A 57,671-nucleotide genomic window follows, 5' to 3' on the forward strand; every position below is an offset into this window, starting at 1 on the left:
GAGTCAGGCAAGTAATCCTTATGGTGACGGCGAAGCATCTGACCGAATTTTAGATGCCATCAGCTATCATTTTAATGGTGGCACGCGCCCAACTGATTTTACTGTTTAAAAATAAATGATCGCTAGCTTGGGTTCCAAAACCAGGCTGGCGATTTTTAATACTTCAATCACTCATTTTGCTATGTCCTTAAAAACATGAGGAAATCATCTGTCGATCAGTTTTACTTGGAAAAAGTGATTTTTATCTAAATTTCCGCACTTTTTTCTGATGAAATAAAGAATGAAAATTGTCGAATAAAGGAAAAGCACAAAATAGTCCTGATAATGAAAAGGCTTAATGTTACAGATTTATTACAGGCTAAAATTTCACTAGTTTCTTTATGAAACATGTGATAAGATTGTCAATGTTATTAATACAGGAACCCAAAGAATGGCTTTTCACGATGAATAGGGATCGAACGCTTTACAGGCATTTGGTACAATCCCGCCGGCAAAAAATTGCTGACTGAATTGGAAAGAAATGCTCTTTGGCGATTTAGATAATCTGTGTGCGTGTAGCTACTTTTCGTTCTTCTCATTTGAGAAAATGATATCTCGCCACTCCGCAAATGAAGGACTTTTGCCGCGATGGCAAAAGCTTTTTTTATTGGATTGAAACTTACAATGTGTGACAATCTGACCTGCATGGAAGTAAAGAAAGCATGTAATCCCGATTTTTGTGCGGATTATTGTGAAATTTTACACGATAATCGCTAAGTGTAGTGAGAATCAGCTTTTTGAATGAAATTGGAGGTGTGCAATTTTCGGTTAGCGGTCAATAAAGTTCTGGTCCTAAGTGTCCGATTTCCATATAAAGCAAAAAACTAGTGGAATTTATAGTCTATTCATTTATGATTGCTGTAAGATGTGGTACTATTACTAAGTAGATGCAATTGGTTTTTGTGAAAAATATTGACTTTTCTCTTTTTGCTGTTGTATGCTTAAAATTGGCACGCTGATAAGGCTTTCATGTATAACTTGCAGTAAATTAGAAGTCGCCAAATGTGTCTGTTTTCACAATGTTTGGTATGGTTTGTCCGGCATAGTAGCTGATGCACGGATAAAAGGAAGACAGTATTGTCAGACAGAAAGGACTGCACGGAATATGCTTGAATCGCTGATTGGAATGTATCATCGTCATCAGAAATATCTTGTTATTTTCATTGGTCTTTGTTTGCTTGGTTGGTTTTTTACACCTTATGTACATATTTTTCTAGGCCTAAAACTCGGTCTCGTTGTCGGCTGGTTCAATTATTGGCTGCTGATGAGGCGTACCCAAGCTATGACAAAAGCCCTTGCTGAAAATAGAACTTTTTACGGTATGGGAACCACTGCAAGAATGGGAAGCGTTCTGCTAGCGACAATCATCGCAGTCAAGTTGCCTGATTATTTTCACCTTTATAGTGTGATGATAGGGCTTGGCATCGCCTATGCAGTGATCTTTCTTGATTTTATTGTGTATTCTGCATACCGTCGAAAAAAGTATAGTTAAAGAGAGGGGTGAACTGAATTGGAAGAAAAGTTTCCTGTTGTCCATTTTTTAGGACTTGATTTCAACTTGTCGAACATTTTGATGATCACACTCACTGCTGTTATTGTTCTTGCAATTGCCATTATCTGTACGCGTAATTTAAAGCGGCGTCCTACTGGCAAGCAAAACTTTATTGAGTGGGTAATGGACTTTGTTCGAGGGATTATCAACAGCAATATGGACTGGAAAACAGGCGGAAAATTTCATGTTTTAGGGTTAACAGTTCTCATGTTTGTTTTTGTAGCCAATATGTTAGGGGTAGTTACTCAAATTGCCGTTAACGATGAAGTATGGTGGCGTTCACCCACAGCTGATCCGATCGTGACATTGACACTTGCAATTATGATTGTAACAATGACACATTACTATGGGGTCAAAATGCGCGGCTTCAAGCACTACTTTGTTGGAACATATCTGAGTCCAATGAAATTTTTATTTCCACTGAAACTGATTGAAGAATTTGCCAATACATTAACACTTGGTTTGCGGCTTTACGGGAACATTTTTGCCGGTGAAGTGCTGCTTGGAATCATTGCAACGCAGCTTGCGCATATCAATATTTTTACAGGAATTTTGGCAATCGTTCCAGCAGTTGTTTGGCAAGGTTTCTCCGTTTTCATTGGAGCCATCCAAGCGTATATTTTTGCAATGTTAACAATGGTTTACATGTCACACAAAGTTAGTGACGAGCACTAAAATCATTTTATAAATGAACAAAAACAAGGATAATTAAGGAGGATATTTATTATGTCTTTAGGTGTTATTGCAGCTGCTATTGCAGTAGGTTTGGGAGCGTTAGGTGCAGGTATCGGTAATGGTCTGATTGTATCAAAAACTGTTGAAGGTGTTGCACGTCAACCAGAAGCACGTTCTATGCTACAATCTCTTATGTTTGTTGGTATCGCGCTAGTTGAGGCCCTTCCAATCATCGCCGTCGTTATTGCGTTCATGGTTATCAATAAATAATCAGTTGGACCAACTTGCGGGGCATTTTTCCCCGCTGTTTCTTAAGTTTTGAACGAGAATAACGGTTAGCGAACGTTGGAAAGGAGTGAAACAGGCGTGTTATTACCACAATTAGTACTGGGTGATGCATTTACAGTAGGCGATTCTTTCTATACACTGTTCACTTTTGCGATTTTACTTGTGCTTCTTCGTATTTTTGCATGGAAGCCACTGATGAAAATCATGAAAGAGCGTGAAGAGCATATCGCTTCTGAAATTGACTCGGCGGAAGAAAGCCGTGCACAAGCAGAAACTCTTTTGGCTGAACAAAAAGATGTTTTGCAAAAAGCACGTGTTGAATCGCAGACGATGATTGAAAATGCTAAACAACTTGGTGAAAAAGAACGCGAAGAAATCATTAAAACAGCGCGTATGGAATCAGAACGCCTGAAAGAAGAAGCCAAGGCCGACATCAAACGCGAAAAAGAAGATGCCATCAGTGCGGTTCGCGAACAAGTGGGTACCTTGTCAGTTCTGATTGCCTCCAAAGTAATCGAAAAGAACTTGGATGAAAAAGCACAAAATGACTTAATCCAAGACTATATCGAAAGGCTGGGCGATGACAAATGAGTAAGGATTTGGAAGTTGCAAGTCGCTATGCCACAGCTATTTTCAAAGTAGCAGAAGAAAAAAATCTGGTGGATGAATTTTCCGACCAGCTTTCTTCCATTGAAACAGCGCTCAGTGAAAATGAGCCTTTTGTCAAGCTGCTGGAAAATCCGACTTTGACGACGGAACAAAAAAAAGATCTTGCCGGAACAGTCTTTCAAGGCATCAATGATACACTGCGCGATTTCATCTTCTTACTGATTGATCGCGGACGGGAAGACTATCTTTCTGTCATTGCCAAAGTGTATCAGGATCGCGTAAATGAATTGCGCGGTATTGCAGAAGCAGATGTATATTCTGTGATCCCGCTTTCTGAGGATGAAAAAAAGGCGCTTAGTCAGGTTTTCGCTCGGAAATTAAACAAAAGCAAATTGCACATTCATAACCACATTGACAAGTCACTTCTTGGTGGCGTGAAAGTGGTTATCGGAACTAGAATTTATGATGATAGTCTCAAAACGAAATTAAAAGACATGGAACGGCAAATTAGAGCTTAGTTCCCGTTTAACGAGGGGTGAAATTGATGAGCATTAAGGCTGAAGAAATCAGTTCCATTATAAAGCAGCAAATCGAAAACTATCAAAGCGAAATGAAAGTTAGCGATGTTGGTACGGTTACTTATATCGGTGATGGTATCGCGCGTGCTCATGGACTTGATAACGCAATGGCCGGAGAATTGCTTGAATTCTCTAATGGTGTAATGGGGATGGCTCAAAACCTTGAAAATAATGATGTTGGTATTATTATTCTTGGCCCTTACACTGAAATTCGTGAAGGCGATGAAGTTCGCCGCACAGGAAAAATTATGGAAGTCCCAGTTGGTGAGGCACTAATTGGTCGTGTCGTCAATTCACTAGGTCAACCAGTAGATGGACTAGGACCAATCGCAACAACCGGTACCCGTCCAGTCGAAGCGGTAGCACCGGGCGTTATGCAACGTCAATCAGTAACAGAACCGCTTCAAACAGGTATTAAAGCGATCGATGCACTTGTTCCAATTGGTCGTGGTCAACGTGAACTTATCATCGGTGACCGCCAAACAGGTAAAACATCTGTTGCAGTCGATGCCATTCTAAACCAAGCCGACCAAGATATGATCTGTATCTATGTGGCAATTGGTCAGAAAGAATCAACTGTTCGTACAGCTGTTGAAACTTTACGTAAACACGGCGCATTAGAATATACAATCGTTGTGACTGCTTCGGCTTCACAACCAGCACCACTGCTTTATCTGGCACCATATGCCGGCGTAGCGATGGGTGAAGAATTCATGTACAATGGCAAGCACGTTCTGATCGTTTATGATGATCTTTCAAAACAAGCGGCCGCTTATCGTGAACTTTCCTTGCTTCTTCGTCGTCCTCCAGGTCGTGAAGCTTATCCTGGTGACGTATTCTACTTGCACTCCCGTTTGCTTGAACGTGCAGCAAAACTAAGTGATGCACTTGGTGGAGGCTCTATCACGGCGCTTCCATTTGTAGAAACCCAAGCAGGTGACATTTCTGCATATATCCCAACAAACGTAATCTCGATCACAGATGGTCAGATTTTCTTGCAATCCGATCTATTCTTCTCTGGGGTTCGTCCAGCAATCAATGCCGGTTTATCAGTATCCCGTGTAGGTGGTTCTGCACAGATCAAAGCAATGAAAAAAGTTGCAGGTACACTTCGTCTGGACTTGGCTGCTTATCGTGAACTTGAGTCATTCTCGCAATTTGGTTCCGATTTGGATGCCGCAACACGTGCGAAACTGGAACGTGGTAAACGTACAGTTGAAGTATTGAAACAAGATCTTCACAAACCTTTGAAAGTTGAAAAACAAGTATTGATTCTTTACGCACTTGTGCATAATTTCTTGGATGATGTGCCGGTTCATGATGTTCTTCGCTTTGAATCTGAAATGAACACTTGGTTCGATCATAACCACGCTGAACTTCTAGAAGAAATTCGGACAACAAAATCTCTTCCAGAAGAAGCGAAACTTGACAATGCGTTAAACGAATTCAAAAATACATTCGTTCCTTCAGAAGAAAAATAAATCTGAATGAGCGAAGCAAAGGTGGTGAAAATCTTTGGCATCTTTAATTGATATCAAACAACGGATCAGTTCAACAAAGAAAACAAGTCAAATTACAAAAGCGATGCAGATGGTTTCGGCAGCGAAACTAGGTCGTGCGGAGTCCAATGCCCGTGCTTATGCGCCATATGTGAACAAGGTTCGCGATGTCGTAAAACACGTTGCCGCTACTGGTAACAGTTCGGATCATCCAATGTTGTCGAGCCGTGTAGTAAAACGGACAGGTTATATTGTTTTTACATCTGATACTGGCCTTGCAGGTTCTTATAATAGCTCGGTTATCAAAGATGTTTATCAGGAAATCCTACAAAAACATCCGACTCCGGAAGAATATGCACTAATTACGATTGGCAGATCGGCACGCGACTTTTTCAAAGCTCGCAATATGAATATTGTACTTGAAGTTCAAGGATTATCTGATCATCCTGCATTTGCAGAAATTAAAGATATTGCAAGCAGTGCGGTTCAAATGTTTGAAGATGGTGTGTATGATGAAGTATTTATCTGCTATAATCACCACATCAATTCAATCTCAAGTGAATTGCGCAAGGAGCAATTATTGCCGCTGACTGAATTTCATGAAGAAGCAGACGAAAAAGATTTAACCGTCTATGAATTTGAACCTTCTGAACAGGAAATTCTGGAAGTGCTGCTGCCGCAATATGTTGAAAGCTTAGTTTTCGGTGCATTACTCGATGCCAAAGCTGCCGAACATGCTGCCCGTATGACAGCAATGCGCAGTGCAACGGATAATGCTGCTGATTTAATTGATAATCTATCACTTCAATATAACCGTGCTCGCCAAGCAGCGATCACACAAGAAATTACCGAAATCGTCGGTGGTGCAGCCGCACTCGAATAGGAATATTTGAACGACTATAACCCTGCGAAACCCTTTTTGGGAAGGTAAGTGAGGAGGAAAAATCGCATGACGAAAGGACGAGTAATCCAGGTAATGGGTCCAGTTGTAGACGTTAAATTCGAAGGCGGAAATTTGCCAGAAATCTACAACGCTCTTACTGTGGAACATAAAGCTCAGTCAAAAGAAGAATCTACAATTAGCCTTACCTTAGAAGTTGCCTTACAATTAGGTGATGATGTTGTACGGACAATTGCGATGGCATCAACAGACGGCGTACAAAGAGGTATGGAAGTCGTAGATACTGGCAGCCCAATTACGGTGCCAGTCGGAAATATTACACTTGGACGGGTATTTAATGTGCTTGGTAATACAATCGACCTTGACGAAGCAATTTCAAGTGATGTAAAACGTAATAAAATTCACCGTGAAGCACCAACATTTGATCAACTATCTACTACAACAGAGATTCTGGAAACTGGGATCAAAGTAGTAGACTTGCTGGCTCCATATGTTAAAGGTGGTAAGATCGGTCTATTCGGTGGTGCGGGTGTTGGTAAAACCGTACTTATCCAAGAACTTATTCACAATATTGCCCAAGAACACGGCGGTATTTCAGTATTTGCCGGTGTAGGCGAACGTACTCGTGAAGGAAATGACCTTTACTTTGAAATGAAAGAATCCGGCGTTATTGAAAAAACAGCCATGGTATTCGGTCAAATGAACGAGCCACCTGGTGCCCGGATGCGTGTAGCCTTGACAGGTTTGACCATAGCCGAATATTTCCGTGATGTAGAGCATCAAGACGTGCTTTTATTCATTGATAATATCTTCCGCTTTACACAAGCCGGTTCTGAAGTATCAGCACTTCTAGGACGTATGCCGTCAGCGGTAGGTTATCAACCAACCTTGGCTACTGAAATGGGTCAATTGCAAGAACGGATTACTTCTACCAATGTAGGTTCTGTTACTTCCATCCAAGCAATCTATGTGCCAGCCGATGACTATACTGACCCGGCTCCGGCAACAACTTTTGCTCACTTGGATGCAACAACAAACCTTGAACGTAAACTAACAGAGCAGGGTATTTATCCAGCTGTGGATCCGCTTGCGTCAACTTCTCGTGCTCTTTCACCGGAAATTGTCGGAGAAGAGCATTACGAAATTGCGACACAGGTACAACAATTACTTCAACGTTATAAAGAATTGCAAGATATCATCGCAATTTTAGGTATGGATGAATTATCTGACGAAGATAAGATGGCAGTAGCTCGTGCTCGTCGGGTACAATTCTTCCTGTCACAAAATTTCCACGTGGCAGAACAATTTACGGGACAACCAGGCTCTTATGTGCCGGTTAAAGAAACCGTTAAAGGATTTAAAGACATCTTAGCTGGTAAATACGATCATTTACCTGAAGATGCTTTCCGTTCAGTTGGCCGTATTGAAGAGGTCATTGAAAAAGCTAAAACTATGGGTGTTGAAGTCTGATAAAAACAGGAGGAGATACGCATGAGTGAATTAAATGTGAGCATTGTCACTCCAGACGGCCCTGTTTTTGAAGGCACCGCCACAATGGTGATTGCAAGAACCAAAGCCGGTGAACTAGGTATCTTACCTAATCACGTTCCGCTAGTTGCACCGCTGAAAATTGATATTGTCCGTATTAAACAGGAATCTGGTGAAGAATGGGTTGCTGTAAATGGCGGCTTTATGGAAGTAAACGGCGAAGAAGTAAACATTCTTGCTGATACAGCGGAGCGCGAACAAGACATTGATCTTGACCGTGCCGAACGTGCAAAAGCTAGGGCTGAAGAGAACTTACAAGCAGCCAAAGATCAAAAAGTGGATGAATTGATGGCACAGATTGCTTTACAAAAAGCCATTAACCGGATCCATACGAAAGAACACTAAAACACGAAACCATTCAATGGGAGATCCTTCTATTGAATGGTTTTTTATTTTCTCTGCATGGATCAGGTGCAAATAATGTATTTTACACGTGATGTTTGTTAAAATATATAGGTATTTATTGACTAAAAAGGATGTTTTGAATGTACAATATTGTAATGGAACAACCAATCACGATTATTATTTCACACCTGCTCTTTATTGTGATTACTTTTTGGGCACTGCAAGCCATTAATTATGAGAAATTTTTAAGAAAGAATCGAGTGATCCAGGCGCGCTTACTTTTTGCGATTTTGTCGATTGTTATTGGCTATACACTAAGCAATTTCTTTTTAGAGTACCTAGACGCATCGAAACAACTAGTAAATTATTTAGGCTGATAAGGTTTGAAATGCTGAAAAGTGGTCAATACTTATACAGTATACGATTATTAACATTGTTTTAAGGATACGTTAATATTTAGTTGATATTTTTAGTCAGAAGATGGTAAAATAAATTAGATGTGTTTAAAAATCAATGAGAATATTATATAGCCAGATGTAAAGAAAGTTATTAGTAACGCGGAGGGATATATTTTGGAAAAAATGATTGTGCGCGGTGGCAAACAACTTCAAGGAACTGTCAGAGTTGAAGGCGCTAAAAATGCAGTATTACCAGTAATTGCAGCCACCCTTTTAGCAAGTAAAGGTCAAAGTGAACTTAATAATGTACCGAATTTATCCGATGTATACACGATTAATGAAGTATTGAAATACCTAAATGCCGATGTTAAATTTGAAAATGGTGTTGTCAAGGTGGACGCTACAGGCGAAATTTCCTCAGACACTCCTTTTGAATATGTCCGCAAAATGCGCGCTTCAATTGTAGTAATGGGACCTCTTCTTGCGCGTACAGGCTGTGCACGAGTTGCGCTTCCTGGAGGATGTGCAATTGGTTCGCGTCCTGTAGACCTTCATTTGAAGGGCTTTGAAGCAATGGGGGCAACAGTGAAAATAGAAAATGGTTACATTGAAGCAACGGTAGATCAGTTAAAAGGTGCAAAAGTTTATCTTGACTTCCCAAGTGTTGGTGCAACACAAAATATTATGATGGCAGCTACACTTGCAGAAGGCACAACAACCATTGAGAATGTTGCGCGTGAACCAGAAATCGTAGATCTAGCGAATTTCCTTAATCAAATGGGTGCCAAAGTCGTAGGTGCTGGTACAGAAGTGATTCGAATCGAAGGTGTGAAAGAATTAACCGCGACCAATCATTCCATTATTCCTGACCGTATCGAAGCGGGTACTTTTATGATTGCAGCTGCAATTACTCGCGGAAATGTGTTGATTGAAGATGCTGTTCCAGAACATATCAGTTCACTTATTGCGAAATTAGAAGAAATGGGCGTCGAAATTATCGAAGAAGAGAATGGTTTACGAGTAATCGGCCCTGAAAAATTAAAAGCAGTAGATGTGAAAACAATGCCACATCCTGGTTTCCCAACAGACATGCAGTCACAAATGATGGTCATCCAAATGCTCAGCGAAGGAACGAGCGTTATGACAGAAACTGTTTTTGAAAATCGTTTCATGCATGTAGAAGAAATGCGTCGCATGAACGCCGATATGAAAATTGAAGGCCATTCCGTTATTATTAATGGCCCGGCCGAGCTTCAAGGGGCCGAAGTGGCTGCAACTGACTTGCGGGCTGCTGCTGCTTTAATCTTAGCTGGCTTAGTGGCAGACGGCTATACACAGGTAACAGAGTTGAAATTCCTTGACCGCGGTTATTATGACTTCCACGGAAAACTAAAAGCTTTAGGTGCAGATGTTGAGCGCGTAGAAGATGAAGTTTTAAAAGCAAATGGAATCGAAGCTGTATTTAATTAATAATTAAAATGTATAACAGAGTGTTCTTCTTTCGGGAGAATGCTCTGTTTTTTTGTTTTCGAAAAAATTCTTAATAAAAAAGATCATTCCGACAAATTATAAACTGTGATATAATTCAAAATGAGAAAAAGAAAAGGTTTTACAACAAGGAAAGGGGTATCATTTTGGCAAAAGATGTTGGGATCGATTTAGGTACTGCGAACGTACTAATTCATGTAAAGGGTAGAGGAATCGTTGTAAATGAACCGTCTGTTGTTGCGATAAATAATAAAACTGGTCAGATTCTGGCTGTTGGAACAGAAGCACGTGATATGGTAGGACGTACACCAGGAGACATTACAGCTATTAAACCAATGAAAGATGGGGTTATTGCTGATTTTGATATGGTTCAAGAAATGCTTCGTTTCTTCCTTCAAAAATTAAATCTCAAAACATTTTTTTCACGACCACGGATTTTGATTTGCTGTCCAACAAATATTACATCTGTTGAGCAAAAAGCCATTCGTGAAGTTGCTGAAAAAAGTGGTGGAAAGCAAATATTTTTGGAAGAAGAACCCAAAGTGGCAGCAATTGGTGCTGGTATGGAAATATTTGAGCCTACAGGGAACATGGTCATTGATATTGGCGGTGGTACAGCCGATGTAGCCGTTTTATCAATGGGCGATATTGTTACGAGCGAATCCGTTAAAGTTGCGGGCAATAGCTGGGATAATGATATTCTTCAGTATATTAAGCGAAAATATAATTTGCTTATTGGTGAAAGAACCGCAGAAGCGCTCAAGATTAACGTAGGCACTGCGATAAAAGGAACGCGAAATGAAAAAATGGACATTCGTGGAAGAGACCTGGTAACTGGTCTGCCTAAAACACTTACGATTGACAGTGATGAGGTGGAGGAAGCTATCCATGATTCTCTCTTTACGATGATTCGAGCAGCAAAGCATGTACTTGAAAAAACGCCACCAGAGTTATCGGCTGACATTATCGATCGCGGAATTATCATGACTGGTGGAGGCTCGATGCTTTATGGTCTGACAGAATTAATGTCAGAACAGTTAAAAGTCCCTGTACTTCTAACGGAAAACCCATTGGATGTAGTGGCTTTAGGGACTGGTGTACTACTAGAAGCCTCTTCCACTAAAAAACGTCGGTGGTTCTAAAGTATTTGAGAAGGTGAAAATATGCACCTCCGAATTGAGCAAATCGGAGTTAAGAATTGGCGTAATGCGATTGCTTTAAGTGTTGCGCCATATCAGAAAAGATTTATTGAGCCCAATTCTGAATCTATACTGGAAGCAAAGTTTGAAGAAGGCCTTTATCCAGTCGGTCTGTACGATCATCAAGAAATGATAGGATTTGCTTTATATGGATTCTATAATCGTATAGAACAGACAATTTGGCTGGATCGCTTTATGATCGATTATCGTCATCAAGGAAAAAAATATGGAACGCTTTTTCTGCCATTGATAGTAGAAAGAATATGCAAAGAGAAAACAGTGAAGCAAATATATCTTAGTATCGTTCCGGGAAATTTAAAAGCAGAAAAATTTTATCAAATGTATGGATTTCAAACTACTGGAGAAACAGATGAGTTTGGCGAATATATTTATACACTTGATGTCAAAGGAGAAGTATAAATGTTAGATATTAAAAAAATTAAAGAAATCTTACCACATCGGTATCCATTTTTATTGGTAGATCGCGTTATTGAAGTGGATCCGGGTAAACGGGCAGTGGCTTTGAAAAATGTTTCTGCTAATGAACCATTCTTTAATGGGCATTTTCCCGAATATCCTGTGATGCCAGGGGTTTTAATTGTAGAAGCATTAGCGCAAACATGTGGTATCGCTATTAATCAGAGTGAAGAAAATCGTAATAAAATCGGCTTGTTTGCTGGGATTAATAATTGCCGGTTTAAACGGCAAGTTGTTCCTGGTGACCAACTCAAACTTGAAGCTGAAATCACGCGGCTTCGTGGTGCTCTTGCAAAGGCTCAGGTTAAGGCAACTGTAGATGGAGAGGTAGCTTGTGAAGCTGAAATTATGGTAGCACTTAGTGAGGTAGAGAATTAAATGTAAAAGCGTACTTACGGGTGCGCTTTTTTTGATGGCATAAGCATAACATGGATAGAAAAAATTTCCAAAAGGCTAAAATTGATTTTTTAGCAAGCACTTCTTTATATAAGTAATTTTTGTCTTAGATGAAGAATGAACTTTTCATCCTGAAAAATGATTTTTAGTAATTTTACAATAAAACTGAATCAAGCTATCCTTATTTCAACAAAAAGAAATGAGGCGATAAAATGATTAATCAGGTAACCTTAGTGGGACGATTGACAAAAGAACCAGAAGTGAAAACAACAAGTGATGATACTGCGGTGTTAAATATCACATTGGCATTAAATCGATTTGGACGCGGACGAAGAATTGAACAGGAAGCCGATTTTATTCCATGTGTAATTTGGGGGAGACGTGCAGAGGAAACCGCAAAATATTGTCGAAAAGGCAGTTTGATAGGATTGACAGGTGAAATTCAAACGCGCAGTTATTTGAATAAAGAGGAAAAACGAATTTTTATTGTGGAAGTTGTTGCGCATAAAATCCGCTATTTAAGTTCAGCAAGAGCAGAACAGAAGAATGATGGGAACAAAGATGAAGCTTTTATGGTGGGTGAAGAAGATCTTTCCGTTACGACAGAAGAAAAAAATAAAGAATAAATAGAGGTAAGGAAGGATTTTCAAACAGAGATACTTAGAAGGCGTTCACTATAAATGGGAGCGCCTTTTTTATAACTCTGGGGATAGGAAGTAGGGGGGTTTTGTGATAAACTGAAATATAATAAGTAAATCTAGGAGTCAAGTATGGAAAAAAGTACAGTGCGTGTATTAGATATTCCTTTTTATAATATAAGCCAAGCAGCATTTATAGAAGAACTGCTTTTTTGTGCAGACCAAAATCAAAAAAAATTCGTTGTAACGGCTAATCCAGAAATTGTTATGAATACAAAGGCAGATGTTCATTTTAAACAAATTGTCACCAGTGCCGATTACATTGTTCCAGATGGTGTTGGGATTGTCATGGCGGCAGAAAGATTAGGAACCCCTTTAAAGGAGCGAGTAACGGGATTTGATACATTGGTAGGGATTTTGAATAAAGCGCCTGAAAAACAATTTAGGGTTTATTTTCTAGGAGCTACGCCAGAAGTTTCTAGTAAATTAATGGAAAAGATGAAAATTAGTTACCCTAATTTAATGATTGCTGGAAGCCATCATGGCTACTTCGATTTAGAAGAAAGCGAGAATATCACGCAGGAAATCATAGATACCGGGGCCGATTTTATTTTTGTCGCTTTAGGATCGCCTGCACAAGAAAAATGGATACTATCTCATTTCCATCGGTTTCCAAAAGGGATTTTTATGGGGGTTGGCGGTTGTTTTGATGTGCTTTCTGGATCGGTCAAACGCGCACCTCAATGGATGATCAAATGGAAACTTGAATGGGTATATCGCTTTATTACGAATCCTTCCAGATGGCGCCGCTTTTTTGCTATTCCTCGTTTCATGAGAGAAGTAAAAAAAGAAGTGCGAAGAAAAGAAGTGGGTAAATGAGAATTAAACAAGTCACTCTTTATCATGTCAAAATTCCGATGGTTGTGCCTTTTGTAACGAGTTATGGAGACCTGTATGAAAAAGAATGCGTCCTTGTGGAAGTAATGGATGAAGAGGGAATTCGTGGATACGGTGAATTAGAAGCGTTTCCTTTGCCGGACTATATAGAGGAATTCTTATTTGCCGCTAAATTTATCTTGGAGAAAGTAATCGTCCCCCAAATGAATGGTTGGGAGTTTTCACATCCCAGCGAATTTCAGACCCGTTTCTCTTGGATACGCGGCAATGAAATGGCAAAAGCTGCTGTTGAATCAGCGTTGTGGGATCTTTATGCAAAAAAAAATACACAGTCTCTACAAAAAGCTTTAGGTGGAGAAGGCATCTTTTTAGATGTTGGGGTTAGTTTGGGTATTCAAAAAAGTCCAGCAGAGCTTGTAGCCCGAGTGACAAGTTATGTCCATCAAGGCTATAAACGTATTAAAGTAAAAATTAAACCAGATCATGATCTAACTTATATCGCTGCTGTTCGTGAGGCATTTCCGGAGATACTATTGATGGCAGATGCCAATTCAGCATATACTTTAGCAGACTTTGACAGATTAAAAGATTTGGATAGATTTCAATTAGCAATGATTGAGCAGCCCTTTTCTATTAGAGATTTTATTTTTCATGCCCAATTACAAAAACAAATCCAAACCCCCATTTGCTTAGATGAAAATATTCGCTCTGTTAATGACGTGAACCAAGCGTATCGGATGGAAAGTTGCCGAGCAATTAATTTAAAAATGGCAAGAGTTGGCGGCCACACTGAAGCGCTCAAGATTATTAATTATTGCCATGAAAAAGGGTTGATTGTATGGTGTGGAGGCATGCTTGAAGCAGGTATCGGTCGGGCGCATAATCTTGCACTGGCTTCTCGAAAGGAATTTAATTTTCCAGGGGATATTTCAGCTACAAATCGGTATTTTAATGAGGATATTATTGAAGAGGAATTCAAATTGCAGGATGGCCGGTTGGAGGTTCCACAAAAAATGGGAATTGGTGTAGAAATAAGTATGAAAAAAATAGAAAAATTTATAGACAGCAAACAATTGATCAAGTTGGGGTAGAATGGAGCTGAAACAGGATTGTTGACATGGGTTATTATTACATTTATTAGCGGGATTATTTTGATCCCTATTATTAGGAAAGTAGCTTTTCTTATTCATGCTGTTGATACTCCTCGTGAGCGGCACGCGCATATAAAGCCGACACCAACATTGGGCGGATTAGCAATTTTTATCAGCTTTTCGATTGGTTTCTTTTTGGCTCCGATTGATCGTACAGGAACATTACCTGTATATTTAGGCGCGGTAATTATTCTACTTACGGGATTAATTGACGATGTGATTGAATTATCCCCTAAATTGAAATTACTTGGTCAAATATTGGCTGCTGTTTGCGTAACGATTTGGGGACAAGTTACGATTGAATTTATTAATGTTCCTTTTTTCGGCCCGTTAGACTTTGGTGTATTTGCGATTCCAATTTCTATTATTTGGGTGGTTGCAATAATTAATGCGATAAACCTCATCGATGGATTGGATGGTCTTGCCGGCGGGGTATCAATCATAGCTTTAATGACAATAGCAGGCATGGCCCTATTATTACAAGATGCTTTTGTGGCACCTGTAGCATTTTTATTAGTTGCAGCTACACTCAGCTTTTTGATTTTTAATTTCCCACCAGCTTCCATTTTCATGGGAGATACGGGAGCGTTATTTTTAGGTTATATGATTGCGGTATTATCATTAATGGGCTTTAAAAATGTTACATTCATCTCACTGCTTGTTCCGCTAATCATTCTAGGTGTGCCTTTATCAGATACGTTTTTTGCGATTGTTCGACGTCTGAAGAAAAAGATGCCTGTATCATCAGCAGATCGTTCACATATCCATCATCGTCTAATGGCATTAGGTTTTACACAGCGCCAAACGGTCTTACTCATTTATTGTATGGCATTACTTTTTTCAATTACAGGTTTTATTTTTTCATTTTCAACAACCTGGGGTTCTGTTGTCTTACTGCTTTTATTAGCACTATTGATTGAAATCATTGTGGAGTTCATTGGCTTAGTTGGAGAAGATTATCGTCCCATCTTAAATATTCTTCAAAAAATTCATCGCAAGAGACCATAGAAAAACGGTGTAACACTTTAGAAGTAATTAAAAACTTCTAAGTCTTACACCGCTTTTTTAGTTGCTTGTAGTGGAACTGTCAGTCGTTGTTGTGTCATCTGTATAAGGAGCAGCATTCGGATAGGGCTTTGCAATACCTAATTCGTCCGCAAATTCATTCGCAACACTTTCTACAGAATCCTCATCTAATTGATAATAATAGACTCCGCCTTGAGGAGCATCATAGCCAACAAGATTCAGTGACTTCATATCAATCGTATTTGTCATGCCGAATTTAGCAATGGATAGCATTTGGTTGAAAGATAGATTGGTTTTCATATTCTCACCAATGGCATCAATAATACTCGAATATTTGCTGATCGATGAAATTTCAGAAGCCTTATCCACAATGGCTTTAATGATTAATTGTTGCCTTTTACCGCGTTCAATATCATTGTCAATGTGACGAGTTCTTGCTAATGCCAAAGCTTCCTCGCCGTTTAGATGCTGTTCGCCTTTTTCTAAGTGGATGGCATCTGCTTCATCTTTAGAATTTTGTTCTGTAAAAGTAACCGGTACATTTACATCAATTCCACCAAGCGCATCAACAATTTTAATCAATGCTTCAAAATCAAAACGAACATAATAATCGATTGGAATATTAAATTGCTCTTCTACTGTTTTCATTGTTAATTCTGGACCGCCATAAGCATGGGCAGCATTTATTTTTGTATACATATCAATGTCTTTTTCTGGAGCACTGATATGCACGTAAGAGTCACGCGGAATGCTTGTCATTTCAACACGATGATCTTTTACATTTACAGTTGCAAGAATGAGAGAATCACTTCGAGGATTTCCATTTCCCTCTCGCGTTTCACTTGAATCCACACCGATTAGCAGAACTGAAAAGCTGTCTTTGATTGGTTCAATATCTTTTGTGCGAAGCGTTGAAGCCTCGCCATTACGAACACTGTCATAGGAATTATCAACAGCCAATTTTGTTTTACTGAACAGATAGGTACCGTAACCGATGCCTCCAAGTATTAACACTAAAATCGGTATCAAAATCCAATAGAGGATTCGACGACGCTTTTTATACTTGGCAGCTCTTTCATTATTGTATCTGCCATTTTTCATATATTAATTCTCCTTAAAATTCAATTCGCTTTGCAAGAGTTATCAGCACAAACATAATGTAAATTGTATCATGTCATAGAGCTTGCTATGTTACAGCCTATTTACGTTTTGTTTAATTTTTTCTTGTTCGTCTAATCTACATTATACAAAAATATGGCAAAGAATAATATAAAAAACTAATATCCTTTCAAAAATGTAATATAATAGCTGATTCAGATTGATAAATTGCGTTTAAATATAGAAATGTCACATAATCCATGATTGAAAAGATCAAATTCTTGTATCTGCTGAAATTCCTGAAAGCCTAATTTTTTAAGTAAGGATATAGAGGCCACGTTTTCAGGTAAAACTTTTGCTGTAGCTGCTTGGAAAGCGGAGTTTTTTGCAAGTATTTCTAAAAATGCGGTAAGCGCTTCTGACATAAAACCTTGGCGCCAAAAGTTTTTAGCTAATTCATATCCGATTTCAAAAGAAGCATCCTGGACTGAGATTTCATTGATTCCAATTGAACCGATTACAGTCTGATGATTAAAAATTGTATATCTACAAGCAGATTTTTCTTCTTCAATGACTCTGATCATTTCTTCCGCTTGGGAAACAGACTTGAACCGTTCGATATTCATAAATTTTGCCACTTCTTCATTGGACCAAATTTCTAAAAGAGCAGGTGCGTCGTCTAAAGTGGTTTTTTTCAACAATAAACGTTCTGTTTGAAAAGTATCGGGTGGTGTAAAGTAATTTTGAATCATAGTTCTGGAACATCCTTTTCCCGGTATTGTTGTATGCCTTTTTGGCAATGAATTTTGCCGCTTGAGAATTCCGTCATTAATTTTGTAAAAGGATCAATATCATCTTGATCTACAAATATGTCTAATGTTACTAAATCAGTATATGTTTTGTGGGCAATCTGATAATCCTTTTGTAGGAGCAAGTTTTCGAGTTTGTCTAATTGATTATAAGGGACAGGGACTGAGATAATCGTTGCTAAAGTCCGCTCAACAATCCCAATAGCCTTACATGTTTCGCTAACAGCCTTCCCATAGGCACGTACAAGGCCGCCTGCTCCTAATTTAGTGCCGCCAAAATAGCGGGTTACAATGACGACGGTATTTTTTAGGTTTTTCTTTTTGAGAACTTCTAACATAGGAATACCAGCTGTGCCACTTGGTTCTCCGTCATCATTTGCTTTTTGATGCTGATCATTTTCGCCAATGATGTAGGCAGAACAATTGTGGGTAGCATCTCTATATTTTTTCTTTATGGATGAAATAAAGGATTGCGCTGCCTGCTCTGTTTCTGCACGGGCAATGGTGCAAATAAAGCGCGATTTTTCGATTTCAATTTCATGCTGTCCCTCGTTTTTTATAGTCAGATACTTTTCTAACATAGGAAACCTCCTGTAAATCAGCGCATAGTTTGCTTCTATTTTAGCTGAAATTCAGATCGTTGTATAGCAAGTTTTTATCTTATGCATTGATATAGTAGATGAAGTGGGATCAAATTCATGTTATAATGATAATCACTATTACTTTAGGCAGGGCTATATTAATTTTCACTACAAAAATATAGGCAAATTGCAGTAATTTTTGGTGCATCTGCATTATAATAAAAGTAGTAGTTTTAAAATCAACAATGGAAAAAGTTACAGATGCAATAATCATTCAACAAATTATAGAAAATGACTTTCATCAATGTATGAATAATGGGAGTGCTTGAGACTACTTGAAAGCAAGTTAATTCAAAGATCGAATGACAAACTTAGCACAGATTGTTCGCTTGTAAAAACAGGTTATTAAGGAGGAATAGTCATTATGACGCTTAAGATTATGATTGTCGACGATCATCAATTATTCCGTGAAGGTATTAAACGGATTTTAGAACTCGAAAATTCTTTTGAAGTGGTTGCTGAAGCGGAAAATGGTAAAAATATCGTGGCAAAAGTAAGAGAATACAAACCGGATATCGTATTAATGGATATAAATATGCCCACAGTGAATGGATTAGACGCAACTGAAATGTTAGTAAGACAGTTTCCTAGTATCAAAGTGATTGTTCTTACTATTCATGACTCAGATGAATATGTAACCGAAGCGCTTCGTTCAGGTGCTGTAGGTTATTTATTAAAAGAGATGGATGCCAAAGAATTGGTTGATGCAATTAAAATTGTAGATGATGGTGGTGCTTACATTCACCCTAAAGCTGCGATTAAATTGATTCGAGAATATCGCCATTTAGCCAGCACAAATACCGCACAAGGCGTTTATGGTTATCAACAACCTGAGGTCAAAATGCCGCTCCATATCTTAACGCACCGCGAATGTGAAGTGCTGCAATTGTTGACTGATGGCAAAAGTAATCGTGGCATTGGTGAAACGCTCTTTATCAGTGAAAAAACAGTAAAGAATCATGTAAGTAGCATTTTACAAAAAATGAAAGTAAATGATCGTACACAAGCAGTTGTAACAGCAATCAAAAATGGCTGGGTGTACATTCGTTAATTACTTTGAGGTGAATTTATGAGTTTGGAAAAGATTGCCGTTGTAACAGACAGCACAGCGTATATACCTAAAGAACAACTCGCGCAATATGATATTCATATCGTTCCGTTGTCTGTAACGGTTGGTGGTCAGTCGTTTAAAGAGGAAAAAGAGCTGTCTACAGAAGATTTTTACGCATATGCAAAACAAAGTGAAGCATTTCCCACCTCTTCTCAACCAGCGCCTGGTGATTTTATTCATTTGTTCGAACAGCTAAAAAGTAATGGAATTGAAACAATCATTACAATCCATTTGTCCAGTGAAATCAGCGGGACTTATCAAAACGCTGTGTCAGCAGGTAGCTTAGTTGATGGAATAAATGTAATAGCGATAGATTCAGGGATTTCGTGTATGGCACAAGGCATGTTAGTTTTAAAAGCTGCTGAAGGTGTTTCGTCAGGAAAATCGGTACAAGAGATCCAACAAGATATAGCTGCTTTATTAGAGGTAATGGATGCTTATTTTATGGTGGATGACTTGAATAATCTTGCACGTGGTGGCAGATTAAATGGTGCACAGGCAATGATTGGCAGTTTACTCCAAATCAAGCCGATTCTTCATTTTGAAGAGAAGAAAATCGAACTGTTTGAAAAGGTGCGAACTCAAAAAAAGGCATTAAAACGAATTGAAGAGCTTTTAGCCGAGGCTGTTGAGAAGAACCAGGCTCAGCGAGCATATGTCATTCATGGGAACTGTCCAGAAAAAGGGTTGAAATGGATGAATGAGCTTCAAACAAATTTTCCTTCAGTAGAATTTAAATTAAGCTATTTTGGTCCAGTGATCGGGACTCACTTAGGTGAAGGGGCTCTCGGACTCACATGGTCAATTAAATAAAAGAGATTCGATGCTATTTCAGTATAATGGCATCGAATTTTTTTGTAAAAAGGCCAAAGTTTCATATTTGGGCTAAAAAATGAATTTTGAGCCTCAAAAAATCATTTTTCTCCTAGGGAAAATTAAGTTTTAGGCAGTTAAAAATCAATTTTAGCTTCTGCAACTTTTTTTGAAATTTGATATAACAATACTGCGAGGTGATATCAATGAGTTGCTATCCAGGAAAGTTATATCTTTCAAAAGAGGTAGATAATCCTTTCAAAATGAAAGTAATAAAGGCCCTTCAAAAAAAGCAGTCCCAATGGATGTGCATGCGATGCGGAAATGATAATCCAATTAAATTTGGCCAAATACCGAAAAATAATCTTCCTGCCGATTCTCTAATCTATTGTCGCAACTGTTTAATAATGGGACGAATGGATGAAGAAACAGATCTCTATTATTTGGAAGCGCAAGAGTTAAAAAAATGTAAGGAAGATTTTCTGAAATGGGCATTTCAACTGAAAGCAGGACAAATGAAAGGGTCAAAAGCAGTTATGAATGCTATTCAAAAAAGAGAGGAACTGCTTTTATGGTCAGTTGCAGGATCTGGCAAAACAGAAATGACTTTTGCGGGGATTGAATGGGCCTTGCAACAAGGCTTAAGAGTTTGTTTATGTTCGCCAAGGGTAGATGTGTGTATCGAACTTTTCCCTCGATTAAAAGAAGTATTTCCGACTGTGAAAATTACATGTTTATATGGAGATTCGGATCAAAGCTTTCAAGGAGAGCAATTTGTTATTGCAACAACACATCAGCTTATTAAATTCTATCAATATTTTGATGTTGTTTTAGTGGACGAGGTGGATGCCTTTCCATATGCCCAAGATCCTTATTTGGAATATGCAGTCAAAAAAGCGGCTAAAGATCATTCTGCACATATCTATATCACGGCTACTCCGTCTCCTGAGTGGCAACGAAGATGTTCCAAGGGTGAAATGAAACATGTGAAGATCCCAGCCAGATATCATCAATATAAATTACCAGAGCCGAGAACTTGTTGGATTGGGAATTGGTCGAAATGTCTTGCGAGAAGAAAGATTCCAACGAAATTAGTCAAGTGGTTAAGTGAGATTCAAAGAAAGAGGCAACGAGCCTTAATCTTTTTCCCGGAAATCAAAGTGATGGAAGAAATGAGAGAAATCATGCAAACAGAGGGCTATGAAAAATTCTCAACAGTACATTCAGGGGATAAAAAACGAAAAGAAAAGGTAGAAGCATTGCGGAATTTTGAAATAGAATTTTTGCTAACAACAACGATTCTTGAACGGGGAGTGACCTTTGAAAATGTCCAGGTTGCTGTATTTGGAGCAGAAGGACCGATTTTTACAGAAGCTGCACTTGTGCAGATTGCAGGAAGGGCTGGGAGAAAAATCGAATATCCAACAGGAGATGTTTGCTTTTTTCATTATGGAATAACTAAACAAATACGGCAAGCTATTCGTCATGTTCAAATGATGAATCGTTTAGGTAGACAGGAAGGGCTGTTAAGAGAAGGTGAATAACTGCCTCTATTGCGGCGTGAAGATGGATAAACACATAACATGGAATTTATTTAGTAGATGTAAGTCAACGGTTCTTTGTGAAATTTGTTGGGCAAGTCTTTCGTATATCAATCAAGCAGATGCGTGTTCTGTTTGTGGAAGATCAGATTCAAAAGGGATTTGTCAAGACTGTCAGCAAAGAGAAAGAGATAGGCAACGGTATTTAACACGCAATCGATCCATATGTCAGTATAATCAATTTGCAAAAGCCTTTATGGAACTTTATAAATATAGAGGAGATTATGTATTGGCAAAAGCCCTAGGAGAGATACTAACACCACCCCTTCAAGCGATGGTGAAGAACTGGATCTTGTGTCCGATACCATTAGCGGAAAACAGACTAGCTGAAAGAGGCTTTAATCAGGTTTCTGCTATTCTTCATGAAGCTGCCTTGCAGTATCAAGAACTGCTTATACGTGAAGAAGGCGAAAAACAATCTAAACGAAGCAGAGTAGAAAGATTGAACGCAGAGCAAGTTTTTCATATGAATGAAGAAGTAAATTTGTTCACCGATCAACCGATATTACTTATAGATGATATTTATACAACGGGCGCAACTTTAAATCTTGCAGCAAAAGCCTTTTATGATAAAGGATTTAAGAACATAGAGAGCCTAACGGTATTTAGATAAGTTTGTAAAATTTTTATTAAAATTAGGTTTGTGTTGGCTTAATTAGTGGAAACAGATAGTATAGAATAGAGGTAAAGCAGTTTATGCAAAACAGTGAATATTGTTTGTGTAAATGTTTGCAAAAAGGCGTTTTTTACCTTAGACTAGGGGTAAGGACATAAAGCTCCTTGCAACAAATTTGTTTTATCTCAAAGGAGGAATTACTATGCTTAAGTACAACATTCGTGGTGAAAATATCGAAGTCACCGAGGCAATCAGAAATTATGTGGAAAAGAAAATCGACAAATTGGAAAGATACTTTACCGAAACACCAGATGCCAATGTTCATGTGAACTTAAAGGTGTATTCTGATAAAAATGCGAAGGTTGAAGTGACGATTCCCCTCCCAAATCTTGTTCTTCGTGCAGAAGAAACAAGCGGAGATTTATATGCAAGCATTGATTTGATTGCGGATAAGCTAGAACGCCAAATTCGTAAACATAAAACAAAAGTAAATCGTAAATTCCGTGATAAGGGTGCAAGTCAAGATTACTTTGCTTTTTCTGAGGTAACAGGCTCTGCAACTGAAGAAACGGAAAGTGACTTGGAAATTGTTCGTACAAAACAATTTTCACTAAAACCAATGGATAGCGAAGAAGCAGTTTTGCAAATGAATTTGCTGGGACACAGCTTCTATGTATATACGGATGCTGAATCCAATGGAACTAATATCGTTTATCGCCGAAAAGACGGTAAATATGGACTAATTGAAACAAACTGAATTTGATCTAATAAACGCTCCGCCAAGATTTGAGGCGGAGCGTTTTCTATTTAAAAATTATTTGGTTCCAAGAAAAGGGCCATAGGTGTTGGCGAAAGAACTATTGTAAGAAACACCATTTTTATTTTTGCCTTCATCCCAATTAGCGGACCAAGTCATGATCCCTCGAATACCATTTCCGTTCGCCTGTAATTGGTTAAAGGCATCAAAGACATTTTGAGGGTTTGTCACATAGCCAGTTGCGGCAGCATCATTATTACTTGGCAAGCCTAAAACAAGTTTGTCAGCTGGAATTTGAAGAAATCCTCTAGAGCCGTGAATAAAAGAATCGGCCATATAATAAAGGAATTCTTTTTTCAAGGTATCATTGTTTTGGGCAATCCATTGATTGGTTTCATCTACCCAAACGCCGTCGCCTCCCTGATTGTAAAGTTGAGGCGCAATATAATCATAATAACCGGTAAGAGAAGTAATATAGGTTGCATAAGCACCGCCTGGTTTCAAATAAGGAAATTCTGGAGCCATTGTAATCAAGAAATTTTTTCCTTCTGCACGGTAATGATCTTTAACGATTTTGAGCGCTGCTGGAATAACTGTTTGGTTGTTTCCGGCGGTAATAGCTGTTTGTTCTAGATCAATATCTAGTCCATCAAAACCATACGTTTCGACTTGGCGAATAATTTCGTTTGCAAATGCTTGTTCATCTCCAGTTTGAAGTTGTACATGACCATCTGCCCCGCCTAGTGCGAGTAAAACGCTCCTTCCTTGGCTGTTTAAGGCTGCAACTTGGGCGCGAAAATCACTATCCGTCATTCCAACAGGTTTGAAGCTAGGAATGCGATTGACGCCATCGCCTTTCATGAAAGCAACAGGAATGATATTGTAGGCTTTGTTTACACTTGAGAGCGCAATATCAGCAGAAGTCCCTTGTTGATAGCCATCCTTTCCGGCAGATTTCCAGCTGTGCCAGTAGCCTACCAATACTTTTTTTCCTGTGATATCCGGCATTGAGGAGGCGGCATCTGTTGCAGCGAAGGCTTGTCCGCTTAATGAAAAACTGAAAAGCATCGCCGTTCCCGTTAATAGACTGCCTACCACCCATTTCTTTGTTTCTCCTAACATACAAAAAATCCTCCTTTTTTTGAATGTTTGCGTTTACAAAAAGAAGCTAAGCAACTAGCAATATTTAGTTGCAGTAAATCCATACCCGTAGTTAACGAGTCAAAACATAGGAATATAGTAAAGGAAAGCATTTTGGTATATACCAAAATAAATGAAATGATGTCCTGGCAGGAGAATAATGATAAACCATTCTTAAAAAAATTTTTTTATGTCACATAAAATACACATTCAACAAGTGATCATCGTGCTATAATAACTGTTATCACTATAAATACAACAAAATGATCGTGATATTGTCATTTTAGATGAATAAGTGATAAAATTAATAAGTGTATCTTAAATTAGAATCCTGATTTAACATAGTTTGCTTAACTACGATCGTAATGTAGTGAAAACAGTAGAGGAGAATCAATAATGGCAGGTTTATTGAAAAAGATTTTTGAGTCTGGCAAGAAAGATATGAAGTATCTCGAAAAAAAAGCAGATAAGATTGAAGCCCTTGCAGACGAAATGGCAGAGCTTTCGGATGATGCTTTGCGTGAGAAAACAGTTGAATTTAAAGAACGTTATCAAAGTGGGGAATCACTTGATGACTTACTTGTCGAAGCTTTTGCTGTAGCAAGAGAAGGTGCAAAACGGGTTTTAGGCATGTATCCGTTTCGTGTTCAATTAATGGGGGGGATTGTACTCCATGAAGGGAACATTGCTGAGATGAAAACTGGTGAAGGGAAAACGCTGACGGCAACATTGCCAGTTTATTTGAATGCACTATCAGGTGAAGGTGTTCATGTCGTTACGGTCAATGAATATTTGGCTCAGCGGGATGCAGTTGAAATGGGTGAACTGTATCAATTTCTTGGCTTAACAGTTGGCTTGAATCTTAATGCGCTATCCAGTGAGGAAAAACGCGAACAGTACGCTTGCGATATTACCTATAGTACGAATAATGAGCTTGGTTTTGACTATTTGCGGGATAATATGGTGGTTTATAAAGAACAGATGGTGCAACGTCCGCTTTCCTTTGCTGTCATCGATGAAGTCGACTCCATTTTAGTCGATGAAGCGAGGACACCGCTGATTATTTCAGGTGAAGCAGAAAAATCAACGCTTCTATATGTACGGGCGAATACATTTGCTACGACTTTAGTAGAAGAACGTGATTTTACAGTCGATATCAAAACCAAATCTGTCAACTTGACGGAAGAAGGTATGGAGCGCGGCGAAAAATACTTCGATGTAGAGAACTTGTATGATTTAGAAAATGCCGTTCTGTTACACCACATAGCGCAGGCTCTTAAAGCAAATTACACCATGGCGTTAGATGTCGATTATGTGGCGCAAGACGATGAAGTGCTTATTGTGGACCAATTTACAGGTCGGATTATGAAAGGTCGTCGTTTTAGTGAAGGATTGCACCAAGCGCTGGAAGCAAAAGAAGGCGTGACGATCCAGAATGAATCCAAAACGATGGCAACCATCACTTTCCAAAACTATTTCCGTATGTACAAGAAATTGGCAGGTATGACAGGTACTGCTAAAACGGAAGAAGAAGAATTCAGAGATATTTATAATATGCGTGTTATTGAAATTCCGACAAATAAACCGATCGTGCGGGATGACCGTCCAGATTTAATTTACACAACGATTGAGGCTAAATTTAATGCGGTTGTGGAAGATATTGCAGAGCGGCATGCTAAAGGTCAGCCGGTTCTTGTTGGTACAGTAGCCATCGAGACTTCCGAATTGATTTCAGGCAAATTGAAGAAAAAGGGTATCCATCATGATGTCCTTAATGCGAAACAACACGAACGTGAAGCTGATATCATCAAAAATGCCGGTGAAAAAGGTGCTGTTACGATTGCAACCAACATGGCTGGTCGTGGTACCGATATTAAACTTGGTGAAGGTGTCATCGAAGTTGGTGGACTAGCGGTTATTGGTACTGAACGGCACGAGTCTCGCCGGATCGATAACCAGTTGCGTGGTCGTTCAGGACGTCAAGGGGATCCAGGTGTGACACAGTTTTATCTTTCAATGGAAGATGAATTGATGCGTCGTTTTGGATCGGATAACATGAAGAGTATGATGGAACGCTTCGGTATGGATGAAGAAGCTATTCAAAGTAAGATGGTCAGCCGTGCCGTTGAATCTGCTCAAAGACGTGTAGAAGGAAATAACTTCGATTCTCGTAAACAAGTCTTGCAGTATGATGATGTTTTACGTCAACAACGGGAAGTGATCTACAAGCAGCGTTATGAAGTTATTACAGCTGAAAATAGTCTTCGTGAAATTGTCGACAGTATGATCGAACGAACTGTGAATCACATGGTAATGGCTAACGCATCGACGCATGAATCTGAGGAAGATTGGAATCTGCAAGGGATTGTGGATTATGTAGATGCTAACCTGCTTTCAGAAGGTGCCATAAAAGTTGAGGATCTTGAAAATAAACAACCGGATAAAATGGAAGCCTACATTTTAGATAAAATCAAGGAAGCCTATGATGCGAAAGAAGAATTGCTTCCAGAAGAACAATTTAATGAGTTCCAAAAAGTGGTTCTTCTTAGAGTCGTTGATACGAAATGGGTGGATCATATTGATGCGATGGATCATTTGCGTGATGGTATCCATCTGCGGGCATATGGACAAATTGATCCGCTACGTGAGTATCAATCGGAAGGCTACGAAATGTTCGAACAAATGGTTTCTTCTATTGACGAAGATGTGGCACGCTACATCATGAAAGCTGAAATTAGACAAAATCTTGAACGTGAGCAAGTGGCGAAAGGGGAAGCGGTGGATCCAGGAGAAGGAAAACCAGAAGCCAAACGCCAACCGGTTCGCAAAGACAAACACATTGGACGCAACGATCCATGTCCATGCGGAAGCGGTAAAAAGTATAAAAATTGCCACGGAAAAGAAGCCTAACAAACGGATGCGAGAAGCCAAATCTCAACAGAGGTTTGGCTTTGTTTTTGTCTAGCGGACGCGTTTGATAAGTCCCACTAGCCAAATCGAGCAATTTTCTATATACTAAGATAGATTGTGAAAAAACTTTTGAAAAGGTGGAAAAAACAATGGAATTAGCAGAAATCCGTAATGCCTTAGAGAATACGGCACAACAAATTAAAGACTTTAGGGGGTCTCTTTGACTTAGATAACATGGAAGTGCGTATTGCCGAATTGGAAGACCAAATGCTGGATCCTGATTTTTGGAATGATCAGCAGGCAGCGCAAAAAGTGATTAACGAGTCGAATGGGCTGAAAGAAGTTTACAATGCTTTCCACAAAATGGAAGAAGAACAAGAAAATATGGACGTTTCGCTGGAATTGTTGAAAGAAGAGGCAGATAGTGATCTTCAAGCTGAGTTGGAAGAAGAGCTTGGCAGCTTTATTCAAGAATTGGCGGACTTTGAACTTAAGTTGATGCTAAACGGTCCTTATGATAAAAATAATGCAATTTTAGAACTGCATCCAGGTGCTGGCGGAACGGAATCTCAAGACTGGGGTTCCATGCTTTTCAGAATGTATCAGCGCTTTGCTGAGAAAAAGGGCTTTAAGGTTGAAACGATTGATTATCAAGCCGGCGATGAAGCGGGAATTAAGAGTGTGACTTTGTTGATTAAAGGTCATAATGCATATGGCTATTTGAAAGCAGAAAAAGGGGTACACCGTCTTGTGCGGATTTCTCCGTTTGATTCATCTGGTCGCCGCCATACGTCATTTGTGTCAGTAGATGTGATGCCGGAAATGGATGAAGATATTGAAATTGAAGTGCGTTCAGAAGATCTGAAAATAGATACGTATCGGGCAACAGGTGCTGGTGGTCAGCATATCAATACGACTGACTCAGCGGTCCGGATGACGCACATGCCAACAGGGATTGTCGTCACTTGCCAGTCCGAACGTTCGCAGTTGAAAAACCGTGAGCAGGCGATGCGGATGTTGAAAGCTAAACTTTATCAAAAAGAGCAGGAAGAAAAAGAGCAAGAACTTGCTGCTATTCGTGGTGAACAAAAGGAAATTGGTTGGGGCAGTCAGATTCGCTCTTACGTTTTCCATCCTTATTCCATGGTGAAAGATCATCGTACCAACGAGGAAACAGGGAATACGCAAGCGGTTATGGACGGAGAAATTGATGATTTCATCAATGCCTATCTGCGTTCACAAATCGGCTAAAAGAGGGGCATAGTAGGAGTGAAAAATAGACGGAAAACTTTATCGCCGACTTGGCAAAAAGTGATTGAATATGTATATGTGGTACTCGGGGCAGCTATTATTGCACTTGCTTTTAATGTGCTACTTTTACCCAACCATATTGCTTCTGGCGGTGTTAGCGGAATCAGTACAATCGTCAATTATCTGACGGGATGGACACCGGCTTTTATCCAGTGGGCGCTGAATATTCCGTTGTTTATTGCGGGTGTTTTCTTTCTTGGGTATCAGTTTGGGATCAAAACCTTTATCGGTACGATGACGGTGCCATTATTTGTCTATTTGACGCAAGGACTTAAGCCGTGGACGACTGAGCCACTTGTTGCTGCACTGTTTGGCGGCGTTTTGGTTGGAATCGGTCTGGGGATCGTTTTTCGAGGGAAAGCTTCTACTGGTGGGACGGATGTGGTGGCTCAAATTTTACACCGCTATACACATCTGTCTTTAGGAATTTGTGTGGCGCTCATTGATGGATTTGTTGTCATTTCGGCGATGTTTGTCTTTGATATCGAATCAGGTCTATACGCGCTTATCGGTCTATTTGCAACAAGCAAAACAATTGATCTGGTACAAGTGGGATTGAATCAGTCCAAAACAGTATTCATCATTTCAAACAATCAAGAGGCAATTCGTGAGGCAATTCTTTTTAAAATTGATCGCGGGATTACGCGCCTTTCTGCAAAGGGAGGTTACACGGATGAGGATAAACAGATTCTACTTTGTGTCATTGCACAGCGGGAATTTTCACGCTTGAAAGAAGTGGTGAAGGAGATTGATCCGAATGCGTTTGTGGTTGTGATGAGTGCCAGCGAGGTAATGGGAGAAGGCTTTACACTATAAATTAATCCCCTTTAGAAAAGAGCAGATTGCTTCATTTTCTGAAGGGGTTTTTGAATATCAACTTTTATATAACAGTTTTATGACAACAGAAACTGTGTTATTGTTCACAAATGGGCGAGAATGCCTGAAATGGTCTGCACCACTTGCTTGGAGATGTAATCATTTTTAATCTGCTTGTAATGTTAATTTGTTCTAAAAAACGGTACAATAGGGACAGTGAAAAGATGAAGCAGTGAAAACGGCTTTTTTTGTTTGTCCAAAATGATGAAAAATTTTGTTGAACGAATTAGTAGAGACAAATGGTTATTTACACGAGATTTGATAATGTCATATGATGAAATATAACTGTAATGCAATTAACCCATGTATGAAAAACTACCATGTTATAATGACTCTTGTGTTGTATAGGCTTTCTCTATACACGGGTTATCATGGTATTACCTTGGGAAAAGCTGATAGAAAGGCAAGTTAGGTGATAAGATGATAGTAATGGAAGACGTTTATAAGAAGTATCCGAATGGGATTACTGCTGCTAACGGTTTGAACGTCGACATCAAAGACGGAGAATTTGTTTATGTAGTTGGTCCGAGTGGGGCTGGTAAATCTACATTTATTAAAATGATCTACCGTGAAGAGCGAGCGACAAAAGGTAAGATTAAGGTGGATAATTTTGATCTTATCGAGATGAAGAATCGTGAAGTTCCTTACTTGCGACGACATGTTGGCGTAGTTTTCCAAGATTTTAAGTTGCTTCCGAGTAAAACAGTTTATGAAAATATTGCATATGCGATGGAAGTTGTCGAAAAAGATCCGGCTGAAATCAAAGAGCGAGTCATGGAAGTCCTTGATCTTGTTAATTTGAAGCATAAGGTTCGGATGTTGCCCGATGAACTTTCAGGAGGGGAACAGCAGCGTATCTCGATTGCGCGTTCCATTGCAAATACACCGAAAGTTCTAATCGCAGATGAGCCAACAGGAAATCTCGATCCAGATACCTCATGGGAAATTATGAACATCCTTGAAGAAATTAATAATCGCGGAACGACCATTGTAATGGCGACACACAATAAAGAAATTGTTAACACGCTGAAACATCGTGTTATCGCTATTGAAAATGGAAGAATCGTACGGGATGAACAGCGAGGGGAGTATGGATATGAAATTTAAAACCTTTGGCCGACATCTCAGGGAAAGCTTCAAAAGTCTTTATAGAAACGGCTGGATGACATTTGCAGCAGCAAGTGCTGTGACTGTTACACTCATCCTTGTCAGTGTATTCTTCTCAATACTTCTCAATATGAACAAATTAGCATCCGATGTAGAGAATGATGTGCAAATCAACGTACATATTTCGCTGGAGGCGAACAAGCAACAAGAGGAAGAGCTGAAGAAAAACATTGAAAAGATTGATGGTGTGGAGAGTGTCAAATTCTCATCCAAAGACGATGAACTGAAAAAGCTTGTCGGAACTTACGGAGAAGATTTTGAGCTATTCGAGCAAGACAACCCGCTCTACGATGTGTATATCGTTCAGGCGAAAGAGCCATCTCAAACTAAGCAGGTTGCGAATCAAATTGAAAAACTTAAGTATGTCAACGATGTTAATTACGGAGAGAAAACCGTCGATAAATTATTCAATACCTTGAAATGGGTACGCTATGCTGGTATAGTGTTAAGTATTGGTTTACTTCTTACCGCAATGTTCCTGATTTCAAACACGATCAAGATTGCGATTTTCTCAAGAAGAAGAGAAATCGAGATTATGAAATTAGTTGGAGCGACCAACTGGTTTATCCGCTGGCCATTTGTTCTTGAAGGAGCGTGGCTGGGCTTGATCGGTTCGGTAATTCCGGTGGTGCTGACATTTGTAGGCTATGTCAACATTTACGATTGGCTGAATCCGAAGCTTGGAAGTTCATCACTTTCACTTCTGCCGCCAACACCATTTGCCTTCGAGATAAGTGCACTTGTTATTTTAATCGGTGTATTCATCGGTATTTGGGGAAGCGCGATTTCGATCAGACGATTCCTTAAAGTATAAGAATGTGTACATCATGTATATAACCTGTATATAAAAATTTAAACCAAAAAAACGAAAAGAGAAGCTAGGGAGCTTTTTAGGAGGTAAAATCTTTGAAAAAGAATGCGTTTATTGCAGTATCACTTGCAGCAGTTATCAGTCTAACACCTGCTTTTACGACGAATGTTTTTGCGGACGTAAATACTGACATTCAGGACCAAGATAAAAAAATTAGTGATCTTAAAGGTCAAAAATCAGATTTGGAGTCGCAATTAGCAACTTTGCAATCTCAACTTGATGAATCTCAAGAGAAAGCAAAAACACTGCAAGCAGAATATGATGAAACTAACAAAGAATTGAAACAGCTAAATGATGATATCGAAAAAATCAACGAACGCATTAAAGAACGCGAAGAGGTACTGAAAGATCGTGCGCGTGCGATGCAAAAAACATCGAATTCCAATGCATATCTGGACATTATTTTAAATGCAGAAAGTATCACTGACTTAGTTGGTCGTGTATCTGCTGTCAATCAATTGATGGACTCTGATCAGCAGATTTTAGAAGATCAACAAAATGATGAAAAAGCTTTACAAGAAAAACAAGCTTCTGTGAAACAAAAACAAGCGGATCAACAAAAAGCGATCCAAGACTATGAAGCAGAACAAGGTAAAATTGAAGCTCAAAAAGCTCAAAAAGAAGCGGTTGTGACACAATTAGCAGCTGATCAAGCAGCAGCAGAAAATGAAAAATCTGAATTAGTTGCGCAACGTGATCAAGAAGCTAAGGAAGCAGCCGAAAAAGCAGCACAACTTGAAGAAGCAACTACTGCACAAGCAACAGCTTCATCAAGCAGTAGCGATAACAGTTCATCAAGTTCAAGTTCTTCTTCTAGTAGCTCATCAAATAGCAGTGCAACAAATAACAGTAGCTCATCCAGTAATAGCATTCCAGCAAGTAGTGGCAGTGCGTATGATAAAATGATGTCAACTGCAACGGCGCAACTTGGTAAACCTTACCAACTTGGTGCTTCTGGTCCGAACGCATTTGACTGTTCAGGATTTACTTCCTATTCCTTTGCAGCCGCTGGAATCAGCTTGCCAAGAACAGCAGCTGGTCAGTATGCAGCTTCTCAAAAAGTCAGTGAAAGCCAAGCAAAACCTGGCGATCTAGTATTCTTCAACTATGGTAGCGGGATTGCACACGTAGGGATCTACGTTGGTGGCGGTACAATGATTAATGCACAAGACAATGGTGTTAAATACGATAACATTCACGGCGCAGGCTGGGGCGAATACCTAGTAGGCTTTGGTCGTGTAGCAAACTTCTAAGAACAGACAACTAAATGTGATTGAAAATAGAAAAGTACCTTTGTTGATTGACTTTGACAGGGGTACTTTTTTTATTGGAGTAGAGGGGACTTTTCCCTAGAGCCAAAGATTTTTTGAAGGGGGAAGATGATGAAAAAGAGAAATTGGACCAGCTATATTGTAGTCTTAGCTGGCGCGGTGGTTTTGAATAGTCCCATGCAAGTTTTAGCGGATAGCACGAATGAATTAGAAAAGCGTCAGAATGAATTGAGTCAAGAACGGTCAAACTTGAACCAGCGTATTGAATCGAAAAATAGTGAGATGGAAAGCATTGGAATGGAACAGCAAAATGCCGCCACGCAGTTGGAATCACTTTTAAAAAGTATTGAAGAAACAGATCGTAAATTAAAGGAACAGCAGTCGCAAGTAGATGATGAAAACGCAAAAATCGAAAAATTACAAAAAGATATTGCTGATTTGAAAGAAAAAATCCAAAATCGGCAGGAAGTCTTAAAAGATCGTGCGCGGGCTATTCAAAAGAATGGAAATGCCCAAAGCTATCTGAATATCTTGCTGGAATCACAGGACTTTAGCGACTTGATTGAACGTGTCAATGTGGTTTCAGTCTTAGTAAATGCCGATCAGAATATTATTAAGCAGCAAAAAGATGATCAGGAGCTGCTGGATCAAAAAGAAACTGCTTCGCAAAAGAAATTGACAGAACTTAAGCTTTTAGCAAGTAAAATTGAAGTTTCAAAAAATAATTTAGAAAGTCAAAAGGCGGAAAAAAATGATTTGATTTTGGCCTTGGCTGAAAAGGAAAATAAGACGGCTAGTGAGAAAACTCTCCTTGAAAAACAACAGGGCTCCCTATCTGCAGAAGAGAAACAGGTGGCTGCGAATATCCAATCGGCCAAAGCGGAAGAGGCACGTAAACAGCAAGAAGCAGCGGCTAAGGCGGAAGAAGCACGACGAGCGGCGACTGTGGCAAGTGCTTCTGAAAAAGCGAAAGGTGGGGGCACAGAATCAACCGGCTCGACAAGTGCGGCATCTTCGGCTGGTAGTTCGCAAGCTACTTCTCCGGCGGCTAACAAACCGAGTGGCAATGGCGGTATGTTTATCAAGCCGGCAGCTGGAATCTTAACTTCGGGATTCAGTGATCGGATTAATCCGGTAACTGGACAGCATGAATCGCATAAAGGGCAAGATATTGCGGCTGGGGGAACGGTGACAGTTTCGGCAGCGGCAGACGGTACGGTTGTGTTTGCTGGATACGGGGCACCGGGCAGTGGCTATGGAGGTTACGGCTATGTGGTCAAGATTGATCATGGGAATGGCTATCAAACGTTGTATGGACATATGCGGGCTGGAAGTTTGAATGTGGTTGCCGGTCAACGTGTGATGCAGGGACAAGCAATTGGCATTATGGGCTCGACAGGACAGTCAACAGGGCAGCATTTGCATTTTGAAATTCATCAAAATGGGGTACCGGTCGATCCGGCGCCTTATCTATAAAGAATGGCGATCCACTTTGTTGGGTCGCTTTTTTTATGAAGAAATAGGCGTGCCAGCGTTTTTATGATATGATAAAACAGAGTAAATGCAAAAAGGGGGCGCCACATGGGAATTTTGGCAGTGTTTTTGATACTTCTGCTTGTTTTAAATGTTTTCTTTGCGGGTGTCACTGTCTTCTTGGAACGTCGGGACACATCTGCTACATGGGCATGGTTGCTTGTATTGACGTTTGTTCCGATCGTAGGCTTTATTATTTATTTGATTTTTGGGAGAAAGCTATCGAATAAGAAAATTTTCGACTGGAAGGGACAGGAAAAAATCGGCATCAAAGAGTCGACTGCTAATCAGATTGACTTGATTCGACATAAAGAATTTCCATTTAGTGACACGAATGTAAAGAAACACCGTGACTTGATTTACCTGCTGCTCGTGAATGACGGGGCGATTTTGACGCAGGATAATGAAGTTGAGACGTATATCGACGGACATGAAAAATTTGATGCACTTATTAAGGATATGGAGAATGCGACGGATCATATTCATTTGATTTACTACATTTTCCACTCGGATGCGCTGGGGAAACGTGTCATGGAAGTCCTTGAACGTAAGGCAAAGCAAGGGGTAAATGTGAAAATTATTTATGACGCGATGGGTTCACGAACAACGAAAAAATCATTCTTTCGTGAATTGGAGCGAAATGGCGGACTGGTGCGGCCGTTTTTCCCGTCTAAGTTTCCACTGATTAATTTTCGGCTGAATTATCGAAATCACCGTAAGCTGGCGATTATTGATGGATCAGTGGGCTATATCGGCGGGTTTAATATTGGAGATGAATATCTGGGCTTGTGGAAGAAGTTCGGGTACTGGCGTGATACGCATCTGCGCGTTCGTGGGAAAGCTGTTTATGCGATGCAGACCCGTTTTATTATGGACTGGAATTCGGCTGCTCCGAATCAGAAAATTGATTATAAAGCGCGCTATTTTCCGGCTTTCTATGGGAATGGGCACACTAGTATGCAAATCGTTGCAAGTGGGCCGGATTCTGAATGGCAGCAGATTAAAAATGGCTATATTAAAATGATCAACTCGGCGAAAAAATCGATTTATCTGCAGTCGCCTTATTTTATACCGGATGCTAGTTTGATTGAGGCGCTCAAGATTGCCTGCTTGTCGGGGGTGGATGTGCGGCTGATGATTCCAAATAAGCCGGATCATGCTTTTGTTTACCGGGCGACGACCAGTTATGCAGGGGAATTGATGGAAACTGGGGCGAAAATTTTTATTTATGATAATGGGTTTATTCATGCGAAAACATTGATTGTTGATGGAGAGATCGCGTCGGTTGGGACTGCGAATTTGGATTTTCGGAGTTTTCGTTTGAATTTTGAAGTGAATGCGTTTATCTATGAGAAGGAATTGGCGCAAAAATTGGAGGATATTTTCTTGGAAGATATTTTGAAGTCCTACCAATTGACGCCGGAGCTTTATCAGCAGCGTTCTAAATGGATCAAATTAAAAGAAGCGGTCAGCCGGCTGCTTTCGCCAATACTATAGAAAATGTTTTTGGAAGGCAAGTGAAGTCTTATGGATATTTTAATGATAATAATCAAGGCAATTGGCAGTCTCCTCATGCAGCCGACATTTTATATTGCGATGATTCTGGTTGTTGCGGCCGGATTTAACCGTGTTAAATGGGAACGGAAGTCATTTAGTGTGCGGATTTATTCACCGTGGATGGAGTTGAAAAACTTCTTTCGGCTCAGCTTTTGGATCGCTATAACGATTTCGATTGCTACTTTTTTTGCCGGTTTCAGCGTGACGATTGAATGGCTGATTATCTTTAATATTGTGACGATATTATTGTTGCTTGTTTCAATGTTTCGGCTTAGCTCGACTGCTTTTACGATTGGGATATCCAGTCTGATTTTCTACATTTGCTATTATTATGATATTGATTTGACACCTTTTACGGATGCTAATTTTCCGTACGGTGATCTTTATATTGATAACTTTATGATTGCGATGACGTTTGTCTTGGCGGCGCTGCTACTTGTTGAAGGATACTTGATTCAGAATACCAGCGCGAAATGGCCGTCTCCATCTTTACGGAGGACAAAGCGGGGGAAACTTGCTGGTGCTTTCCAACTGCGAAAACTTTGGTTTGTGCCACTGATTGCTTTTATTCCTGGGGATGATATTCAGCGGTTGTTCGACTGGTGGCCGGTCTTTACAATTGGTACGAGCAGCTACTCATTGATCATTTTACCGCTGATTGTTGGTTTCCAGCAGCAGGTGCAGGGGCATTTGCCGACTGAAATTAGTAAGAAAATCTCCATGCAGGTGACGACTTTGGCTGTTATTATTGGGGTGACGGGCGTTTTGAGTATTATGATGCCGACGCTGACACTCTTTGCCTTTGTCTTGGCGATTATTGCCCGCATTTGGATCAGCTACCGCTATTATCGGGCGGATAAGCTGGCGCCAAAGGCTTACTTGCCGCAATCAGATGGCTTGGTGGTGCTGGGGGCACGTGAAAATACAGCGTCCGCACGTCTCAATTTGACAGCCGGGGAGAAAATTGTTGAAATTAATGGGGTGAAGGTCAACTCACGGGAAACCATGTATGAAGCGCTCAATGTCAATCGTGCTTTCTGTAAAATGAAAGTGGTCGATCAAGCAGGGGAGCCGCGCTTTGAACAAACGGCGCTTTATGAGGATGATTCATTTGAGCTTGGTCTGTTGTTTGTAGAGCCGCGGACATAATGAGCCCTTTTTTATCTAATGGAACAGAATCAACTGGACGTTTCGTTTAGCTGTTGATTCTGTTTTTTTGTGGAGCAAGCTCGATCCATTTAAAAGTGTTAAGCTTCTGTAAAGTTCTCTTTAATTGTATGGCTTTTCTACCCGAGAAAAGTAAATTCATGCTATATTTAATGTAATCAGTGTTAAAAATTAGAAAAGACCGGCAGAAAAAAGGGTCTGAAGGAGAGAAAAAACGTGGGAAAAATTTTAGTTGTAGATGATGAAAGCTCCATCGTGACGTTGCTTCAGTTCAATATTGAAAAAGCAGGTTATGATGTAATTACAGCTGAAGACGGCGAAGAGGGCTATAAACTAGCGCTTTCTGAACAGCCGGATTTGATCGTTTTAGATTTGATGCTGCCGAAAATGGATGGAATCGAAGTGACCAAAAAACTTCGTCAAAATAAAATAGATATTCCGATTTTGATGCTGACGGCAAAAGATGAGGAATTGGATAAAATTATTGGTTTGGAGCTTGGGGCAGATGATTATTTGACGAAACCGTTCAGTCCACGGGAAGTTGTGGCGCGTATCAAGGCGATTTTACGGCGGGCGGAAGGGAAACGTGAACCAGCCCAAGTTGAGGAGACGGAGGAAGTCAAACAGGTTGTAATCGGTGAATTGACCATCTATCCGGACAGCTATGAGGTTTATTTGCGTGAGGAGCTGCTTGATTTGACGCCGAAAGAGTTTGAGCTGCTGCTTTATTTGGCCAATCATCGTGGAAAGGTATTTTCGCGGGATCAGCTACTTGATGCGGTTTGGAACTATGAATATATTGGCGAGACGAGAATCGTGGATGTGCATGTCAGTCATTTGCGGGACAAAATTGAGCTAGATACCAAGCAACCGAAATACATTAAAACGATCCGCGGCTTCGGCTATAAGATGGAAAATGTGAAGGCGAACGGATGAAAAAGCTATGGTTGAAAATCGGGCTGTCGTTCGTCATCTTGTTTTTTGTGACAATGGGCGTTGTGGGGGTTCTTTCTGGTGAGCTGATGAAGTCAACCTATCTTACTATGAAGGAGAATCAGCTGGAAGACGACGCGAAAATTTTGCTGCGAACAACGGATATTGAGCATCTTGATTTAGATACACAAGCCGATCAAATTCAGGCAAGGCTTGCACCGCTGACAGAAGATATTGATATTCGGATTACGGTGATCGATCAAGATGGGAAAGTTGTGGCGGATACGAAGGAAGATCCGGCGACAATGGAGAATCACCTGAATCGTCCGGAAGTTCAGGATGTGCTTGTAAAAGGGGAGAGTGTCGGCAGTGCCATTCGCAAAAGTGAGTCGGTTGGTTACAGCATGCTGTATGTGGCTGTTCCAATCAAGCAGGATGGGCAGACGGATGGGGTTCTGCGAGTTTCGATTTCTCTTGAGTCGGTTGAAAAGGCCGTGCAGCAATTGTGGTGGAGTCTATTTGCCATTTTTGGTGTAGCGTTGCTGATTATTGCGGCGATTAGTATTATTATTGCAAGGCGGATTACGCGGCCGGTCAAGGAAATCATTGATGTGTCGACGGATTTGGCCAACTATAAATATGACAGTCGGATTCATGGGAAGTCGAGCGGTGAACTGGCCGACCTGTCGATCAGTGTCAACAAGTTGGCGGAAAGCTTGGAAACCCAGATGCATGAGATTCGTGAAAATTCGCAGCGACTTTCTGTGATTGTTCAAAATTTGGTCAGCGGTGTCATGTTGATCAATAATGAAAAAGAAGTCGTCATGACGAATAAAACGATGTATCAGCTGCTAGGCGAAACGGATATTACGGGCAAACCGTTTTATGAATCCTTGAAAAGCTTTGCCTTGAATCAGCTGGTTGAAAAAACACTGGAATCGAAGAGGATGCAACAGGAAGAAGTGACGCTATATTTCCCGCGGGAGATGATTTTGGATGCCAGCGTGTCACCGATTTTAAATGAAGAGGGCGAGATCAGCGGCATCATCTTGCTTTTGCATGATATTACGCAAATTCGCCATTTGGAGCAGGTGCGTTCAGAATTTGTCGCCAATGTGTCGCATGAGTTGAAAACGCCGGTCACTGCACTAAAAGGCTTTGCTGAGACCTTGCTGGACGGTGCGATGTATGATGAAGCACTGCTCAAACAATTCTTGCATATTATCAAGGATGAAAGTGATCGACTGCATCGCTTGATTTTGGATATTCTGGCACTTTCTCGCATTGAGCAGAAATCGCTGCCGACAATGAAAGAAGAAATCGAAGTGGGGCAAGTGATCGAGCAGTCCGTCAAAACTGTGCGTGCACTGGCGGCAGAAAAAGGCATTCAGGTGGAAGTCATGGGAGCGGATCATCCGGTTGTCATTGAAACGGATCGGGACCGCTTGCAGCAAATTCTGATCAACCTCTTGTCGAACGCGATCGCCTATACGCCAAAACAGGGCAGAGTCCAAGTGATTGCAGAGGAAACGGACGATCAAGTATGCTTAACGGTACAGGATAATGGGATTGGTATTCCAGCAAAAGATCTGGACCGGATTTTTGAACGATTTTACCGGGTCGATAAGGCACGAAGCAGGCATTCGGGGGGCACTGGACTGGGGCTTTCTATCGTGAAGCATTTAGTCGAAAGTGCTGGCGGCTCTATCAGTGTGGAAAGCGTGGAAGAGCAGGGCTCCAGTTTCCATGTTTATCTACCGAAAAAATAATCTTTACAGAAAACAGGTTTATCTTTAAAAGATAAGCCTGTTTTTTTATGATTTAGAACAGAAATGCAGATAATCGTTATTAAAATGCCATCATTTTACAAAAAAATTTACAATTTACATAAAAAAGCAGAGCCTTTACAAGATCTTTACAATCCCTACATAACAGCTTAAACGTTGGCGGTTATAGTTAGAACTGTAAGAGATAACCATTATAAAAAACAAGGGTGGGTAACGAAATATGAAGAAGAAGTTATTAGGAATCATTGCAGTACTTTCAGCGCTACTTTTAGTGGCAGCAGGTTGCGGCAGTGGCAGTTCATCTAGTGATAAAGCAAATGGGTCATCAAAAGAAGTATCTGGATCGATTACGGCGGTTGGCTCTACAGCACTTCAACCACTTGTTGAAGCAGCAGGCAAACAGTTCCAAACAGAGAATCCAAAAGCGCAAATTAATGTGCAAGGCGGCGGTTCCGGTACAGGTCTGACACAGGTTGGTGCAGGTTCTGTTGATATCGGGAACTCAGATGTATTTGCTGAAGAAAAAGATGGCGTGGATGCTTCAAAACTTGTGGACCATAAAGTCGCAGTTGTCGGCATGGCTCCTGTAACAAATAAAGATGTTGGCGTGAAAAACTTGAGCCAAGATCAACTGATCGACATTTTCACAGGAAAAATCACTAACTGGAAAGATGTTGGCGGTAAAGATGAAAAAATTACGGTTATCAACCGTGCAGAAGGAAGCGGCACACGTGCTACTTTTGAAAAATGGGGCTTGAATGGTGCGACACCAATTAAAGCACAGGAACAAGATTCTTCCGGTACGGTTCGTAAAATCGTCAGTGAAACGCCTGGAGCAATCAGCTATCTAGCATTCTCCTACATTGATGATTCCATTCAAGGACTATCCGTTGATAATGTTGAACCAACTGAAAAGAACGTTGCAACAAATGATTGGAAAATCTGGTCTTACGAGCACATGTATACAAATGGAAAACCGGACGGCGTTACGAAAGCGTTCCTTGAATACATGACAAGTGAAGATGTTCAGAAAAATGTTGTTCCTGAACTGGGCTATCAAGCAATCACGGATATGAAAGTTGAACGTGACGCTGATGGAAACGTGAAGGACGTCAAATAAAGCAAACTAAAAGAGATAAGAAATACAGGGACGTCTACCTTGGCTGATCAGGGTAGACGCGCCCTCGTTTGTAGGGAAGGAGAATGACTCGTGGAAGGTATCAAAGAAAGCAAACTTACCCAGACTTCCAAAAAGGCAAGACTCGAAACAAGAGGGAAAATTATCACCTTTATTTGTATTGCTGTGATGGTGCTTGCGGCAGTTTCAATTTTATATTTCGTTATCTCAAAGGGCTTAGCCACCTTTTTTGTCAATAAAGTATCATTTATCGATTTTATTACCGGGACGGACTGGAATCCGACTAAAACTGGCGCAAATGGCGAACCGCTTGTAGGGGCGCTGCCGATGATTATAGGTTCCTTTGCCGTCACGCTTTTAGCTGCGTGTATCGCTGGTCCGCTGGCGATTGGTGCCGCTATTTTTATGGTGGAAATCTCGCCTCGTTTTGGTAAACGGATTTTGCAGCCGGTTATGGAGCTCTTAGTTGGGATTCCATCAGTCGTTTATGGATTTATTGGGCTGAGTGTTGTTGTGCCGTTTATACGAGAGCATGTTTCGGGAAGTGGCTTCGGGATTGCCGCGGCCACGGTTGTTTTAACGGTGATGATTCTGCCAACTGTCACTTCTCTAAGTGTCGATGCGATTTCGGCGGTTCCTCGGCACTACCGGGAAGGATCACTTGCGCTGGGGGCTACTCGCTGGCAGACAATTTGGCGGGTTGTGCTTCGCTCGGCGCGGCCGGGAATTTTGACGGCGATTGTTTTCGGGATGGCGCGTGCCTTCGGGGAAGCTCTTGCTGTACAAATGGTCATCGGGAATTCAGCAGTGATTCCGACTTCACTCTTTGAACCTGCATCCACGCTTACGAGTATTTTGACGATGGGCATGGGTAACACGGTCATGGGAACGCTCGACAACAATGTATTATGGTCGCTGGCAATGGTTCTTCTGGCGATGTCACTCTTTTTCATCATTATTATCCGCTTCATCGGTCGTAGGAGGAAAGTGAAATGAATGTAAAGACAAAGGATAAAATAGCAACAGGCGTTTTTTATGCCATCGCCGCATTTATCGTTCTCATTCTGGCCGGACTGCTGGGCTATATTCTTGTCAGAGGTGTCCCGCAGATCAGCTGGCATTTTCTGACGGCACCACCTGAATCGTTTAAAGCGGGTGGCGGGATTGGTCCAGAGCTTTGGAACTCTTTTTATATGCTGATTATTACAATGGTGATTTCTGTTCCGATTTCACTCGGCGCGGGAATCTACATGGCAGAATATGCACGGAAAAACTGGCTGACGGACTTGATTCGCACGACGATCGAAGTGCTCAGCTCCTTGCCATCTATCGTTGTTGGTTTGTTCGGCTTTCTGGTATTCGTTATCCAAATGGGCTGGAGCTTCTCGGTACTTTCGGGGGCACTGACGCTGACGATCTTTAACTTGCCGCTGCTTATTCGCGTGGTAGAAGAGGCGCTGACGGCAATTCCAAAAACACAACGGGAGGCTGGGCTGGCACTCGGGATTACACGTTGGGAAACCATTACGCGCGTTTTGATTCCAGCAGCTTTACCAGCAATCGTAACGGGTGTTATTTTAGCGGCAGGTCGGGTCTTTGGTGAAGCGGCTGCCCTGATTTACACGGCGGGACAAAGTACGCCTGTTTTAGACTTTACCAACTGGAATCCAGCTAATCCGGCTTCTCCGCTCAACATTTTCCGACCGGCCGAAACTTTGGCGGTGCATATTTGGAAAATTAATGGGGAAGGAATCGTACCGGATGCACAGGCGATTTCTGATGGTGCTTCGGCAGTACTGATCCTCTCCGTCTTATTGTTCAACATTTTAGCTCGTCTGTTAGGTAAATATGTCTTTAAGAAAATGACATCCTCTTAATCGGATAAAAAGGAGTTTTTGATATGATGATTACAAAACAAGTTCCGATCAAAGCACTTGATCTTGATTCGCCGATTCATGTGACAACGCCAGCAGCAGAACTTCCAGCTGCAATGGCCACCAATGATCTGCATGTTTATTACGGGGACAATCACGCGATCAAAGGGGTTGATCTTGTTTTTCCTGAAAATCAGGTTACAGCCCTTATTGGTCCATCTGGTTGCGGGAAGTCGACTTACTTGCGGGCGCTTAACCGAATGAATGATGAAATTGAGGGCTGTCGCATGGAAGGCGAAATTCTCTACGGTGGTGTGAATATCAACCGGAAAGAAGTAGATCTTTACAATGTGCGACAAGAGATTGGCATGGTTTTCCAAAAGCCGAATCCATTTACAAAATCTATTTATGAAAATATTGCCTTTGGTTTAAAAAGACACGGGCTGAAAAATAAAAAAGAATTGATGGAGCGAGTTGAGAAGAGTCTGCGTGGTGCGGCGCTTTGGGATGAAGTGAAAGATGACCTGGGCAAAAGTGCACTATCGCTTTCTGGCGGTCAACAGCAACGTTTATGTATTGCGCGTGCGATTGCCATGCAGCCAAAAGTCCTTCTGCTGGATGAACCGGCTTCAGCACTCGACCCGATTTCAACAAGTAAAATTGAAGATTTGATCAATGAGTTGAAAAAGAAATATACGATTGTGATTGTGACGCATAATATGCAGCAGGCCGCGCGTGTTTCGGATTATACGGCATTCTTCTATATGGGGGAAGTTGTAGAGACGAAAGAAACGACGGAATTGTTTACCAATCCGACTGAAAAACGGACGGAAGATTATATTTCCGGAAATTTTGGTTAAGAAAGGAGCGCTTCAAACATGTTGACGGCAGAAAAAACAGATTTTTTAATTGAAACAAAGGACGTAGATTTATTTTATGGAGAGAAGCAGGCGCTCAAAAAAATCAATTTGTCGATCAAAAAGAATCGGGTTACGGCGTTGATTGGTCCCTCTGGCTGCGGGAAATCGACTTTTCTGCGGACGCTGAATCGGATGAATGATTTGATTCCGGGTGTCGCAACGAATGGGTCGATCCGAATTGCGGAGGAAGAAGTGACAGATCCGAAAATCGACATGGTAAATTTGCGGAAAAAAGTCGGCATGGTTTTCCAGCAGGCGAATCCATTTCCGTTTTCGATTTATGATAATGTGGCTTATGGACCGCGGATGCACGGTGTGAAGGATAAGAAGAAATTGGACGAAATTGTGGAGCGCAGTTTGCGGCAGGCGGCGCTTTGGGATGAGGTGCATGACCGTTTGCACCGTTCGGCACTTGGCATGAGTGGTGGTCAGCAGCAGCGGCTCTGTATTGCCCGTGTTTTGGCGGTCAAACCGGAAGTGATTTTGATGGACGAACCGACGTCGGCACTCGATCCTATTTCCACATCAAAAGTGGAAGAATTGATTTTAGAGTTGAAAAAGGATTATACGATTGTCATTGTGACGCACAATATGCAGCAGGCATCCCGGATTTCAGATGAGACGGCTTTTTTCCTAAACGGAGAAGTGATTGAATTTGATGAGACGGCAACAATTTTCACGAATCCATCGAAGCAGCAGACAGAAGATTATATCTCAGGAAGATTTGGTTAAGGAGGAACTAGAATGGTCGTTCGCAAGCTATTTACAGAACAATTGAATGATTTGCATCAACACCTGCTTGAGATGGGTGTTTTAGCTAATGAAGCTATCGTAAAAGCAGTAAAATCTTTGGTGGAACGTGACGAAGCGTTGGCCAAACGTGTGATCAGTGAGGATAAAGCGATCAATAATATGGAATTGTCACTTGAACAGCGCTCGTTTGAACTGATTGCACTTCAACAGCCGGTTGGCGCAGATTTGCGTAAAATCGTCACAGTGATGAAGGCTAGTTCAGATTTGGAACGTATCGGGGATCATGCGGTTAGTATTGCCAAAACAACGGTCATTTTAGGCGAGAGTAAAGTGGTGCGACCGATTCCTGAGATTCCCGAAATGGGTGCGATCGTTAAGAAAATGCTGCATGACGTTCTAAATGCCTATCTGGCGGAAGATGCAGATTTCGCAAGGGAAATTGCGGCTCGAGACAATAAGGTGGATCATTTGCACCGGGTGGTTTATCAGAAGTGCATCAGCTTTATGCAGGAAGATCCGGAGCATTTGGAAGATATTTCACACCTTCTACTGGTTGCGCAATATTTAGAACGAATTGGTGATTATATTACGAACGTGTCTGAGTGGATTGTCTATTTGAAGAGCGGGGAAATTGAAGAATTGAATCAGTGAGTCGGAAAATCCTTTTGCAAACGATGAGCAAAGGGATTTTTTTGTTGGTATAATGGCGGTAAGAAAAGGAGGGGGAAAGATGACAGAATTGCCGAATATTGGGAGACCGGCTAAGCAGGCTTTGGCAAGTGTGCAAATTCATACATTGGAGGATGTCGCTAGGCAAAGTCAAGCAAATCTTGGCAAGCTTCATGGTGTCGGACCGAAAGCGCTTCGACTATTGGAAACGGCTTTGCTCGAACAAGGGCTTCAATTTGCCGAGCAGATGGATTTTATTGTTGTGGCGCCGCGGGACTGTGAGAATGCGCCGAAAAAAGGTATCATGCGTGATTATCTGATTGCGTCTGGAGCGGTTGACAGAAAGCGGCTAACTGAACTTTTAACAGCTGATTTTATTTGGAGAGTGCCGGGTGAATTTGAAATGGCTGGACGAGAGCGTTTTATAGAAGAGTTGGAGCGGAATAAAGAAACGGTTTCTTCGTTAGTGATTGACTCGATCGTGAGCCATGGAAAAGAAGGCGTAGCGCACGGGACGATGACAACGACTCAGGGAATGCACGTTTACTTTGCGGATTTCTTCCGTTTTGAAAATCACAAGAAAGAGGCGCGCATTCAGTCTATCACCTCCTATGTCTTGATTCAGTCGTAATTTCGGCAAAAATAGTTGCGGGAAGAGGTGATTTCGCGCTATCATTGAAATATGACCCAAGTGATGGAGTGAAAATAATGGAGAAAAGTAAAAGTTTATTGGATGAAGAAACGCTTTTTAATGTGACACAGGTTTTTAAAGCATTGTCAGACCCAACACGTGTGCAGATCCTCAATCTTTTACAAGACCGGGAATATTCCGTGAATGAAATCGCACGAACACTCTCGTTTAATCAGACGACCGTCTCGCATCAGTTGCGTTTTCTGAAAAATTTGCGGCTGGTCAAGTCTCGTCGTGAAGGCACGTCTATTTTTTACACGCAGGATGATAATCACGTGTTAGAGCTGCTGTCTCAAGCTGTTCGTCATGTGCAGCATCATTAATAAAAAAGGACTATCTTGCCGTTATGCTGGAGATGTCCTTTTTATGAAAATTATATATGCTTATATGTGCATGTTTCTAAAATAAATGCTTGAAGAATGGTCGGAATGGCGTTATACTATATATGCATAGTTGTTCATATATTGATATTAAAATACATAGATAATGTAAGAAAGGATGAGAAAGATGGCTGAGAGTGGGACAATCCAAAAAGAATACGTGCTGAACGGACTTGACTGTGCGAATTGCGCGATGAAAGTCGAACGAGGCGTGGCGCAGCTTAAAGGCGTAAAAGGCTGTACGGTAAACTTTGCCACGACGACGATGATTGCAGAAATTGATCAACAAGAAGAAGCTAATGTTGAAAAGGCAATTCGAGCTAAAGTGAAACAATTGGAGCCAGAAATCGACCTGACGGATAAGGCAAGTAACGTGGCAGCAGCTGGCGGCCATGAACACGACCGGCAGTCGGGGGGCATCCAAGTATTGCTGTTACGGCTGGCGGTCAGTGCGGTTCTCTTTGCGGTGGGGAGCTTGGCACCGCTCGATGACAGCTGGACAGTGCTTGTGTTTCTGGCGGCGTATCTGCTGATCGGTGGGGATGTGTTGCTGCGGGCAGGTCGGAATATTATCCGTGGACAGGTCTTTGATGAAAACTTTCTGATGGCGCTCGCCACGATTGGTGCGTTTCTGATCGGTCAATATCCGGAGGGCGTGGCAGTCATGCTGTTTTATCAAATCGGGGAGCTGTTTCAAACGCTGGCTGTCAATCGGTCGCGGAAGTCGATCAGTGCGCTGATGGACATTCGGCCGGATTATGCCAACTTGAAAACGGATGGGCAGGTTGTCCGTGTTGCACCGGAGCAGGTGACTGTTGGGGCTCTGATTCTTGTGAAACCGGGCGAAAAGGTGCCGCTTGATGGGGAAGTCGAAAGCGGACATTCCATGGTCGATACGTCGGCGCTTACTGGCGAGTCGGTTCCTCGGAGTGTCAAACCCGGCAGCGAGGTGCTGAGCGGTTCCATCAATGCGAGCGGGCTTCTGACAGTGCGCGTCAAAAAGGCATTCAGTGAGTCGACCGTTTCAAAAATTCTCGACTTGGTGGAAAATGCGAGCAACCGCAAAGCGCCGACTGAAAATTTCATCACCAAATTTGCGCGCTATTATACGCCAGCAGTCGTCATCGTGGCGGCCCTACTGGCACTGGTTCCACCGCTTGTCGTACCGGGGGCAGCATTGTCCGACTGGGTCTACCGGGCGCTCGTCTTTCTGGTCATTTCTTGTCCTTGTGCCCTTGTTGTCTCGATTCCATTGGGCTTTTTTGGCGGGATTGGTGCCGCTGGTCGAAAAGGTATTCTAATCAAAGGCAGCAACTATTTGGAAGCATTGAATGATGTTCGTTTTGTTGTTTTTGACAAGACGGGAACGCTGACAAAAGGCGTTTTTGAAGTCACGCAAATCATGCCGCAAAATGGTTTTACTCGCGAGGAGGTGCTGAAAACAGCTGCCATTGCCGAGGCGCACTCGAATCACCCGATTGCACAGTCCATCAAGAAGGCCTATCAGCAGGACGTTTCAACGGAGGATGTTTCAAACTATGCCGAAGTCGCAGGCCATGGCGTGAAAGGATCGACTGGCGGTCAATCGTTTTTGGTAGGCAATGCACAACTTTTAAAAAAAGAAGGGGTTGCATTTGAAACGGTTCAAGCAGCAGGCACGATCGTTTATGTGGCGATTGACGGTGTTTTCGCGGGGACGATCACGATTGCGGATGAAGTGAAAACAGACAGTCGCCAAGCAATCACGGATTTGAAAGCGCAGGGTATCCGCCAAACGGTCATGCTGACGGGGGATAACGCCAGAGTCGGGCAGGCGGTGGCCCAAGAATTAGGGGTGGATGCCGTCTACAGCGAGCTTTTACCACAGGATAAGGTGGCCCAAATTGAGCAGCTGATTGAAGCAAAGGATGCACGCGAAAAGGTGGCCTTTGTGGGAGACGGCATCAATGACACGCCGGTACTAGCCCGTGCAGATGTCGGGATTGCCATGGGCGGACTTGGATCAGATGCAGCCATTGAGTCCGCCGATATTGTAATCATGACTGACGAGCCGTCCAAAATCACAACCGCCATCCAAATCGCCAAACGCACGCGGAAGATTGTCTGGCAGAATATTATTTTTGCACTTGCGGTCAAGGCGTTCTTCCTCATTCTTGGTGCGGCAGGAATCGCAACGATGTGGGAAGCCGTGTTTTCAGATGTCGGCGTAACGCTGCTTGCCGTACTGAACGCCACTCGCGTACTAAATGTCAGAAAAATAAGCTGAGCAGAATGTCGATCTTGTGAAAAGGTCGGCATTTTTCTGAAGAGCTGGAAATAGGCGTGCTGAGCCGTTTTTATTTTGTCAAAGTGCTTCTTTATGGTAAAGTAATTACAAATCAAATGTTGGAGGAAAATCATGAAAATGTCGTTTTCACAAAAATTGGCGATCATCACGGGGATCATTTTAATGGTTGCGATTGCTGTTCTGGGTGTGATTTTCAATAAAAATCTGGGAATTATCATTGCTTTGTCGGTGCTTCAATTTGTGTTGATTCAGGCAATCTGTTACATTGGGATCTATTCAAAAATGAAAGTTGGTACCGCACGGGGGCGCAAGCTATTTACATGGGGAATGGTAACCACACTGATTTTTTCAGGCATCATTATTTTGTTTGCCGCTGATAATTTCAGAACCTACGCACCTGCAATCATTGCGTTACTGGGTTATGCTTCTGCACTGATTATGCGCGAAGTGGAAAACACCAATCCGGCGAATAAGAAAGAGCAACGTCAGGAAAAATAAATCGAAAGGAATGAATGGCCATGGGAATCCATCAATATTTTCAGAGTTTATCCGATTTGGAGAATATCTATCGCTGTCCGGGAAAATTCAAATATCAGGAGCATTCTGTCGCCGAACATTCTTTCAAAGTGACAAATATCGCACAGTTTTTTGGTAATGTGGAAGAACAGGCCGGTAATGTCGTCAATTGGCGGACTCTTTATGAGAAGGCGCTGAATCACGATTATTCGGAGCTTTTCATCGGGGATATCAAAACACCTGTGAAATATGCGACGGCGGAACTGCGGGAAATGCTGTCAGAAGTGGAAGAAAGCATGACGCAAAACTTTATTCAGCGGGAAATTCCGGAAGAGTTTCAGCCTATTTATCGGCACCTGTTGAAAGAAGGAAAAGATACGACGCTTGAAGGCAAGATTCTGGCTATTTCTGATAAAGTGGACCTCTTATATGAGTCATTTGGCGAAATCCAAAAAGGCAATCCGGAAAGTCTATTTGTTGAAATTTACCGAGAAGCGCTAGAGACGATTTGCCAGTATCGGGAAATGGCAAGCGTCGACTACTTTATGAAAGAAATCTTACCAGAAATGCTGGCTGGAAAAGGAATTGCAAAAACGGAATTGCCAGAGCTGACACGATCCATCTTGGCGGAAGCTTAAAGGAGTAAAATCTTAAAGGGGAAGTGGAGCCGGTGGATCAAATCTTATCCGCACTTATTTTTCCAGCGCTGTTAGTTATGCTGTTTGCGCGCATCACCTACAATCGCTATGTCGCACTGGCTTTGATGGTGATTTTAATTGCGGCAAGCGCAAAATTAGGATATACACATACTTGGCCAGTCATCATTGCAGACGCCATTTCCATGGTTGTCGGTTTTGTCCTCGCAAAGAAAATGCTTGTGAAGCGGCGGGACAAGGATACTGACTGGTGAAATAGCTTTAGAGAGAGAAAACGTAACGGCTGTTTGTTGCGTTTTTTTCTATGGAACGACGGAAAAGCGAAAATACGTTCGCTTTTTGCTAGGAGATTCATAAGAAATATGATAAAATAGAAGAGCTACGGATGAAAGAAATCCGGTTTTTATATAGAAGAAATTCACTAAAATAATGGGGGAATGACCGTTGAAGGACCAGTTTGAATTAGTTTCTGAATATCAGCCGTCTGGAGATCAGCCGCGTGCGATCGAACAGCTGGTTGCGGGTCTCCAAAAGGGGCAAAAGCATCAGACGCTTCTAGGAGCTACCGGTACAGGGAAGACATTTACGGTCTCCAATGTCATCCAGCAAATCAATAAACCAACGCTGATCATGGCGCATAATAAAACCTTAGCAGGACAACTATATAGCGAATTTAAAGAATTTTTCCCGAACAATGCTGTCGAGTATTTTGTCAGCTATTACGATTATTATCAACCAGAAGCCTACGTGCCGCAGACGGATACCTTTATTGAGAAGGATGCCAGCATCAATGATGAAATTGACAAGCTGCGTCACTCAGCCACGGCTTCCTTGTTTGAACGGCGAGATGTGATCATCATTGCCAGTGTCTCCTGCATCTATGGTCTCGGTTCGCCGGAAGAATACGGGCATATGCTTGTGTCTCTCCGAACGGGGATGGAACTTGGACGCGATGAACTGCTTCGTCGCCTAGTGGATATTCAATATGATCGCAATGATATCGACTTTCAACGCGGCCGTTTTCGTGTTCGCGGCGATGTTGTGGAGATTTTCCCAGCCTCGCGTGATGAGCACTGTATTCGTGTCGAATTTTTCGGTGATGAAATTGAACGAATCCGAGAAGTGGATGCTTTAACCGGCGAGATTCTGGGAGATCGCGAGCATGTATCGATTTTCCCGGCATCGCACTTTGTAACTCGACCGGATATTTTGAAAAAAGCGATTGTCAATATCAAAGCTGAGCTGGCAGAACGACTAAAAGTTCTGCGGGCGGACAATAAATTATTAGAAGCACAGCGTCTTGAGCAGCGGACGAATTACGATATCGAAATGATGGAGGAAATGGGCTACTGTTCAGGTATTGAGAACTATTCGCGTCATTTGGCTTTACGTGAACCGGGTTCCACGCCTTACACACTGCTTGATTACTTCCCAGATGACTTCCAAATCGTTATTGATGAGTCCCACGTGACGATGCCTCAGATTCGGGGCATGTACAATGGTGACCAAGCACGGAAGCAAGTGCTGGTGGATCATGGGTTCAGATTGCCTTCAGCCCTTGATAACCGACCATTAAGACTGGAAGAATTTGAAAAACATATCAATCAAATCACGTTTATTTCCGCAACACCAGGTCCTTATGAGCTGGAAAAAAATCCAAACGTAATCGAGCAGATCATTCGGCCAACCGGCTTGCTTGATCCACTTGTGGAAATTCGACCAATCAAGGGACAAATTGATGATCTGATGGATGAAATCAACGAGCGTGTGGAAAAAGATGAACGCGTGCTGATCACCACATTGACGAAGAAAATGTCGGAAGATCTGACGGATTATCTGAAAGAAGCGGGCATCAAGGTGCAGTATCTGCATTCAGAAGTCAAAACACTGGAACGGATTGAGATCATTCGCGACTTGCGACTGGGCGTATTTGATGTTCTGGTCGGTATCAACTTGCTGCGTGAAGGGATTGACTTGCCGGAAGTATCACTCGTAGCCATTTTGGATGCTGATAAAGAAGGATTCCTGCGTTCAGAACGTTCGCTAATTCAAACAATGGGACGGGCAGCGCGTAATGAAAACGGACGCGTCATTATGTATGCAGACCATATCACAGATTCCATGCGCAAATCGATTGATGAAACCGAGCGGCGGCGCGAGATTCAAGAGGCTTACAACAAAGAACACGGCATCACACCGAAAACGATCCGCAAAGAGATCCGCGGTGTTATTGCGGCTACAAGTGCGGCGCCTGACGAGCAGGATGAAAAGCTGCGCGATTTGAGCAAGCTATCCAAGCAGGAACGCCTTGTATTGATCGAGGAGATGGAACAGGAAATGAAAGAAGCGGCCAAGGCACTCGATTTCGAACGTGCGGCCGAGTTGCGTGATGCGCTCTTAGAACTGAAAGCGGAAGGATGAAAGCAAATTGAACAAAGATAAGATTGTCATTCAAGGGGCAAGAGCCCATAACTTAAAAAATATCGATGTGGAGATTCCGCGCGACAAGCTGGTCGTCATGACCGGGCTTTCCGGTTCCGGGAAATCTTCCTTGGCGTTTGATACGATTTATGCGGAAGGTCAACGCCGCTATGTGGAATCTTTGTCCGCCTACGCGCGTCAGTTTCTAGGTCAGATGGACAAGCCGGACGTGGACCTGATCGAAGGCCTAAGTCCGGCCATTTCGATCGACCAAAAGACCACCAGCCGTAATCCGCGGTCAACGGTCGGAACGGTGACGGAAATCCATGACTATCTGCGGCTTCTCTATGCACGTGTGGGCCACCCGATCTGCCCAAATCACGGCATTGAAATCAGCTCCCAAACAATCGAGCAAATGGTCGACCGTGTGCAGGAATTTCCTGAAAAGACACGGCTGCAAGTTCTGGCTCCCGTCGTTTCAGGTAAAAAAGGCACCCATAAAAAAACACTGGAAGAAATCAAAAAAGAAGGCTACGTGCGCGTTCGCATTGACGGTGAAGTCTATGATGTAACGGACGAAATCACGTTAGAAAAAAATAAAAAGCACTCCATCGAAATTATTATTGACCGGATCGTCCTAAAAGAAGGCGTCCACTCTCGTCTATATGATTCGCTGGAAGCCGCACTGAAACTAGCTGATGGCTATGCCGTTGTGGATATTATCGGTGAAAAAGAACTGCTTTTCAGTGAGCATTACGCTTGCCCTTATTGCGGTTTTTCTGTTGGTGAGTTGGAACCGCGGATGTTCTCTTTCAACAGTCCGTTTGGCGCCTGCCCAACCTGTGACGGCTTAGGAACCAAATTGGAAGTAGATGTCGATACTGTCCTTCCAGACCGGTCACTAAGTTTGAATGAAGGTGTGATTGTGCCTTGGCGTCCAATCAGTTCGCAGTATTACCCGCAAATGCTGGCAGCGGCATGTGCAGAATTCGGCATTGATATGGATACACCTTTTGAAAAATTGCCGAAAGACCATCAAGAGCTGATTCTAAATGGTTCTGGAGACAAGGAATTTTTCTTTAAGTATCAAAATGACTTCGGAATGACTCGCGAAACATGGATTCCGTTTGAAGGCATCCTGCCAAATGTCGAACGGCGCTACCGGGAAACGAATTCCGACTTTACACGCGAACAAATGTCACAATATATGACGGATCTGCCATGTCCCACCTGTCATGGCTATCGTCTTAAAGAAGAGGCTCTAGCAGTCAAAGTGGGCGACCGGCATCTTGGTGAAATCAGCCAACTGTCGATCGACCAAGGCTTGACGTTTTTTGAGACACTTGACTTATCGGATAAGGAAAAACAAATTGCGGCCCCAATTTTAAAAGAAGTCAAAAGTAGACTGGGCTTCCTTAAAAATGTCGGCCTGAATTATTTAACCCTTAGTCGAGCGGCTGGTACACTTTCCGGTGGGGAAGCACAGCGGATCAGGCTGGCCACACAGATCGGCTCTCGTCTGACCGGCGTCCTGTATATTCTGGATGAACCATCAATCGGTCTGCACCAGCGCGATAATGACCGCCTTGTCGAGACGATGCAAAGTATGCGCGACATTGGCAACACGCTAATCGTTGTCGAACATGATGAAGATACGATGCTGGCAGCGGATTATCTGATTGATATCGGACCTGGCGCCGGCGAGCATGGTGGCCGAGTCATTGCGGCTGGCACACCGGAAGAAGTGGCGAAGAATAAACAGTCGATTACTGGTCAATATTTGTCAGGGGATAAATTTATTTCTGTTCCGACCGAGCGCCGCAAAGGAAACGGCAATAAGCTGCAAATCATTGGGGCTAAAGCCAATAACCTCAAAAATGTGTCAGTGGATGTGCCGCTTGGAACCTTTACATGTGTGACCGGTGTATCTGGCTCTGGGAAGAGCTCGCTTGTGAATGAGGTTCTTCGGAAGACACTCTCCCGCAAGCTGAACCGGGCGAATGCCAAGCCGGGCGAGCATAAAGAAATCAAAGGAATCGAACATCTGGAAAAAGTGATCGATATTGACCAATCACCGATCGGCCGCACCCCGCGTTCCAATCCGGCCACCTATACGGGTGCTTTTGATGACATTCGCGATTTGTTTGCCAGTACCAATGATGCCAAAGTACGTGGCTATAAAAAAGGCCGTTTCAGCTTCAATGTGAAGGGCGGTCGCTGTGAAGCCTGCAAAGGGGACGGCATCATCAAAATCGAAATGCACTTTTTGCCGGATGTATATGTACCATGCGAAGTCTGCAACGGACAACGCTATAATAGTGAAACACTTGATATTCGCTATAAAGGGAAGAACATTGCCGAAATATTGGAAATGACAGTGGAAGAAGGCTTGGAATTCTTTAAAAACCAGCCGAAGATTGCGCGCAAACTGCAAACGATTGTGGATGTGGGTCTTGGTTATATCCGTCTCGGTCAGCCGGCGACTACTTTGTCTGGTGGAGAAGCACAGCGGGTCAAACTTGCTTCCGAATTGCATAAACGCAGCAATGGCAAGTCATTCTATATTTTAGATGAGCCGACAACTGGCCTTCATGCGGATGATATCAGTCGTTTGCTGAAAGTATTGCAGCGTCTAGTTGATGAAAATGGCGATACTGTCCTTGTGATTGAACATAATCTGGATGTGATCAAGCAAGCAGATCATATTATTGATCTAGGGCCAGAAGGTGGCGATGGCGGCGGACAGATTGTGGCAACTGGCACACCTGAAAAAGTAGCCGCATCGAAAAAATCCTATACCGGCTATTATTTAAAACCAATTTTGGAACGAGATAAAAAACGAACCAAAGCAAAAGTGAAGCAAGCGGAAAAATAAATTCGTGCCCGCTCACTGCCAATAACTAATAGTAGCAAGCCTTCAAATGAACTGTTTTCATACATGCTCATTTGAAGGCTTTTTAGAGTGTCTGAAAAATTTCGCCAAAAGTCTAAAGGAAGAATGGGACTCTGGTTGTATGACAGAAGCAAGTTTCTGCTGCATAATAGAAACATAGAAAGTTATCCTTTAAAGCTGACGTGATTCTTTCTTAAGGAGGTAGTTGAGATGCCCCGCCCCGCAAACGTATTTTAGAACAACTGCAAATGGTGTGATCTCACCAGAAGAAGCGTGGCACTTTCTTGAAAGCAACACTGTCTCGTTAAGACGAAAATCAATGAACACATGGCCAACACGATTTTTAAGACGGTTTGACAAGCACTATCAGCCAAACGCTTACTTATTTTTTGTTTAATGAAATCAAGATCTTTAGGAGGGAATTGAAAGATGGAAAATGAACGCAAACGTATTTTAGAACTTGTAAAGCAAGGTATTATCTCGACAGAAGAAGCATTGACATTGCTTGAAAATATTTCAAAAAAAGAAGGAAAGACGGCTGCTTCTGAAAATATTCGCAGAGCACAGCCGGAACAACGCCCTGAACCAGAAGAACAACCAGAACAATCTTTTGACTACAGTCACGGTTGGAATTCACAAGGGAACCCGTATAAAGGCGCCCCGAAACAGGCGAAACGTCCGAAGAAAGAATATCGTCAAGCAGAAAATGATTATCGCGCTCATGACCGGCAGGAACGTCCGCAAAGAGACGAACAAGCACAGGAAAAACGCGATGAATCAATGAAAAACATGATGAACGACTTATCGCAGGCGGGCGAAAAAATCGGTTCATTCCTAAGCAGTGCTTTCAATCAAGTGAAAGATATGCCGTTCCCGTTCCTAACTTCTACAAAATTAGAACGCGACTTTGTCTATCATGATACAACTTTATCAATTCTAGAATTTGAAGTGGCCAACGGAAATATCGAGTTCAAGCCTTCTGATAATGATGATTTAACCGTCCATGCGATGATTAAACTATTTAAAGAATATCCAGAAGAAGAAGCAATGAAAGTATTTTTTGATAAAACCACTTTGCGTGTCGATGAAGAAACATTGCGTTTTGAATCGAAATCTAAACAAATCGTTACCAATCTGACTGTCTACTTGCCGCGCCGCGAATATGACTATGTTTCCGTTAAACTGCTGAACGGGAACTTCCATATTGATGAACTTACTGGCCGCGATTTGTTTGCTAAAACAACAAACGGTAATATCAGTGTGGGCACCTTGCAGGCGACGCTTGCTGAAATCGAGTCGATCAATGGCAATCTCCGCGTACAAAATGGGAATGTCCGGGATATCTCCTTGAAGACATTCAATGGCAATGTGGCTGCGAAAGGTTACTACTATTCGACGAACATGATCACGAAGAATGGCAATGTCAACTATCAGCAATTGGGCGAAGAAGCTGCCTTTGTAAAAGCAAGAACAGGTGCTGGAAATGTTGAGATTGTGGTGCCGAAAGAATTAGGGCTGGAAGGACGCCTCAATACCAACCTTGGCAAGCTGTTCCTTGATGTGAAAGAAGCAGAAGTCCTTGATTCCAAAACAGAATCGGTCAGCAAGTCGATGATTTTTACGAAGCTCCCAGTAGGATCAGCGGCTTCCCTGAAAATTGAAGGGGAAACAACAACTGGCAGTGTGAAAATTCGCGAGGCAAAATAAACCTAAGCTGGGAAGCGGCTTATAAACGACCGCTTCCCAGTATCAATAAATCATGAAGGAAAGGAAGCTGGAACATGGACAAAAAACTGAAAAGATCCCGTATCGATCGCAAAATCGGCGGTGTGTTCGGAGGAATTTCCGAATATACAGGGATTGACGCGACGCTTCTCCGTTTGATTTTTATTGTGGTGGCGATTATCACCATGAAAACGGGTATTGCAGTGATCGCCTACATTATTGCCCTGTTTGTGATTCCTTCTGACAATACAAGTACGGAAGAAGTCATTGAACACCATCGCCGTCGTGTAGAAGAAAAACGCTACAATGCTAATGAGCGTCGTAGAGAGCATTATGAACGTGCACAACAGCGTCGCAGAGAGCATATGGATAGAGTGCAACGTCATAATAAAGCACACCATGAACGTCATATGGAACGCGTCGATCGCAGCCGTGAGCATGTGGGTAGACAGCAGGGGATGGCAAGTGCCAGACCGAATGAAACATCACGGACACGTCCAGTTCGGGAATTTGATTTTGAAGCGACCACTTTCCAAAATCTGACTTTGCGGATTGCGACAGGGAATGTGACACTTCGCAGCTGGGAAAAAGAAGATGTGAAAATGCGTGTCGTTTTGGCTGTACATGAAAAAGCGCGTTCGATTCGCCAGTTGAATGAAGAACAGCTTTGGGACTACTTTTTTGCCCAAACGATGCTTGATATTAGTACCGATAGATTTGTTTTTGAGTCGAAAAAAGATATTTTGAAGACAGATATTGTGTTGACTTTACCAAAACGTCTGTTTGAACAAGTGAAAATTCAACTCCTGAACGGGAATTTGAAATATGATGATATTGCGGTTGAAGATGCCATTGTGAAATTACGTCATGGTGATGTCCGTTCAAAAGGTGCAAGTGGGAAATTTCTCAGCACTGAGGTGGCAGATGGCGAAATTTACTTTCAGAAAAGCAGTGTCGAAAATGTCGATATGACAACAGCGAAAGGCGATGTGGTCTTGGAAGGAAACTATCTGACTGCTGCTGCCAAGTCGCAAAATGGCGATGTGGAATTTCTTCTCCAAAATGACAGCGCCAC

55 protein-coding genes (2 of these 55 cut by a window edge) are annotated in these 57,671 nt (G+C 41.8%); 51 read left to right on the forward strand and 4 right to left on the reverse strand.

The annotated features are described in order from the left end of the window. The 19 genes from wecB to CS921_RS07625 all read left to right on the forward strand — a co-directional run. Positions 1 to 109, forward strand: the final stretch of a protein-coding gene (wecB, locus tag CS921_RS07535) for a non-hydrolyzing UDP-N-acetylglucosamine 2-epimerase (RefSeq protein WP_099222566.1). The gene continues 1,031 nt to the left of window position 1, outside the view; only the last 109 of its 1,140 coding nucleotides appear in the window; the start codon falls outside the window, past its left edge; the stop codon is at positions 107 to 109. Positions 110 to 1,144: 1,035 nt separating this feature from the next. Beyond that, entirely contained in the window at positions 1,145 to 1,531 is a 387-nt protein-coding gene (locus CS921_RS07540) for an ATP synthase subunit I (protein ID WP_099222568.1), read from the forward strand. 18 nt (positions 1,532 to 1,549) lie between these two features. Further along, positions 1,550 to 2,266 (forward strand): F0F1 ATP synthase subunit A, encoded by a 717-nt coding sequence (atpB, locus tag CS921_RS07545; RefSeq protein ID WP_099222570.1) that lies wholly within the window; start codon positions 1,550 to 1,552, stop codon positions 2,264 to 2,266. Positions 2,267 to 2,317: 51 nt separating this feature from the next. Beyond that, positions 2,318 to 2,536 carry a F0F1 ATP synthase subunit C gene (gene atpE, locus CS921_RS07550; RefSeq protein WP_099222572.1) on the forward strand — a complete coding sequence of 73 codons (219 nt, stop codon included), beginning with the start codon at positions 2,318 to 2,320 and terminating at the stop codon, positions 2,534 to 2,536. 96 nt (positions 2,537 to 2,632) lie between these two features. Beyond that, complete coding sequence (gene atpF / locus CS921_RS07555) at positions 2,633 to 3,145, forward strand: F0F1 ATP synthase subunit B (RefSeq protein ID WP_099222574.1); 513 nt, start codon at positions 2,633 to 2,635, stop codon at positions 3,143 to 3,145. Then, positions 3,142 to 3,681 (forward strand): F0F1 ATP synthase subunit delta, encoded by a 540-nt coding sequence (locus tag CS921_RS07560; protein WP_099222576.1) that lies wholly within the window; start codon positions 3,142 to 3,144, stop codon positions 3,679 to 3,681. Before atpF ends, CS921_RS07560 begins: the two co-directional genes overlap by 4 nt. Before the next feature lie 26 nt (positions 3,682 to 3,707). Next, a complete protein-coding gene (atpA, locus tag CS921_RS07565; protein WP_099222578.1) occupies positions 3,708 to 5,222 on the forward strand; it encodes a F0F1 ATP synthase subunit alpha in 1,515 nt (504 codons plus the stop codon). 34 nt (positions 5,223 to 5,256) lie between these two features. Further along, complete coding sequence (locus CS921_RS07570; protein WP_099222580.1) at positions 5,257 to 6,123, forward strand: F0F1 ATP synthase subunit gamma; 867 nt, start codon at positions 5,257 to 5,259, stop codon at positions 6,121 to 6,123. 66 nt (positions 6,124 to 6,189) lie between these two features. Further along, a complete protein-coding gene (atpD, locus tag CS921_RS07575) occupies positions 6,190 to 7,611 on the forward strand; it encodes a F0F1 ATP synthase subunit beta (RefSeq protein WP_099222582.1) in 1,422 nt (473 codons plus the stop codon). 21 nt (positions 7,612 to 7,632) lie between these two features. Then, entirely contained in the window at positions 7,633 to 8,034 is a 402-nt protein-coding gene (locus CS921_RS07580) for a F0F1 ATP synthase subunit epsilon (protein WP_099222584.1), read from the forward strand. Positions 8,035 to 8,174: 140 nt separating this feature from the next. Next, entirely contained in the window at positions 8,175 to 8,411 is a 237-nt protein-coding gene (locus tag CS921_RS07585; protein ID WP_099222586.1) for a DUF1146 family protein, read from the forward strand. A gap of 195 nt (positions 8,412 to 8,606) precedes the next feature. Then, on the forward strand, positions 8,607 to 9,902 hold the full coding sequence (gene murA, locus CS921_RS07590; RefSeq protein ID WP_099222588.1) for a UDP-N-acetylglucosamine 1-carboxyvinyltransferase: 1,296 nt from the start codon (positions 8,607 to 8,609) through the stop codon (positions 9,900 to 9,902). A gap of 164 nt (positions 9,903 to 10,066) precedes the next feature. Next, positions 10,067 to 11,062: a rod shape-determining protein MreB gene (gene mreB / locus CS921_RS07595; protein ID WP_099222589.1), complete on the forward strand. Its 996-nt coding sequence runs from the start codon at positions 10,067 to 10,069 to the stop codon at positions 11,060 to 11,062. A gap of 21 nt (positions 11,063 to 11,083) precedes the next feature. Further along, entirely contained in the window at positions 11,084 to 11,539 is a 456-nt protein-coding gene (locus tag CS921_RS07600) for a GNAT family N-acetyltransferase (RefSeq protein ID WP_099222590.1), read from the forward strand. Continuing rightward, entirely contained in the window at positions 11,540 to 11,974 is a 435-nt protein-coding gene (gene fabZ, locus CS921_RS07605) for a 3-hydroxyacyl-ACP dehydratase FabZ (RefSeq protein WP_099222591.1), read from the forward strand. Positions 11,975 to 12,204: 230 nt separating this feature from the next. After that, a complete protein-coding gene (gene ssb / locus CS921_RS07610; RefSeq protein ID WP_099222592.1) occupies positions 12,205 to 12,618 on the forward strand; it encodes a single-stranded DNA-binding protein in 414 nt (137 codons plus the stop codon). Between the two features lie 144 nt (positions 12,619 to 12,762). Then, complete coding sequence (locus CS921_RS07615) at positions 12,763 to 13,509, forward strand: WecB/TagA/CpsF family glycosyltransferase (RefSeq protein WP_099222593.1); 747 nt, start codon at positions 12,763 to 12,765, stop codon at positions 13,507 to 13,509. Then, positions 13,506 to 14,618 carry an o-succinylbenzoate synthase gene (menC, locus tag CS921_RS07620; protein WP_099222594.1) on the forward strand — a complete coding sequence of 371 codons (1,113 nt, stop codon included), beginning with the start codon at positions 13,506 to 13,508 and terminating at the stop codon, positions 14,616 to 14,618. Before CS921_RS07615 ends, menC begins: the two co-directional genes overlap by 4 nt. Before the next feature lie 21 nt (positions 14,619 to 14,639). After that, positions 14,640 to 15,686, forward strand: a complete 1,047-nt coding sequence (locus CS921_RS07625) for an MraY family glycosyltransferase (protein ID WP_476738461.1) — start codon at positions 14,640 to 14,642, stop codon at positions 15,684 to 15,686. A 57-nt stretch (positions 15,687 to 15,743) separates the two neighbouring features. On the opposite strand, the gene CS921_RS07630 is transcribed toward CS921_RS07625, so the two are convergent. The 3 genes from CS921_RS07630 to CS921_RS07640 all read right to left on the reverse strand — a co-directional run bounded on the left by CS921_RS07630 (position 15,744) and on the right by CS921_RS07640 (position 18,192). Next, complete coding sequence (locus CS921_RS07630) at positions 15,744 to 16,805, reverse strand: LCP family protein (protein WP_099222596.1); 1,062 nt, start codon at positions 16,803 to 16,805, stop codon at positions 15,744 to 15,746. Positions 16,806 to 17,017: 212 nt separating this feature from the next. Then, positions 17,018 to 17,554 carry a GNAT family N-acetyltransferase gene (locus tag CS921_RS07635; protein ID WP_099222597.1) on the reverse strand — a complete coding sequence of 179 codons (537 nt, stop codon included), beginning with the start codon at positions 17,552 to 17,554 and terminating at the stop codon, positions 17,018 to 17,020. After that, positions 17,551 to 18,192 (reverse strand): YigZ family protein, encoded by a 642-nt coding sequence (locus CS921_RS07640; RefSeq protein WP_099222598.1) that lies wholly within the window; start codon positions 18,190 to 18,192, stop codon positions 17,551 to 17,553. The genes CS921_RS07635 and CS921_RS07640 overlap by 4 nt, the downstream gene beginning before the upstream one ends. A 424-nt stretch (positions 18,193 to 18,616) precedes the next feature. On the opposite strand from CS921_RS07640, the gene degU reads away from it, so the two are divergent. The 5 genes from degU to hpf all read left to right on the forward strand — a co-directional run bounded on the left by degU (position 18,617) and on the right by hpf (position 23,150). Next, complete coding sequence (gene degU, locus CS921_RS07645; protein ID WP_099222599.1) at positions 18,617 to 19,303, forward strand: two-component system response regulator DegU; 687 nt, start codon at positions 18,617 to 18,619, stop codon at positions 19,301 to 19,303. Between the two features lie 18 nt (positions 19,304 to 19,321). Further along, entirely contained in the window at positions 19,322 to 20,176 is an 855-nt protein-coding gene (locus CS921_RS07650; protein ID WP_099222601.1) for a DegV family protein, read from the forward strand. A 206-nt stretch (positions 20,177 to 20,382) separates the two neighbouring features. Then, positions 20,383 to 21,720 (forward strand): ATP-dependent helicase ComFA, encoded by a 1,338-nt coding sequence (locus CS921_RS07655; protein ID WP_099222603.1) that lies wholly within the window; start codon positions 20,383 to 20,385, stop codon positions 21,718 to 21,720. Positions 21,721 to 21,742: 22 nt separating this feature from the next. Beyond that, the gene (locus CS921_RS15545; protein WP_162921714.1) at positions 21,743 to 22,390 is read left to right on the forward strand and encodes a ComF family protein; all 648 of its coding nucleotides are present in this window, start codon (positions 21,743 to 21,745) and stop codon (positions 22,388 to 22,390) included. A 205-nt stretch (positions 22,391 to 22,595) separates the two neighbouring features. Beyond that, positions 22,596 to 23,150 (forward strand): ribosome hibernation-promoting factor, HPF/YfiA family, encoded by a 555-nt coding sequence (gene hpf, locus CS921_RS07665; protein WP_099222607.1) that lies wholly within the window; start codon positions 22,596 to 22,598, stop codon positions 23,148 to 23,150. A 57-nt stretch (positions 23,151 to 23,207) separates the two neighbouring features. Here hpf and CS921_RS07670 read toward each other — a convergent pair whose 3' ends face one another. Then, positions 23,208 to 24,272 (reverse strand): chitinase, encoded by a 1,065-nt coding sequence (locus CS921_RS07670; protein WP_099222609.1) that lies wholly within the window; start codon positions 24,270 to 24,272, stop codon positions 23,208 to 23,210. Positions 24,273 to 24,686: 414 nt separating this feature from the next. Here CS921_RS07670 and secA point away from each other — a divergent pair, with 414 nt between their 5' ends. From secA to CS921_RS07805, 27 genes are all read left to right on the forward strand, one after another. Further along, entirely contained in the window at positions 24,687 to 27,200 is a 2,514-nt protein-coding gene (gene secA / locus CS921_RS07675) for a preprotein translocase subunit SecA (protein ID WP_099222611.1), read from the forward strand. Between the two features lie 149 nt (positions 27,201 to 27,349). Then, positions 27,350 to 28,451, forward strand: a protein-coding gene (gene prfB, locus CS921_RS07680) for a peptide chain release factor 2 (RefSeq protein ID WP_099222613.1) whose coding sequence is annotated in 2 segments (ribosomal slippage) — positions 27,350 to 27,421 and positions 27,423 to 28,451 — 1,101 coding nt in all. Because the reading frame shifts where the segments join, the coding sequence is not laid out codon by codon here. Between the two features lie 18 nt (positions 28,452 to 28,469). Beyond that, positions 28,470 to 29,327, forward strand: coding sequence for a YitT family protein (locus CS921_RS07685; protein WP_420843746.1), 858 nt, complete (start codon positions 28,470 to 28,472; stop codon positions 29,325 to 29,327). A gap of 480 nt (positions 29,328 to 29,807) precedes the next feature. Then, the gene (gene ftsE / locus CS921_RS07690) at positions 29,808 to 30,494 is read left to right on the forward strand and encodes a cell division ATP-binding protein FtsE (RefSeq protein WP_099222617.1); all 687 of its coding nucleotides are present in this window, start codon (positions 29,808 to 29,810) and stop codon (positions 30,492 to 30,494) included. Then, positions 30,484 to 31,368: a permease-like cell division protein FtsX gene (gene ftsX / locus CS921_RS07695; protein WP_099222619.1), complete on the forward strand. Its 885-nt coding sequence runs from the start codon at positions 30,484 to 30,486 to the stop codon at positions 31,366 to 31,368. Before ftsE ends, ftsX begins: the two co-directional genes overlap by 11 nt. Positions 31,369 to 31,460: 92 nt before the next feature. Further along, complete coding sequence (locus tag CS921_RS07700; protein WP_099222621.1) at positions 31,461 to 32,678, forward strand: NlpC/P60 family protein; 1,218 nt, start codon at positions 31,461 to 31,463, stop codon at positions 32,676 to 32,678. A 126-nt stretch (positions 32,679 to 32,804) separates the two neighbouring features. Beyond that, positions 32,805 to 34,172 (forward strand): murein hydrolase activator EnvC family protein, encoded by a 1,368-nt coding sequence (locus CS921_RS07705; RefSeq protein ID WP_099222623.1) that lies wholly within the window; start codon positions 32,805 to 32,807, stop codon positions 34,170 to 34,172. A 105-nt stretch (positions 34,173 to 34,277) separates the two neighbouring features. Then, complete coding sequence (gene cls / locus CS921_RS07710) at positions 34,278 to 35,726, forward strand: cardiolipin synthase (protein WP_099222625.1); 1,449 nt, start codon at positions 34,278 to 34,280, stop codon at positions 35,724 to 35,726. A 30-nt stretch (positions 35,727 to 35,756) separates the two neighbouring features. Continuing rightward, entirely contained in the window at positions 35,757 to 36,935 is a 1,179-nt protein-coding gene (locus CS921_RS07715) for a PDZ domain-containing protein (RefSeq protein ID WP_099222627.1), read from the forward strand. 234 nt (positions 36,936 to 37,169) lie between these two features. Continuing rightward, a complete protein-coding gene (locus CS921_RS07720) occupies positions 37,170 to 37,889 on the forward strand; it encodes a response regulator transcription factor (RefSeq protein WP_099222629.1) in 720 nt (239 codons plus the stop codon). Next, positions 37,886 to 39,655, forward strand: coding sequence for a two-component system histidine kinase PnpS (pnpS, locus tag CS921_RS07725; RefSeq protein ID WP_099222631.1), 1,770 nt, complete (start codon positions 37,886 to 37,888; stop codon positions 39,653 to 39,655). The genes CS921_RS07720 and pnpS overlap by 4 nt, the downstream gene beginning before the upstream one ends. Before the next feature lie 238 nt (positions 39,656 to 39,893). Continuing rightward, positions 39,894 to 40,793, forward strand: a complete 900-nt coding sequence (locus tag CS921_RS07730; RefSeq protein ID WP_099222633.1) for a phosphate ABC transporter substrate-binding protein — start codon at positions 39,894 to 39,896, stop codon at positions 40,791 to 40,793. A gap of 90 nt (positions 40,794 to 40,883) precedes the next feature. Continuing rightward, on the forward strand, positions 40,884 to 41,807 hold the full coding sequence (pstC, locus tag CS921_RS07735) for a phosphate ABC transporter permease subunit PstC (protein ID WP_099222635.1): 924 nt from the start codon (positions 40,884 to 40,886) through the stop codon (positions 41,805 to 41,807). Next, positions 41,804 to 42,688, forward strand: coding sequence for a phosphate ABC transporter permease PstA (gene pstA, locus CS921_RS07740; RefSeq protein WP_099222637.1), 885 nt, complete (start codon positions 41,804 to 41,806; stop codon positions 42,686 to 42,688). The genes pstC and pstA overlap by 4 nt, the downstream gene beginning before the upstream one ends. Positions 42,689 to 42,714: 26 nt before the next feature. Further along, positions 42,715 to 43,545: a phosphate ABC transporter ATP-binding protein PstB gene (pstB, locus tag CS921_RS07745; RefSeq protein ID WP_420843748.1), complete on the forward strand. Its 831-nt coding sequence runs from the start codon at positions 42,715 to 42,717 to the stop codon at positions 43,543 to 43,545. Positions 43,546 to 43,563: 18 nt separating this feature from the next. Continuing rightward, positions 43,564 to 44,337 (forward strand): phosphate ABC transporter ATP-binding protein PstB, encoded by a 774-nt coding sequence (gene pstB / locus CS921_RS07750; protein WP_099222639.1) that lies wholly within the window; start codon positions 43,564 to 43,566, stop codon positions 44,335 to 44,337. A gap of 12 nt (positions 44,338 to 44,349) precedes the next feature. Further along, entirely contained in the window at positions 44,350 to 45,009 is a 660-nt protein-coding gene (gene phoU, locus CS921_RS07755; protein ID WP_099222641.1) for a phosphate signaling complex protein PhoU, read from the forward strand. Positions 45,010 to 45,088: 79 nt separating this feature from the next. After that, positions 45,089 to 45,658, forward strand: a complete 570-nt coding sequence (locus tag CS921_RS07760) for a nuclear transport factor 2 family protein (RefSeq protein WP_099222643.1) — start codon at positions 45,089 to 45,091, stop codon at positions 45,656 to 45,658. 77 nt (positions 45,659 to 45,735) lie between these two features. Beyond that, positions 45,736 to 46,041 (forward strand): ArsR/SmtB family transcription factor, encoded by a 306-nt coding sequence (locus CS921_RS07765; RefSeq protein ID WP_099222644.1) that lies wholly within the window; start codon positions 45,736 to 45,738, stop codon positions 46,039 to 46,041. A 175-nt stretch (positions 46,042 to 46,216) separates the two neighbouring features. Continuing rightward, positions 46,217 to 48,364 (forward strand): heavy metal translocating P-type ATPase, encoded by a 2,148-nt coding sequence (locus CS921_RS07770; protein ID WP_420843747.1) that lies wholly within the window; start codon positions 46,217 to 46,219, stop codon positions 48,362 to 48,364. A gap of 129 nt (positions 48,365 to 48,493) precedes the next feature. Next, positions 48,494 to 48,883, forward strand: a complete 390-nt coding sequence (locus CS921_RS07775) for a hypothetical protein (protein ID WP_099222648.1) — start codon at positions 48,494 to 48,496, stop codon at positions 48,881 to 48,883. 20 nt (positions 48,884 to 48,903) lie between these two features. Next, a complete protein-coding gene (locus tag CS921_RS07780) occupies positions 48,904 to 49,539 on the forward strand; it encodes an HD domain-containing protein (protein WP_099222650.1) in 636 nt (211 codons plus the stop codon). Positions 49,540 to 49,571: 32 nt separating this feature from the next. Further along, complete coding sequence (locus tag CS921_RS07785) at positions 49,572 to 49,811, forward strand: CsbA family protein (protein ID WP_099222832.1); 240 nt, start codon at positions 49,572 to 49,574, stop codon at positions 49,809 to 49,811. 190 nt (positions 49,812 to 50,001) lie between these two features. Further along, positions 50,002 to 51,978, forward strand: a complete 1,977-nt coding sequence (gene uvrB, locus CS921_RS07790; RefSeq protein ID WP_099222652.1) for an excinuclease ABC subunit UvrB — start codon at positions 50,002 to 50,004, stop codon at positions 51,976 to 51,978. A gap of 7 nt (positions 51,979 to 51,985) precedes the next feature. Continuing rightward, positions 51,986 to 54,853: an excinuclease ABC subunit UvrA gene (uvrA, locus tag CS921_RS07795; protein ID WP_099222653.1), complete on the forward strand. Its 2,868-nt coding sequence runs from the start codon at positions 51,986 to 51,988 to the stop codon at positions 54,851 to 54,853. Positions 54,854 to 55,300: 447 nt separating this feature from the next. Further along, complete coding sequence (locus CS921_RS07800; protein WP_099222654.1) at positions 55,301 to 56,578, forward strand: DUF4097 family beta strand repeat-containing protein; 1,278 nt, start codon at positions 55,301 to 55,303, stop codon at positions 56,576 to 56,578. Between the two features lie 74 nt (positions 56,579 to 56,652). Then, positions 56,653 to 57,671, forward strand: partial view of a DUF4097 family beta strand repeat-containing protein gene (locus CS921_RS07805; protein ID WP_099222655.1) — the 5' portion only. The gene runs 250 nt beyond the window's last position; the window shows 1,019 of its 1,269 coding nt (coding positions 1–1,019); its start codon is at positions 56,653 to 56,655; its stop codon lies off the right edge, out of view.

Source organism: Listeria costaricensis (assembly GCF_900183385.1).
In the GTDB taxonomy this organism is placed as follows: Bacteria; Bacillota; Bacilli; order Lactobacillales; family Listeriaceae; genus Listeria; species Listeria costaricensis.

What these genes read in the sequence shown, in the direction of transcription:
- CS921_RS07540 (WP_099222568.1), top strand. Translation starts at nt 1,145, where the DNA reads ATGCTTGAATCGCTGATTGGAATGTATCATCGTCATCAGAAATATCTT.
- atpE (WP_099222572.1), top strand. Translation starts at nt 2,318, where the DNA reads ATGTCTTTAGGTGTTATTGCAGCTGCTATTGCAGTAGGTTTGGGAGCG.
- CS921_RS07560 (WP_099222576.1), top strand. Translation starts at nt 3,142, where the DNA reads ATGAGTAAGGATTTGGAAGTTGCAAGTCGCTATGCCACAGCTATTTTC.
- atpA (WP_099222578.1), top strand. Translation starts at nt 3,708, where the DNA reads ATGAGCATTAAGGCTGAAGAAATCAGTTCCATTATAAAGCAGCAAATC.
- atpD (WP_099222582.1), top strand. Translation starts at nt 6,190, where the DNA reads ATGACGAAAGGACGAGTAATCCAGGTAATGGGTCCAGTTGTAGACGTT.
- CS921_RS07580 (WP_099222584.1), top strand. Translation starts at nt 7,633, where the DNA reads ATGAGTGAATTAAATGTGAGCATTGTCACTCCAGACGGCCCTGTTTTT.
- CS921_RS07585 (WP_099222586.1), top strand. Translation starts at nt 8,175, where the DNA reads ATGTACAATATTGTAATGGAACAACCAATCACGATTATTATTTCACAC.
- CS921_RS07600 (WP_099222590.1), top strand. Translation starts at nt 11,084, where the DNA reads ATGCACCTCCGAATTGAGCAAATCGGAGTTAAGAATTGGCGTAATGCG.
- fabZ (WP_099222591.1), top strand. Translation starts at nt 11,540, where the DNA reads ATGTTAGATATTAAAAAAATTAAAGAAATCTTACCACATCGGTATCCA.
- ssb (WP_099222592.1), top strand. Translation starts at nt 12,205, where the DNA reads ATGATTAATCAGGTAACCTTAGTGGGACGATTGACAAAAGAACCAGAA.
- CS921_RS07615 (WP_099222593.1), top strand. Translation starts at nt 12,763, where the DNA reads ATGGAAAAAAGTACAGTGCGTGTATTAGATATTCCTTTTTATAATATA.
- menC (WP_099222594.1), top strand. Translation starts at nt 13,506, where the DNA reads ATGAGAATTAAACAAGTCACTCTTTATCATGTCAAAATTCCGATGGTT.
- CS921_RS07630 (WP_099222596.1), bottom strand. Translation starts at nt 16,805, where the DNA reads ATGAAAAATGGCAGATACAATAATGAAAGAGCTGCCAAGTATAAAAAG.
- CS921_RS07635 (WP_099222597.1), bottom strand. Translation starts at nt 17,554, where the DNA reads ATGATTCAAAATTACTTTACACCACCCGATACTTTTCAAACAGAACGT.
- CS921_RS07640 (WP_099222598.1), bottom strand. Translation starts at nt 18,192, where the DNA reads ATGTTAGAAAAGTATCTGACTATAAAAAACGAGGGACAGCATGAAATT.
- degU (WP_099222599.1), top strand. Translation starts at nt 18,617, where the DNA reads ATGACGCTTAAGATTATGATTGTCGACGATCATCAATTATTCCGTGAA.
- CS921_RS07650 (WP_099222601.1), top strand. Translation starts at nt 19,322, where the DNA reads ATGAGTTTGGAAAAGATTGCCGTTGTAACAGACAGCACAGCGTATATA.
- CS921_RS07655 (WP_099222603.1), top strand. Translation starts at nt 20,383, where the DNA reads ATGAGTTGCTATCCAGGAAAGTTATATCTTTCAAAAGAGGTAGATAAT.
- CS921_RS15545 (WP_162921714.1), top strand. Translation starts at nt 21,743, where the DNA reads ATGGATAAACACATAACATGGAATTTATTTAGTAGATGTAAGTCAACG.
- hpf (WP_099222607.1), top strand. Translation starts at nt 22,596, where the DNA reads ATGCTTAAGTACAACATTCGTGGTGAAAATATCGAAGTCACCGAGGCA.
- CS921_RS07670 (WP_099222609.1), bottom strand. Translation starts at nt 24,272, where the DNA reads ATGTTAGGAGAAACAAAGAAATGGGTGGTAGGCAGTCTATTAACGGGA.
- secA (WP_099222611.1), top strand. Translation starts at nt 24,687, where the DNA reads ATGGCAGGTTTATTGAAAAAGATTTTTGAGTCTGGCAAGAAAGATATG.
- ftsE (WP_099222617.1), top strand. Translation starts at nt 29,808, where the DNA reads ATGATAGTAATGGAAGACGTTTATAAGAAGTATCCGAATGGGATTACT.
- ftsX (WP_099222619.1), top strand. Translation starts at nt 30,484, where the DNA reads ATGAAATTTAAAACCTTTGGCCGACATCTCAGGGAAAGCTTCAAAAGT.
- CS921_RS07705 (WP_099222623.1), top strand. Translation starts at nt 32,805, where the DNA reads ATGATGAAAAAGAGAAATTGGACCAGCTATATTGTAGTCTTAGCTGGC.
- cls (WP_099222625.1), top strand. Translation starts at nt 34,278, where the DNA reads ATGGGAATTTTGGCAGTGTTTTTGATACTTCTGCTTGTTTTAAATGTT.
- CS921_RS07715 (WP_099222627.1), top strand. Translation starts at nt 35,757, where the DNA reads ATGGATATTTTAATGATAATAATCAAGGCAATTGGCAGTCTCCTCATG.
- pnpS (WP_099222631.1), top strand. Translation starts at nt 37,886, where the DNA reads ATGAAAAAGCTATGGTTGAAAATCGGGCTGTCGTTCGTCATCTTGTTT.
- CS921_RS07730 (WP_099222633.1), top strand. Translation starts at nt 39,894, where the DNA reads ATGAAGAAGAAGTTATTAGGAATCATTGCAGTACTTTCAGCGCTACTT.
- pstA (WP_099222637.1), top strand. Translation starts at nt 41,804, where the DNA reads ATGAATGTAAAGACAAAGGATAAAATAGCAACAGGCGTTTTTTATGCC.
- pstB (WP_420843748.1), top strand. Translation starts at nt 42,715, where the DNA reads ATGATTACAAAACAAGTTCCGATCAAAGCACTTGATCTTGATTCGCCG.
- pstB (WP_099222639.1), top strand. Translation starts at nt 43,564, where the DNA reads ATGTTGACGGCAGAAAAAACAGATTTTTTAATTGAAACAAAGGACGTA.
- phoU (WP_099222641.1), top strand. Translation starts at nt 44,350, where the DNA reads ATGGTCGTTCGCAAGCTATTTACAGAACAATTGAATGATTTGCATCAA.
- CS921_RS07760 (WP_099222643.1), top strand. Translation starts at nt 45,089, where the DNA reads ATGACAGAATTGCCGAATATTGGGAGACCGGCTAAGCAGGCTTTGGCA.
- CS921_RS07765 (WP_099222644.1), top strand. Translation starts at nt 45,736, where the DNA reads ATGGAGAAAAGTAAAAGTTTATTGGATGAAGAAACGCTTTTTAATGTG.
- CS921_RS07770 (WP_420843747.1), top strand. Translation starts at nt 46,217, where the DNA reads ATGAGAAAGATGGCTGAGAGTGGGACAATCCAAAAAGAATACGTGCTG.
- CS921_RS07780 (WP_099222650.1), top strand. Translation starts at nt 48,904, where the DNA reads ATGGGAATCCATCAATATTTTCAGAGTTTATCCGATTTGGAGAATATC.
- CS921_RS07800 (WP_099222654.1), top strand. Translation starts at nt 55,301, where the DNA reads ATGGAAAATGAACGCAAACGTATTTTAGAACTTGTAAAGCAAGGTATT.